This is a genomic window from Pseudomonas lactis (assembly GCF_001439845.1).
Taxonomy (GTDB): domain Bacteria; phylum Pseudomonadota; class Gammaproteobacteria; order Pseudomonadales; family Pseudomonadaceae; genus Aquipseudomonas; species Aquipseudomonas lactis.
Window position 1 is genome coordinate 1 of the sequence record NZ_JYLO01000001.1, and the last position, 57,671, is coordinate 57,671.

32 protein-coding genes and 2 rRNA genes (1 of these 34 running past the window's edge) are annotated in these 57,671 nt (G+C 59.2%); 24 read left to right on the plus strand and 10 right to left on the minus strand.

What is annotated here, in order from left to right:
- The first annotated feature begins 2 nt into the window (after positions 1–2).
- The 3 genes from rrf (TX24_RS00005) to TX24_RS00015 all read left to right on the plus strand — a co-directional run bounded on the left by rrf (TX24_RS00005) (position 3) and on the right by TX24_RS00015 (position 2,498).
- Positions 3–118 (plus strand): 5S ribosomal RNA (rrf, locus tag TX24_RS00005).
- Between the two features lie 109 nt (positions 119–227).
- A 5S ribosomal RNA gene (gene rrf, locus TX24_RS00010) occupies positions 228–343 on the plus strand.
- 274 nt (positions 344–617) lie between these two features.
- Positions 618–2,498, plus strand: a complete 1,881-nt coding sequence (locus tag TX24_RS00015) for a methyl-accepting chemotaxis protein (RefSeq protein ID WP_003187426.1) — start codon at positions 618–620, stop codon at positions 2,496–2,498.
- Positions 2,499–2,561: 63 nt separating this feature from the next.
- Here TX24_RS00015 and TX24_RS00020 read toward each other — a convergent pair whose 3' ends face one another.
- The 4 genes from TX24_RS00020 to TX24_RS00035 all read right to left on the minus strand — a co-directional run bounded on the left by TX24_RS00020 (position 2,562) and on the right by TX24_RS00035 (position 8,727).
- Entirely contained in the window at positions 2,562–5,939 is a 3,378-nt protein-coding gene (locus tag TX24_RS00020) for an amino acid adenylation domain-containing protein (protein ID WP_057709485.1), read from the minus strand.
- A complete protein-coding gene (locus tag TX24_RS00025) occupies positions 5,936–6,883 on the minus strand; it encodes a diiron oxygenase (RefSeq protein ID WP_003187429.1) in 948 nt (315 codons plus the stop codon). Before TX24_RS00025 ends, TX24_RS00020 begins: the two co-directional genes overlap by 4 nt.
- A complete protein-coding gene (locus TX24_RS00030; protein ID WP_003187430.1) occupies positions 6,880–7,638 on the minus strand; it encodes a DUF3050 domain-containing protein in 759 nt (252 codons plus the stop codon). The genes TX24_RS00025 and TX24_RS00030 overlap by 4 nt, the downstream gene beginning before the upstream one ends.
- Positions 7,639–8,019: 381 nt before the next feature.
- Positions 8,020–8,727, minus strand: coding sequence for a GntR family transcriptional regulator (locus TX24_RS00035; protein WP_003187432.1), 708 nt, complete (start codon positions 8,725–8,727; stop codon positions 8,020–8,022).
- A 319-nt stretch (positions 8,728–9,046) separates the two neighbouring features.
- Between TX24_RS00035 and lapG the strand changes: the two genes are divergently transcribed.
- Together lapG and lapD are read left to right on the plus strand one after the other, a co-directional pair.
- Complete coding sequence (gene lapG, locus TX24_RS00040; RefSeq protein ID WP_413469055.1) at positions 9,047–9,670, plus strand: cysteine protease LapG; 624 nt, start codon at positions 9,047–9,049, stop codon at positions 9,668–9,670.
- Between the two features lie 14 nt (positions 9,671–9,684).
- The gene (gene lapD, locus TX24_RS00045) at positions 9,685–11,631 is read left to right on the plus strand and encodes a cyclic di-GMP receptor LapD (protein WP_057709486.1); all 1,947 of its coding nucleotides are present in this window, start codon (positions 9,685–9,687) and stop codon (positions 11,629–11,631) included.
- 124 nt (positions 11,632–11,755) lie between these two features.
- Here lapD and TX24_RS00050 read toward each other — a convergent pair whose 3' ends face one another.
- Both TX24_RS00050 and TX24_RS00055 read right to left on the minus strand, forming a co-directional pair.
- Positions 11,756–12,094: a hypothetical protein gene (locus TX24_RS00050; protein WP_003187438.1), complete on the minus strand. Its 339-nt coding sequence runs from the start codon at positions 12,092–12,094 to the stop codon at positions 11,756–11,758.
- A gap of 151 nt (positions 12,095–12,245) precedes the next feature.
- Positions 12,246–30,560 (minus strand): retention module-containing protein, encoded by an 18,315-nt coding sequence (locus tag TX24_RS00055; protein ID WP_057709487.1) that lies wholly within the window; start codon positions 30,558–30,560, stop codon positions 12,246–12,248.
- 336 nt (positions 30,561–30,896) lie between these two features.
- Between TX24_RS00055 and TX24_RS00060 the strand changes: the two genes are divergently transcribed.
- The 11 genes from TX24_RS00060 to TX24_RS00110 all read left to right on the plus strand — a co-directional run bounded on the left by TX24_RS00060 (position 30,897) and on the right by TX24_RS00110 (position 46,228).
- Positions 30,897–32,252, plus strand: a complete 1,356-nt coding sequence (locus TX24_RS00060; protein WP_057709488.1) for a TolC family outer membrane protein — start codon at positions 30,897–30,899, stop codon at positions 32,250–32,252.
- A 41-nt stretch (positions 32,253–32,293) separates the two neighbouring features.
- Complete coding sequence (locus tag TX24_RS00065) at positions 32,294–34,450, plus strand: type I secretion system permease/ATPase (protein ID WP_003187441.1); 2,157 nt, start codon at positions 32,294–32,296, stop codon at positions 34,448–34,450.
- The gene (locus tag TX24_RS00070) at positions 34,440–35,804 is read left to right on the plus strand and encodes an HlyD family type I secretion periplasmic adaptor subunit (RefSeq protein WP_003187442.1); all 1,365 of its coding nucleotides are present in this window, start codon (positions 34,440–34,442) and stop codon (positions 35,802–35,804) included. Before TX24_RS00065 ends, TX24_RS00070 begins: the two co-directional genes overlap by 11 nt.
- Before the next feature lie 215 nt (positions 35,805–36,019).
- Positions 36,020–36,892: a TauD/TfdA dioxygenase family protein gene (locus TX24_RS00075; RefSeq protein WP_057709489.1), complete on the plus strand. Its 873-nt coding sequence runs from the start codon at positions 36,020–36,022 to the stop codon at positions 36,890–36,892.
- Positions 36,893–36,952: 60 nt separating this feature from the next.
- Complete coding sequence (locus TX24_RS00080) at positions 36,953–37,873, plus strand: LysR family transcriptional regulator (RefSeq protein WP_003187445.1); 921 nt, start codon at positions 36,953–36,955, stop codon at positions 37,871–37,873.
- 226 nt (positions 37,874–38,099) lie between these two features.
- The gene (locus TX24_RS00085; protein ID WP_057709490.1) at positions 38,100–39,635 is read left to right on the plus strand and encodes an MFS transporter; all 1,536 of its coding nucleotides are present in this window, start codon (positions 38,100–38,102) and stop codon (positions 39,633–39,635) included.
- A gap of 15 nt (positions 39,636–39,650) precedes the next feature.
- Positions 39,651–40,709: an HlyD family secretion protein gene (locus TX24_RS00090; protein ID WP_057709491.1), complete on the plus strand. Its 1,059-nt coding sequence runs from the start codon at positions 39,651–39,653 to the stop codon at positions 40,707–40,709.
- Positions 40,706–42,151, plus strand: coding sequence for an efflux transporter outer membrane subunit (locus TX24_RS00095; RefSeq protein ID WP_003187449.1), 1,446 nt, complete (start codon positions 40,706–40,708; stop codon positions 42,149–42,151). The genes TX24_RS00090 and TX24_RS00095 overlap by 4 nt, the downstream gene beginning before the upstream one ends.
- A 74-nt stretch (positions 42,152–42,225) precedes the next feature.
- A complete protein-coding gene (locus tag TX24_RS00100; protein WP_057709492.1) occupies positions 42,226–42,735 on the plus strand; it encodes a sigma-70 family RNA polymerase sigma factor in 510 nt (169 codons plus the stop codon).
- Positions 42,732–43,682, plus strand: coding sequence for a FecR domain-containing protein (locus TX24_RS00105; protein ID WP_003187452.1), 951 nt, complete (start codon positions 42,732–42,734; stop codon positions 43,680–43,682). Before TX24_RS00100 ends, TX24_RS00105 begins: the two co-directional genes overlap by 4 nt.
- 92 nt (positions 43,683–43,774) lie before the next feature.
- Positions 43,775–46,228 carry a TonB-dependent siderophore receptor gene (locus tag TX24_RS00110; RefSeq protein ID WP_057709493.1) on the plus strand — a complete coding sequence of 818 codons (2,454 nt, stop codon included), beginning with the start codon at positions 43,775–43,777 and terminating at the stop codon, positions 46,226–46,228.
- Between the two features lie 62 nt (positions 46,229–46,290).
- On the opposite strand, the gene TX24_RS00115 is transcribed toward TX24_RS00110, so the two are convergent.
- From TX24_RS00115 to TX24_RS00130, 4 genes are all read right to left on the minus strand, one after another.
- Complete coding sequence (locus tag TX24_RS00115) at positions 46,291–47,511, minus strand: type II toxin-antitoxin system HipA family toxin (protein ID WP_080765624.1); 1,221 nt, start codon at positions 47,509–47,511, stop codon at positions 46,291–46,293.
- Entirely contained in the window at positions 47,489–47,848 is a 360-nt protein-coding gene (locus TX24_RS00120) for a helix-turn-helix domain-containing protein (RefSeq protein ID WP_003187457.1), read from the minus strand. Before TX24_RS00120 ends, TX24_RS00115 begins: the two co-directional genes overlap by 23 nt.
- Before the next feature lie 208 nt (positions 47,849–48,056).
- Positions 48,057–48,761 carry a DUF3142 domain-containing protein gene (locus TX24_RS00125; RefSeq protein ID WP_003187458.1) on the minus strand — a complete coding sequence of 235 codons (705 nt, stop codon included), beginning with the start codon at positions 48,759–48,761 and terminating at the stop codon, positions 48,057–48,059.
- The gene (locus TX24_RS00130; protein WP_003187459.1) at positions 48,758–50,920 is read right to left on the minus strand and encodes a PA5441 family protein; all 2,163 of its coding nucleotides are present in this window, start codon (positions 50,918–50,920) and stop codon (positions 48,758–48,760) included. Before TX24_RS00130 ends, TX24_RS00125 begins: the two co-directional genes overlap by 4 nt.
- Positions 50,921–51,113: 193 nt before the next feature.
- Between TX24_RS00130 and TX24_RS00135 the strand changes: the two genes are divergently transcribed.
- The 8 genes from TX24_RS00135 to TX24_RS00170 form a co-directional block, all read left to right on the plus strand.
- The gene (locus tag TX24_RS00135) at positions 51,114–52,694 is read left to right on the plus strand and encodes a glycosyltransferase family 39 protein (RefSeq protein WP_057709494.1); all 1,581 of its coding nucleotides are present in this window, start codon (positions 51,114–51,116) and stop codon (positions 52,692–52,694) included.
- 32 nt (positions 52,695–52,726) lie between these two features.
- On the plus strand, positions 52,727–52,981 hold the full coding sequence (locus TX24_RS00140) for a DUF2789 domain-containing protein (protein ID WP_057709495.1): 255 nt from the start codon (positions 52,727–52,729) through the stop codon (positions 52,979–52,981).
- Between the two features lie 199 nt (positions 52,982–53,180).
- Positions 53,181–53,855 (plus strand): hypothetical protein, encoded by a 675-nt coding sequence (locus tag TX24_RS00145; RefSeq protein ID WP_057709496.1) that lies wholly within the window; start codon positions 53,181–53,183, stop codon positions 53,853–53,855.
- On the plus strand, positions 53,852–54,268 hold the full coding sequence (locus tag TX24_RS00150) for a hypothetical protein (RefSeq protein WP_057709497.1): 417 nt from the start codon (positions 53,852–53,854) through the stop codon (positions 54,266–54,268). The genes TX24_RS00145 and TX24_RS00150 overlap by 4 nt, the downstream gene beginning before the upstream one ends.
- 296 nt (positions 54,269–54,564) lie before the next feature.
- On the plus strand, positions 54,565–54,984 hold the full coding sequence (locus tag TX24_RS00155; RefSeq protein WP_003187465.1) for a MarR family winged helix-turn-helix transcriptional regulator: 420 nt from the start codon (positions 54,565–54,567) through the stop codon (positions 54,982–54,984).
- Entirely contained in the window at positions 54,981–57,059 is a 2,079-nt protein-coding gene (locus TX24_RS00160; RefSeq protein ID WP_003187466.1) for an FUSC family protein, read from the plus strand. The genes TX24_RS00155 and TX24_RS00160 overlap by 4 nt, the downstream gene beginning before the upstream one ends.
- Complete coding sequence (locus tag TX24_RS00165; RefSeq protein ID WP_003187469.1) at positions 57,056–57,265, plus strand: DUF1656 domain-containing protein; 210 nt, start codon at positions 57,056–57,058, stop codon at positions 57,263–57,265. Before TX24_RS00160 ends, TX24_RS00165 begins: the two co-directional genes overlap by 4 nt.
- Positions 57,262–57,671, plus strand: the beginning of a protein-coding gene (locus tag TX24_RS00170; RefSeq protein ID WP_003187470.1) for an efflux RND transporter periplasmic adaptor subunit. It continues 481 nt past the right edge of the window; 410 of the gene's 891 nt are visible here — the first part of the coding sequence; its start codon is at positions 57,262–57,264; its stop codon lies off the right edge, out of view. The genes TX24_RS00165 and TX24_RS00170 overlap by 4 nt, the downstream gene beginning before the upstream one ends.

The window sequence follows — 57,671 nt, forward strand, 5'->3', positions numbered from 1 at the left end:
TTCTTGACGACCATAGAGCATTGGAACCACCTGATCCCATCCCGAACTCAGCAGTGAAACGATGCATCGCCGATGGTAGTGTGGGGTTTCCCCATGTGAGAGTAGGTCATCGTCAAGATTAAATTCCAAAACCCCTGTCTGCTAACGCAGACAGGGGTTTTGTTTATGTAGAAGCTCATGAATTTCACCGGCACGTTGCCAACCCAACGGTCTGGTACACAGAATTTCTTGACGACCATAGAGCATTGGAACCACCTGATCCCATCCCGAACTCAGCAGTGAAACGATGCATCGCCGATGGTAGTGTGGGGTTTCCCCATGTGAGAGTAGGTCATCGTCAAGATTGAATTCCGAAACCCCTGTCTGCTAACGCAGACAGGGGTTTTGTCGTTTAGGGCGGCCCGTCACAGCCCATCTACGCGACACTTACCGCCTGTCGGTTTCCTACGCTAAAAGAAGATGCTTCTCACAAATTCCTAAGATTTGTCGAAGTTTGGCCGAAAGCCTGACGAGCCATGCGTGCACCGAAATAGAGCGACCGCAGAGTCCGCCTATCCCGTTACATGGAATGTTCCACTCGGCACGCTCACCCCCCTTTGGCAAAAGAAGTCGATGAAATGAATCTCAAGTTCAGTCATAAAATTCTGTTGGCCGCGTCAGGCGTCGTGGTTTTAGCCTTTGCGCTATTCACGCTCTACAACGACTATCTGCAGCGCAGCACCATCAGGCAAAACCTCACTTCGTCCATCCAGCAATCCGGCGAGCTCACTGCCAGCAGTGTGCAGAACTGGCTCAGTGGTCGCATCCTGGTTCTCGAGAACCTGGCGCAAAACGTTGCCCACCAGGGCAGCGCCGCCGATCTTCCTGGTTTGGTCGATCAACCAGCGCTTACCAGCAACTTCCAGTTCACCTATGTGGGACAAGCCAACGGGGTATTCACCCAGCGCCCTGACGCGAAGATGCCTGACGACTACGACCCTCGTCAGCGCCCTTGGTACAAGCAAGCAGTACTCGCGGACAAAACCATGCTTACTCCGCCTTATATGGCGGCTGTGGGCGGTCAGATCGTGACAATTGCCATGCCGGTGAAAAAGAACGGCGAGTTGTTGGGTGTTGTCGGTGGTGACCTGAGCCTGCAGACACTGGTGAAGATCATCAACTCGGTAGACTTCGGTGGTATCGGCCATGCGTTTCTGGTCAGCGGCGATGGCCAGGTCATCGTCAGTCCGGACCAGGACCAGGTGATGAAGAACCTCAAGGACATCTACCCTGGCACCAACGTGCGCATTGAGAAGCTCAATCAGGACGTCGTACTCAAAGGACAGGATCGCATCCTCTCTTTCACGCCTATCAGCGGCTTGCCTGGCGCTGACTGGTACATAGGCCTGTCGATCGACAAAGAAAAAGCCTATGCCCCACTAGGCAAATTCCGCACTTCGGCCTTGATTGCGATGTTGATCGCCGTTGTGGCCATTGCGGTGCTCCTGAGCCTGTTGATTCAAGTACTGTTGCGCCCGCTGACCACCATGGGCGTGGCCATGCAGGACATTGCCCAAGGCGAAGGTGATTTGACCCGACGTCTGGACGTGACCAGCAAAGACGAGTTCGGTGAGGTCGGCAGCGCATTCAACCAGTTCGTCGAGCGAATCCACGCATCGATTTCCGAAGTGTCTTCGGCAACACGCCAGGTGCACGATTTGTCCCAGCGTGTGATGGCTTCATCGAATGCGTCGATCATCGGCTCTGACGAACAGAGCGCACGTACCAACAGCGTGGCTGCAGCCATCAACGAACTGGGTGCTGCCACCCAGGAAATCGCGCGTAACGCCGCTGATGCGTCCCAGCACGCCAGTGGTGCCAGCGAACAAGCTGACGATGGTCGTAAAGTGGTGGAGCAAACCATCCAGGCGATGTCTGAGTTGTCGCAAAAGATCAGCCTGTCTTGCACTCAGATCGAAACCCTCAATGCCAGTACCGATAACATCGGGCACATCCTGGATGTGATCAAAGGCATTTCCCAACAAACCAACCTGCTAGCCCTCAACGCGGCGATCGAAGCGGCCCGTGCTGGTGAAGCCGGGCGTGGTTTTGCCGTGGTGGCGGATGAAGTGCGTAATTTGGCGCACCGTACCCAGGAGTCGGCAGAAGAAATCCACAAGATGATCACCTCGCTGCAAGTGGGCTCTCGTGAAGCCGTGACCACCATGAACGCCAGCCAGGCTTCCAGCGAAGAAAGTGTTGAAGTCGCCAATCAGGCAGGTGAGCGCTTGGTCAGCGTGACGCAACGTATCGTTGAGATTGATGGCATGAACCAATCCGTTGCGGCCGCGACTGAAGAGCAGACCGCAGTGGTTGAAACCCTCAACGTCGATATCAACCAGATCAACCTCTTGAACCAGCAAGGTGTGGCCAACCTCAACGAAACGCTCAAGGACTGCGATGCGCTGTCCCAGCAGGCCAGCCGATTGAAGCAATTGGTCGATAGCTTCAAGATCTGATTCTGACTGCATCGGAGCGAGGCCACTCGCTCCGACTGCTTGGCCCTGCGTCCACGGTGCTATTCAGAGGAAGCTAATAGCGCTCAGATAGTCGCAGCCTTTGCGTAACAGCGCCTGGCTCTTGGGTGGATAGCACATCCCCATTTTTTCCAAGCCCCACCGGGCATTGTCGTAACGGATCATCGACGTGTCACCGATGTCTTCGCCCAGCCCGTCCAGATAAAAGCCCAGCACCCCGAACAGGGCGTTATCACGGCTCACTTTGCGCAACGCTCGTTGCCACTCTTCAACGCTGACTCGGTCAAAAACGTGCCCAGCCTCGCTGAAGGCATCGAGGTACTGATCCCAATTCAAGGGCTGCGGATTGTGCAAGTTGAACACGTTTCGCTCGGTGTCAAAATGAGCGCTATGGAAAGCGATGAAACGCGCCAGGAAGTCCACCGGCATCAGATCGAAATTGGCCTCCAGTCGCGGGACGAGCCCCAATTGCAGAGACCCCTTGAGCATCAACAGCAAGCGGTTTTTCTGTGGCTGACAAACACCGTTCTGGCTATTGAAGCTGATATTCCCCGGACGATGAATATTAACCCAGGCCCCTTGCTCGACTGCTCGTCCTAATAGCCGCTCGGCGACCCACTTGGAAAGGTTGTAGCCATTTTTCACGTAGAGCGGCAGTGTGCGCCGGGCAGGCGTTTCAAGCACGTACCCATCGGCGTCCACGCTGCTGCAGGCTGAGAGCGTCGAGATGAAATTGAGGACCTTCTTGCAATGGGTCTCGCAAAGACGCAGGCACTCCAGCACCGGTTCGACGTTGTCCTTGGCGAGTGAGGCGTAATCCATCACATGATTGACCTGCGCGGCGTTATGCACCACCACGCCGTAATGGCGGGCCAGGTGCTCGTACACGTCATCGGCCAAGCCCAGGCGGGGTTTACGAATATCAGCGGCGTATACCTGCACTCGGCTCAGGTCCAGATCTTCCAAGCGGTATTCACGCAACGCCTGGGCGAACCTTGCCGCCGCCTTATGGCCGGGTAACTCACGCACCAGGCACGCCACGTTCTGCGCGCCGCCAGCCAGCAGTGCCTGGACGATATGCACCCCGACAAAGCTGTTCGCCCCGGTGACGATGGCTTTGCGCGTGTCTCCCGCAAGGACCGCGGGCAGCGTCTCGACCTCCAGTGCTCGCGTCGCGTCTTGCTCCATCTGGTTGGACCGGGTATCCGGCAGCGTGCCGCCATCCATGAGTGCGGCCAATGTGCGGATGGTCGGCGTCTCAAAAAAGGGGCTCAGGCAGAAGCTACGACCAAACTGCTCGCGCAGGCGTAGCAACAGGGTCGACAACAGGATGGAGTGGCCACCGAGGTTGAAAAAACTCTCATCGATCGAGAGGTCGCCAGCGGGTAATCCCAACAGTTCACCCCACAGGTCAGCCAGTTGTGCCTGCAAAGGGTCTTGTACGCGGCAGCGGCTCACCCCGACGGGTGTAGTTATTGGCATGGCCAGTAAGGCCTTGCGATCAATCTTGCCGTTATTCGAACGGGGCATGCCTGCCAGCTCGCTCCAAGCGCTTGGCTGCATGTGCACGGGCAACCATTGCCGAGCGTATTCCTTCAGGCTTGCCAGCGTAGCGCCAGGTTCTGGCTGGGTGACAAACCCGATGACTCTGTGTGCCGCATCGATCACCACTGCCACTTGGCGAAACAAGCGACTATCGCGCAAGCACTGTTCAATATCCCGAGGCTGAACTCGAAACCCGCGGATCTTGACTTGCTCATCCCGACGGCCGCCCAGCTCGATGCCTACTTGCGTCCATTTCGCCAAGTCGCCGCTGCGATAAGCCTGCAGCACTTGCCCATTGGGCAGTGTCAGTGCCACGAACGGATTGTCGGCCAGGGACGGTGTATTCGAATAACCCAGGCTTACTCCGGGACCGACAATGTACAAGTCGCCCATTACCTGTTCATCCACGGGCTGCAGGTTCTCGTCGAGAATCAGCACCTGGCTGTTGGCGATGGGAAGTCCGACATTGCGATGGCTGTCGCCCCGTTGGAATACTCGATGGGTCGCCAGCACAGTGGCCTCGGTCGGCCCATAGAGGTTATGCAACTGGCATTGACCGGCCAGTTGTTCGATCACGCAGGGCTCGCAGAAATCACCTCCGGTCAGCAGATGGGTCATGCCCAATGGCTGATCCAGCGGCAGGATACTGAGCAGCGCCGGTGGCACGAACCCATGCGTGACGCGTTGCTGGCGAATCAGCTCTAGCAGTTGCTGAGGGTCGTGACGTTGGTCTGGGGTGGGGACGATCAACTCGGCGCCGGCGACCAAGGTCGGGAAAATATCGATCAGTGACGAATCGAAGCCCAGCGGCGAAAACTGCAGGACGCGGCTGTGTTGATCCAACGCCACGCAACTGACGAGCCAGGCCGTGAAATGCGCCAGGTTGTATTGGCTCAGCAGTACCCCCTTGGGCTGGCCCGTCGTACCCGAGGTGAACAGTGCCACGCACGGCTCGTCGGCACGGGGATGACGGCGCATCAGCGGTTGCGTCATGTCGGCGCTGTGCGCGGCAACCTGGCTCACATCAAGTGAAACGAAACGCTCTCGCAATGGGTGCTGGCCATTCTCCAGCAGCACACAGGCCTTGAGGCTGGTCAGCATGCAGTGCTGGCGTTGCTCCGGGTGGTCAGGCACCAGCGGCAAATACACGGCGCCACAGCCAAGCACCGCGAGAATGCTGGCGTACAACTCGGCGGATTTCTCCAGGCATACGCCGACCACTTGTGGAGCCCCGGCATCCTCCAGCAAGGGAAGCAGGCGTTGTTGAATAGCCATGGCTTGTTGCTGGAGCTGCCGATAAGTCAGCGCATGACCGGCGGTGTTCAGCACTGTTCGATGTGCGAAGGTATTGAGGCTGGCCTGCAGCCGTTCGATCATAGGCGTTCGGGCCGCGTGCAGTAAGGCAGAGTCCGCCGTGTGGTTGAACCGGTGCATGAAAGCCAAGGCATCCAGCTCTTGCAGACTCTGTTCAGGCCAGGCGTTAGCAGTGGCCGTTGCCGAGAAATAAGCGGGATCTCTTGAGAAACCGCAGACCAACAAAGCAGCGCATTCCACCAATGCATCCGTTGCCTGCTGGCGCAACCGCTGCCCATTGCCGCTGGGCTCCTGGGCAACGTCTTGCACAGCTAGCAGGCGCCGCTCGCGGTCATAGCAGCGCAACTGCAGTAAGGGCAGCCCGTGTTCGCAGAGCGGGCCGATACCCACGCGCAAGCTTAACCAAGGCGCACTGGTGGGCGAGGGCGGCAGCGGCTGACTCCCGTCGTCAATCATCAGGTCGATAGACCCCGCTCCTGCCACATGCCCATATTGCTCCAGCTCCTGCTTGAGCGCCTCCAGAGCTTTACTGGTGCCACGCCACTCGATCTGCAAGCGCCTCATGCCAACTTCCTCGCTACGGGCAGGTAGTCGCTCAGGGCTCGTGCCACGCTAGGGGTTTGCAGGACACCGCTGTGGTGCAGAAAGCCCATGATATTGGTCACCAGCGGATGTTGATGGGTGATGGGAAAGTCCAGCGCCTGGATTTCATCGCGCAATGCCAGGCGAGCGTCGGCACTGATAACCAAGTGTTCGATCAGTTGCAGATCGAAGTCTTTTTGTAGGTCGTTGGTCAGGTAGTGCGTCAGGAACACGGGCAGGGCTTGGGCAATGTGGTCGCGATCTTGCGGGCTTGCCGACTGCCAGTAGAGACGCACCAACTGTGTCCAGAACCGCGCATGCCGCCCTTCATCAAACAGATGATCGGCCATCAGGCCGCGGACAGAAGATTTGACGCTGCCGTCTTTGGAAAATGCTGCGACGTCATGGGTGACGGTGTTCTCAGCGATGGCGACGCCGATCAACTCAACGGCATCGTGCAAACATACCGGTACCTGCGCCTGGGCTGCCGGCAGCGCGCGGCCCAATTCAATTTGCCCGGGTAGATCAAGCGGTTGGATTCCGGTCATCTCCACGGCTTGCTGCAGAAAATCCAGCGCGACCAGCGCGTGGTAATCCTCGTCGACAACGACTGTCATCGCGTCGTAGCGGCAGGCGAGCGGGAAGGGCAGGGAGAAGCGATTTTTAGCGATGCTGCGCGCGGTTTTGTCGACGATCTCGGTTTCGAAAATCACCACGTCATTGATGAATTTATAGAAGCTTTGCATCAGTACGAAGTCGCGCCATTGTGGGCAGTGCTTGAGAAAGGTTGCACTCAGCACCAGAGGCTGGCGGCACAGGGGGAAGATGAGTTTGTCGTCGTCTTCCAACATCCGCCGGGGGCGTGTGCGGATGGTTGCGCGACGCTCCCAGTCATCGGCAAAGGATTGGTAGTGGGCGGCGTTCACGGGCGTACCTCTTGCATCGAAGCCAGTACGTCGTCCCAGAGGGTTATACGACTCTCCACGGCGCCCAGGGCGGCGTTATCGGCCTGTCTCTGACGGCTGGGGTCTGCTTCGAACAGACGCTGTAGCAACTGATGCGCCGCAGGCCCGTGATCATCGCTGTCCATTTCGATATGGCGGCTGAGGTAGTGACATAACGTAGGGGCCTGCCGACCTATGAAAGCATGGCTATGCAAAAGCCTCTGGAACATAGACGGAATTACACTCTCGCGGCCATGCAGGAACGCCGCCGCCACACAGTGGGTCGGGGCGCTCAAGGCGATTTGTAAGGTGCTGTCGACGAAGCGGGCCACGCCCTGAGGCGCACCGATCATTTGCAACGCTGCGCTTACCTCCACTCCCTGGCTTTGCAACTCGATAAAGCGGGTGATTGCGACAGTGCTGGCGCCCACTTCCGTCATGGCGTCCAGGTACAGCTCGAAGTGGCTGCAATAGCCCCGTGTCGGGTGCTCGTCCGACTCTTCCGCCAATACGATTTCATTGATCAGGCGGGCAGCGTGCGGGTCAGCGCAGGGGAGCCAGGGCAGTTGCGTGCCGGTCAGGTCCTGTTGCAGGCGTTTGGTCAGGCTCATGAAGTCCCACACAGCAAATACATGGTATTGCATAAAGTGTTGTAACTTGCCAAGAGTGGTTATTTCTATAAATAACGGGTGGCCGAACAGTTTTTGTTTTTTTTGCTCAAGTAAATATTGATGCATGTTGACGCCTATAGTTGTTGCGAGTGCTGTAAAAGCAGTGTTGGAATATTATAGTTGTGGATGTAAGAGTAACTTGGCCGCGACCACGCGCACGACGCTGCCTTTTAAATAGGCGGTCGCAGCGGTTTGTGAAAGCGGAGCTTGCTGGACGAAGATAATAAGCTGATTGAATGTTTGAACCGGTATACAAATGTATTAAAGGACTTTGCGGATGTTTGTATGTGCGGTAAGTTGCCAGGTTGTAGGTGGGATTTTTCCGTGCGCTAAGTCGGCGTTAATTGTCCTTTAGTTGATTTTTTTAATATGTCTGACGGAGCAACAATCCGGATAGGGAAGTTGCTCCGTCACGTAAGTATTAAGGGCTCAAGCGAAAAAAACCGACTACCCGGCTTTTTTGTCGGCGCTCTCAAGGCCCCTGAGGTAGGTCGCGATTACCTCCATGCCTCGCATCAAGTGGTTACGCAGCGTCAGGATGCTCTCCTCGACCTTCTTCTGCGCTACCAGGCTCAGCAGTTCGCGGTGATCCTCCTGGGAAGTCTCGCCCAGCCCCATCGCTTCAAGGTTGAAGCGCAGAAAGCGCTCCTCCTCATTCAATCCGTGCTCGACCAGAGTGAGTAGCCGCTGGTTGGGCGCCTTGCCGTACAACACCATGTGAAACAGGCGATTGAGCCGACCAATCTCGGTGTAGTCTTTTTCGCTTTCCAGTGCATTGATACAGGCCTCGGCTTGAGCAAGGTCCGCGTCGGTGAGCAACGGAATCGACAGGCGTAGGGCCTCGGACTCCAGCAGCATGCGCAAGGCATAGGTCTCAGCCGAATTGTCCTCGATCAGGGGGGCGACGACGGCACCCTTGTGAGTCACCACATGCAGTAAGGATTGCGCCTCCAGCTGGCGCAAGGCTTCGCGCACGGGCATGCGGCTGACGCCGAACAGGCTGGCCAGTTCTTGCTGGCGCATGGCGGTGCCACAGGGCAATCGCCCATCGAGGATGGCATTACGCAAGGTTTCTTCAATAACGGAGCGCGCAAGATGGGCGGGAATAGGCCCGCTGATTTTGATGCTGCTTAATGGGTTCGGCTTCTGCGTCACGGTTGCGCTATCCTCCCTTTTTGAATAATAGTTTGGCTAATTGGATCCAAAGAACACTAAAGATGGGCCAGGCGCTTGTCAAACAGCCAAAGTTTCCGTTTGTAAGGGCTTACACAGCATACTTTGTGTCTCTCACAAGGGGCGGTTATAAAAACGGGGCTCCCGCGAATGATTGCACTGTGCCATTGTTTTTTGTAGGGCCAGGCTTCACCATTCGTTGAAATTCCGTCTCTTTCATGGACTGAACACTTTGGCGGTAAGTTTTATTCCCTATCGACTGCTTTGCTGGCTTTTATCAGCAATTTTACTGGCTGGCCTGATGCTCGGCGGGCTACGTGCCGATTGGGATTTCTCGCAGATCAGCCGCAAGGCCACCGCCGTCTACGGGCCGTTGGGCCAAGGCCAGCAGCGTATCGACGCCTGGCAGCGGCTGTTGGCGAGCCAAAAACAGGTCAGCGAGCAGGAGCAGCTCAAGGTCGTCAATTTATTCTTCAACAAGCAAATGACCTACGTGGAAGACATCGATCTCTGGCACGTTGTCGATTATTGGGAGACACCCGTCGAAGCACTCTGGAAAGGCGCCGGTGACTGCGAAGACTACGCCATCGCAAAGTATTTCAGTTTGCGTCATCTGGGGGTGTCCAGCGACAAACTGCGCATCACGTACGTCAAGGCCCTGCGGCAGAATCGAGCGCACATGGTCCTGACCTATTACTCGACCCCCGACGCCGTACCACTGGTGCTCGACAGCCTGATGGATGAGATCCTGCCGGCCACCCGTCGCACCGATCTGGTCCCGGTGTACTCATTCAACGCCGAGGGGCTGTACTTGCCCGGTGCCAAGGGCAACAAGAAAGTCGGTGATACCAAACGCCTGTCGCGCTGGCAGGATGTGTTGAGAAAAATGCGTGCGGAAGGCTTTCCAGCCGAGCCTGCCAACTAGGAGTAACTGATCGGATGTCTCTGTTCAAACAGCTATTGATCGCAATCTGTCTGTTCCTGGTGGTCGCCTTCAGCGGCAGCTTCATGGTCAGCCTGGAAAGCTCGCGCACCCAGTACGTCAACCAACTGCGCTCCCACGCCCAGGATGCCGCAACGGCGTTGGCGTTGTCGCTGACTCCGAATATCGACGACCCGGCCATGGTGGAGCTGCTGGTCAGCTCGATCTTCGACAGCGGTTACTACGCCAGCATCCGCGTCGTGGACCTGGCCACCGACAAAACCATCGTCGAGCGCAGCGGTATTCCCGACAACAACGGCGTGCCCAACTGGTTCGTCAAGCTGATCGGCCTGGAGCCGGCCGGTGGTGATGCGTTGGTCAGCCGTGGCTGGGAACAGGCCGCAAGGGTAGAAGTGGTCAGCCATCCGATGTTCGCCCTGGCCAAGCTCTGGCAAAGCGCCCTGGGCAGCCTGGGCTGGTTGCTGCTGTGCGGCGCGGTCAGTGTGGTGCTCGGTGGGCTGCTGCTGCGCCGGCAACTGAAGCCGTTGGACTATATGGTCAAGCAATCCCACGCCATTGCCCGCCGTGAGTTCCTCAGCCTGCCGGACCTGCCCCGCACGCCAGAGCTGCGGCGCGTGGTACAGGCCATGAACCAGATGGTGGAAAAGCTCAAGGCGCTCTTCCAGGAGCAGGCTGAGCGTAGCGAAAAACTGCGCACCGAATCCTACCAGGACAACCTCACCGGCCTCGCCAACCGCCGTTATTTCGAGATGCAGCTCAACGCCCGCGTCAGTAACCCGGAAGAGACCAACTCTGGTTACCTTCTGTTGCTGCGGGTCAAGGACCTGGCTGGCCTCAACCAGCGCCTGGGCGGCCAGCGTACCGACCAGTTGCTGCAAGCGGTTGGCGAACAACTGCTGCGTCAGTGCGAGCCGTACCCGGAAACCCATAACCTCGTTACCCGTATTCGTGGCGGTGAGTTCGCCGTGCTGGCGCCAGGGTTGATGCGTGAAGAAGCGGTGCAACTGGCGCAAAACCTGGAAAGCACCTTGCTCAGCCTGCAAGCGACCGGTGCCAGCGACGTTACACCGGTCGCCTATATCGGCCTGGCACCGTTCAGCCATGGCGACGCGCCCCAAGCCCTGTTGACCCTGGCCGACCAGGCCCTGGCCCAGGCCCAAGCGCAGGGCGACACCAGTTGGGTGTGCCTGGACCGCAGCGCCGCCGCCAGTGTCGGTGACGATCACCATGCCTGGCATACCTTGTTGGACCAGGCCCTGACCCAGCAGCGCTTCCAGCTGTATTTCCAGCCGGTGGTGGCCAGCCAGGACCCACAGTTGGTCTTGCACTACAAAGTGCTGTCGCGCTTGCAAGACGAAGACGGCCACACCATACCGGCCGGGCGCTTCCTGCCTTGGCTTGAGCGCTTCGGTTGGTCGGCCCGCCTGGACCGCCTGATGCTGGAGCAGGTGCTCAAGCAGATGAGCAGCCACACCGAGAACCTGGCGCTGAACCTCTCGGCCGCGACCCTGCAGGACCCCCAGGCCCTGAACCGCATTTATGACCTGCTACGCCAGCACAGCAACCTGGGCCCGCGCCTCACCCTGGAGATCGGTGAAGAGCAATTGCCTGAGCAGCACGTGCTGGAACAGATGACCCAGCGCCTGCGCGAGCTGGGTTTCTCCCTCAGCCTGCAACGTTTCGGTGGGCGGTTCAGCATGATCGGGAACCTGGCGCGCCTGGGCCTGGCGTACCTGAAGATCGACGGCAGCTACATTCGCGCCATCGACCAGGAAAGTGACAAGCGCCTGTTTATCGAGGCCATCCAGCGAGCGGCCCATAGCATCGACCTGCCGCTGATTGCCGAGCGTGTAGAGACCGAGGGCGAACTGAAGGTGATTCGTGAGATGGGGATTTTCGGTGTGCAGGGCCAACTGTTTGGCGAGCCCGCGCCCTGGAAATAATTACCTTTAGGAGCGAGCTTGCTCGCGAAGATCGCCAACGATAACGCGCAAAGCCTGACACCCCGTGGCGATTTGAGTTTTTTCGCGAGCAAGCTCGCTCCTACAGTGCGTAGGAGCGGTTGGATTAAATCAATCCTTTCTCGTCATCATCGATCAACTGGCTCAACCCACCCAACGCTTCCCGCGCCTGGTTACGGTCCATCAACTTGGCCTGGGCTGCCGGCGGCAGGTCGGTCACGCTGATCACCCCCTTGCGGGTCAGCACCTGGATCAAGTCATCCAGCACCCGGATCATCTCCAAGTCGCTCTGTTTGAGCTGGGCCAGGCTGGTTTCCACCACTTCGTTGGCGTACCAGGCCTGTATCTCATGGTGATCGGCCGGCAGGGTTTCAGTGGATTCGGTAAAGGCAGCAGCCTCTACGCGAACCAGCGCGCCCTGTGCATCACGTTGCACGTAAAACATAACAACCCCTCGAAAATGCGCCACAGGCGTTCAACAGCATAGGTCAACGCGGCGTGTATGGGCGTGAGTATGCGATGCCCCGTCCGCCAGGGCCAGCCACCCGCAGGCCAAAAAAAACGGCCGCCTGAAAGGGCGGCCGATTAATCGTGTCTTAAGTGTGGTCGATCTTGATGGTCGGGTCGGCACCACTGATCAGCGAGTTGATGCTGGTGTGGGACCAGTCGTTGCCTTCCAGCTTGATCGTCACATCGGCATTGGCCAAGCCACCGGCGGCGTTGAGCTTGCCTTCACTGCTCACTTGCAGGGTCGACACGCCGTCTACCGTGGTGATCTTGAGGTAGTTGTCGATGGTGCTGTCGGTTTCACCTTTCAACAAATCGCGCAGATCGATGCGGTCGCCTTCCGAGGCCTTGAAGTCCTTGATCACATCGTTGCCGATGTCGCCAGACTTCCACACAAAGGTGTCGGCCCCCGAGCCACCGATCAGGATGTCGTTGCCCTGGCCGCCAATCAACGTGTCGTTACCCGTGCCACCCAGCAGGATGTCATTGCCTTTGCCACCGTCGAGCGTGTCGTTGCCGCCCTGGCCGAACAGGATGTCATCGCCAGCGCCGCCCAGCAGCGTGTCGTTGGCATCCTTGGCGCCGGAGACGTCGAAGTCCACATAGTGCTCGGTGACGTACTGGTGAACGTTAGAGGCAGTCACTGCCGAGACAGCCACGCCGGTCTTCTGTGCGACAAAGGCCTGCAGTGCGTTGTAACCCTCGCCATTGATCCCGCTGAAACTCACCAGGTCGCCGAACAGGATGTCGTTGCCGTCGCCACCGCTGACGGTGTCCGCGCCCGGCAACGTCGCCTCGGTGTGGCCGAGGATAGCGTTGGCGAGGTCCTTCGGATCGATGTTGGCCTGTGGCTTGCCATCGCTGTCGTACGGTGCCAGCTGATTCAAGCTGACCCCACTATTGAGGCCGATGGCTTCTACGCCACCTGTGGACAGACCTTTAAGCAGTGCGAACGCGCTGTTGGAGTTGAGGGTGGTGGAGTAGTCGGTATCGTATCCGAGGCCGCCTTGCACCGATATTTCATAGGTGCCATCCCCTTGGGCGTGGATGATTCCCTTGTTGTATCCCCAGCCGTAAGACCAGAGGGTCACCTTGCCGGCAGAGTTGATATCAAGGTAGTTATTCGAATCGATGTTGATCCGGGTGGCGGTACCTATGGTGTAGTTGTTCATGGTGACGACATCATCGAGCCTGACGTTGCCGTACAAGTACGGGTTGGTCTGCTCGGACGCTTGGTAAAACGTCGGCTGACCATCGGTGATGAAGTACGTTGTATTAATAGCGCCAGTGTTGCCAGTCGCCTGGGCACTTTTGAAGAAGTTGGACGCGGCCTTGAACACGTCTTCGTAGTTGGTCCCGCCGGTAGACACCATGGAGTCCAGGACTTTCTGCAGCGAGTCCAATGCACCTGGGTCTTTCAGGTTGACTGTCACCGTGCGATTGACCTGGTCGCTGAAATCCGCCAGGAAGATATTCACAGTGCCGGAGGTGCTGGCGCCGATACTGTTTTTCAGCGAGTTGAACGTGGTAGTCAGCGAGGTTTTTGCCGCTGCTATCGAGTCCGCACCCATACTGCCCGATGTATCGATCATGAACGCGATGTTGTAGTTCTTGCCCTGCACCACGTTCAGGCCGGCGATGTCGGCCACGACGATGTCGTTGCCATCGCTGCCATTGATGGTGTCGCTGCCCGAGGTGCCGGTGACCGAATTGTAGGTCGCCGGATGCACCGTGACGGGCAATTGCGCGGTGGTGGTCGCTGAACCGCCGATGCTCTCGGTGGAAGTCGAGGTGACTGTCAGGTTGAACTGGCCGCTGTAGTAGGTCGGCGGCTTGATGCTCAGCGTGTTCAGGTCCCAGCCGGTGACATTCACTTCGCCCACGGTTTTACCCGCAGTAAAGGTGTGCCCCGATGCGTCGGTAAGCACCGAGCCTGCCGGAATGCCGCTGATCTTCACGCTCAGGGTTTCGGAGCCGTCGGTGTCGGTCAGCGCGGTGGTGACCTTGGACAGTTTGACCGTCCCGTTCTCCTGGCCTTCGTTGAGCTTGTAGCCCACGTAGTAACCGTCACCGTTGCTGCCATGCAGGTCGGATACGGTGACGCCGGCGTTGGTCAGGTCGGTAAGGCCGGTGTACAACGGCACGGTGCTGGTGCTCAGGTTCTGCACCGCCCCGCCGTTGATCGACAGGTTAACGTCGAAGCTGCCTGGGCCCGCCTGGTTGGCCTGGTAGATCTCAAGGCTGTAGTAACCGGTGGTGGTTGGCGTGAACGAGCCGCTGAACTTGCCGCTGTTGGTGCCCCACAAACCGCTGGCAACGTCTTTACCGCCAACGTTGACCACCACGCTGTCATCGGCGATGCCGCTGAAGGTGTAGCTCTTGCCGGCTTCCATGTAGATCAGGCCGGAGATTTTTGAGCCAGAGCCGGCGGCGACGTTGTCGACAGACTCGACGTTGGTCACCACCGAGGTGTTGTTCGGCGTGCCCGCGTTATCGATGGCTTTTTTCAGCACGTCCGGTGCAGCGCCGTTGCCGTTGTTGCCGAGGCCGGCAATGCTGTTCCAGCCCTGTTTGACCAGGCCGGTGGAGGCAACGTTGTTGTCTGCCACGCTCAGGGTCGGCGCGTCGGCTACCGGCGTGATATCGACTTTCACCGTGGCGCTGGTACCCAGGTCCTTGCCATCGGTTGGTTGGAACTTGAACTGCGCGTAATCCGCCTGCTTGTTACCCACGCCAGTGCCGCCATAACCGTCGGCGCCGGACTCGTTGGCGTTCGGCGTAAAGCGCAGTTGGCCGCCATCGATCTGAGCCTTGGTAAAGGTCTGGCCGCTGGTCACGTTGGTCCAGGTGCTGCCGTCCGCCGCCAGGTATTGCAGCTTGCCGGCTACCGGCAGCTCGGTGATTTTCACCCCGAGGCTGGCTTGTGGCGAGTCCACATCGCTCACGCCGAAGTTGGCCCAGGTCAGGGCCAGCGCGGTGTCTTCCGTACCGGTCACGGCACCGCCAGTGGCCACTGGTGCATCGTTGACTGCTACCACGTTGACGGTGGTGGTAGCCACGTTGGAGTAGTTGCCGCCATCGGTCACCGTCACGGTGATGGTGCGCGGCGTGGTGCTCGGGTCGTGGCTGTTGTTGGTGAACGTGATGTTCTTGATCTGCTGCATGTAGTCGGCCAGCGACGCCGTCCCGGTCAGGGTCAAGGTGATTTTACCGGTCACAGGGTCGGTAGTCGGGGTCACGGTGATGCCGCTCACGCCGCTGAAGTTCAGCGAGTCGCCTGGCTGGCTGTTGGTCAATACCACGGTGGCGCCGGTCAGTTGGGTGCTGTCCGGGTCGGTGATCTTAATGTCAGTGTCAGCAATTGACACACCGGTGCCGCCTTCGGTGAAGGTGGTCTTGAAGTCCGCACCGCTGGCGCCGCTGGAGTTGTTGGCATCCAGATCGATGACCGGCGGCGCATCATTGTCGATGATGTTGGTGGTAACACTGCCATTGCCGACCACCAGGTTTTCGAAGTTGCCGCCAGTGGTCTTGTCGATGGTGATGACGATATTTTCCGTCGGCTCGGTGATCTTGTCGTCGAGCGTGCGGATATCAAACGGTACGCTGCTGGAGCCTGCCGGAATCTTCACGGTGTACACGCCATTGAAGTCTGAACCGTCGGTAGCGGTGCCGCTGTACTTGAGCGTCACGGTCACGTCGGTTTGCGGCGGGTTGCTCAGGGTCAGCGTGTAGTGCGCCGTACCGCCTTCAGTCACCGACGCATCGCCGGTAATGCTGATGGTGGTGTTGCTGACCACATCGGTCACTTTGGTAACCACGGTGCTGCCGTCGACGATCAAGTGTTCGTACTTGTCGCCACCGCTGACCACACCCGTGATTTTAGTGGTGACGTCATTGGCGCCGACATACGCATCGTTAGGTGCGGTGGCGGTGGTGAAGCTGGTGGACTTGCCATTGCCGATGGTAATGGTCGAGCCGTTATCCAGCTTGACGACCAGGTCTGAGCCAACGTTGTTCACCGCCACACCGTTCTTGTCGACCAGGGACGCGGTGTACACGATCTGCCCGCCTTCGCTGACCGAGCCAGTGGCCTTGAGTACCACGGTCACGTCATCGATGGTGTCGTTGATGGTGGTCGTGGCGCCCGCAGGTGTGATGGTCACGCCCTCGAAATTGCCGCCGGTGGTGCCGGTGATCTTGACGGTCTGGGTGCTCTTGTCGATGAACACGTCATCGGTAGGCGCCGGGACGGTCACCGTGCCCACGGTCTCACCTTGCTTGATAGTGATGCTCGAACCGTTGTCGAGCTGGACCAGCATGTCGCTACCGGCCTTGTTGCTCAAGGTGGCGGTGTAGGTGATCTGGCCGCCTTCGTTGACCGCGGTCGGGGCAGTCAGGGTAACGGTGGTCAGGTCGGTGGAGCCTGGTGTGTCGGTGACGGTGGTGTTCACCGCCGTCGTGCCCGGCACCAGGTTCTCGAAGTGCTCGCCGCCGGTCACGCCTTTGATGGCGGTGGTGACGGTTTGGTCGCCTTTGTAGACGTCGTTTGGCGCTACGGTGGTGATGGAACCGCTCGACTGATTCACACCGATGGTGATGGTCTTGCCGTTATCCAGGGTCACGGTCAGCGGATTGGTGATGTTGGTCACCGGTGCGCCGTTCTTATCCACAAGGCTGGCGGTGTAGACGATGTTGCCGCCTTCGCCGACGGTGGTAGTGGCGGTCAGGACCACATCGACTTTGTCGATGGTGTCGTTGATCGTGGTGGTTGCGCCATTGCCTGCCACTTCGAGTTTTTCGAAGTTGCCGCCAGTGGTCTCGGTGATCTTGACGGTCTGCGTGCTCTTATCGATAAACACGTCATCGGTAGGCGCAGGGACAGTCACGGTGCCGACGGTTTCGCCGGCCTTGATGGTGATCGACGAACCGTTATCTAACTTCAGCGTGACATCAGTGCCCGCTTTATTGGAAAGCGTTGCGGTGTACGTAATCTGCCCACCTTCGTTAACGGCACTTGGCGCTGTCAGCGTAACGGTGGTGGTGTTATCGGTACCCGGTGTGTCCGTAACGGTGGTGTTAACCGGGGTAGTACCTGGAACCAGATTTTCAAAGTGCTCGCCGCCGGTCACACCCTTGATAGCGGTGGTGACAGTTTGGTCGCCCTTGTACACATCATCCGGAGCAAGAACCGAAACGCTACCGCTCGATTGGTTTACGCCGATGGTGATGGTCTTGCCGTTATCCAGGGTCACGGTCAGCGGATTGGTGATGTTGGTCACCGGTGCGCCGTTTTTATCCACGAGGCTGGCGGTGTAAACGATGTTGCCGCCTTCGCCGACGGTGGTGGTGGCGGTCAGGACCACATCGACCTTGTCGATAGTGTCGTTGATCGTAGTGGTCGCGCCGCTGCCTGCAACTTCCAGTTTTTCGAAGTTACCGCCCGAAGCGTCGGTGATCTTGACGGTCTGAGTGCTCTTATCGATGAACACGTCATCGGTAGGCGCAGGCACGGTCACAGTACCGACGGTCTCGCCAGCTTTGATGGTGATCGAAGAGCCGTTATCCAGCTTCAAGGTGACGTCAGTACCGGCCTTGTTGCTCAAGGTCGCGGTGTAAGTGATCTGACCACCTTCGTTAACGGCACTTGGCGCTGTCAGCGTCACAGTGGTGGTGTTGTCGGTACCGGGGGTATCGGTGACAGTGGTGTTCACTGCCGTAGTGCCAGGCACCAGGTTCTCGAAATGCTCGCCGCCGGTCACACCCTTTATAGCGGTGGTGACAGTTTGGTCGCCCTTGTACACATCATCAGGAGCAAGAACCGAAACGCTACCGCTCGATTGGTTTACGCCGATGGTGATGGTTTTACCGTTATCCAATGTCACGGTCAGCGGGTTGGTGATGTTGGTCACCGGCGCGCCGTTCTTATCCACAAGGCTGGCGGTGTAGACGATGTTGCCGCCTTCGCCGACGGTAGTGGTAGCAGTTAGAACTACATCCACCTTGTCGATGGTGTCGTTGATCGTGGTCGTTGCGCCGTTACCTGCGACTTCGAGTTTTTCGAAGTTGCCGCCGGAAGCGTCAGTAATCTTGACGGTCTGGGTACTTTTATCGATGAACACGTCATCGCTTGGAGCGGGCACAGTCACAGTGCCAACAGTGTCGCCAGCCTTGATGGTGATCGAAGAACCGTTGTCGAGTTTCAGCGTTACGTCAGTGCCCGCTTTGTTGGAAAGCGTGGCGGTGTACGTGATCTGCCCACCTTCGTTTGCCTCGGCCGGAGCGGTCAGCGTCACCGTAGTGGTGTTGTCAGTGCCTGGTGTATCCGTAACGGTGGTATTAACCGGGGTAGTACCTGGAACCAGATTTTCAAAGTGCTCGCCGCCGGTCACGCCTTTGATGGCGGTAGTGACGGTCTGGTCGCCTTTGTAGACATCGTCTGGCGCGATGGTGGTGATAGAACCGCTCGACTGGTTTACGCCAATAGTGATGGTCTGGCCGTTATCCAATGTCACGGTCAGCGGATTGGTGATGTTGGTCACCGGTGCGCCGTTCTTATCCACAAGGCTGGCGGTGTAGACGATATTGCCGCCTTCGCCGACGGTGGTAGTGGCGGTCAGGACCACATCGACTTTGTCGATGGTGTCGTTGATCGTGGTGGTTGCGCCGTTTCCTGCCACTTCGAGTTTTTCGAAGTTGCCGCCAGTGGTTTCGGTGATCTTGACGGTCTGGGTGCTCTTATCGATAAACACGTCATCGGTAGGCGCAGGCACAGTCACGGTGCCGACGGTTTCGCCAGCTTTGATAGTGATCGAAGAGCCGTTATCCAGCTTCAAGGTGACGTCAGTACCGGCCTTGTTGCTCAAGGTTGCGGTGTAGGTGATCTGACCACCTTCGTTAACGGCACTTGGCGCTGTCAGCGTAACGGTGGTGGTGTTATCGGTACCCGGTGTGTCCGTAACGGTGGTGTTCACCGCGGTAGTGCCAGGGACCAGATTCTCGAAATGCTCGCCGCCGGTTACGCCTTTGATTGCGTTGGTGACGGTTTGATCGCCTTTATAGACATCATCCGGAGCAAGAACCGAAACGTTACCGCTCGATTGGTTTACGCCGATGGTGATGGTTTTACCGTTATCCAAAGTGACGGTCAGCGGGCTGGTGATGTTAGTCACCGGTGCGCCGTTTTTATCCACAAGGCTGGCGGTGTAAACGATATTGCCGCCTTCGCCAACGGTGGTGGTCGCGGTCAGGACCACATCAACTTTGTCGATCGTGTCGTTGATGGTGGTGGTTGCGCCGTTGCCTGCCACTTCGAGTTTTTCGAAGTTGCCGCCGGTGGTCTCGGTGATCTGGACGGTCTGGCTGCTCTTGTCGATGAACACGTCATCGGTAGGGGCAGGCACGGTCACGGTGCCAACAGTGTCGCCAGCCTTGATGGTGATGCTTGAACCATTGTCGAGTTTCAGCGTGACGTCGGTGCCGGCCTTATTGCTCAAGGTCGCGGTGTACGTGATCTGGCCGCCTTCGTTAACGGCACTTGGCGCAGTCAGCGTAACCGTGGTGGTGTTATCGGTACCCGGTGTGTCCGTAACGGTGGTGTTCACCGCTGTAGTGCCAGGGACCAGGTTTTCGAAATGCTCGCCGCCGGTCACGCCTTTGATAGCGGTGGTAACGGTTTGATCGCCCTTGTACACATCATCAGGAGCAAGAACCGAAACGTTACCGCTCGATTGGTTTACGCCGATGGTGATGGTTTTACCGTTATCCAACGTGACGGTCAGCGGGCTGGTGATGTTAGTCACCGGTGCGCCGTTCTTATCCACAAGGCTGGCGGTGTAGACGATATTGCCGCCTTCGCCGACGGTGGTAGTGGCGGTCAGGACCACATCGACTTTGTCGATGGTGTCGTTGATCGTGGTGGTTGCGCCGTTTCCTGCCACTTCGAGTTTTTCGAAGTTGCCGCCAGTGGTTTCGGTGATCTTGACGGTCTGGGTGCTCTTATCGATAAACACGTCATCGGTAGGCGCAGGCACAGTCACGGTGCCGACGGTTTCGCCAGCTTTGATAGTGATCGAAGAGCCGTTATCTAACTTCAGCGTGACATCAGTGCCCGCTTTATTGGAAAGCGTTGCGGTGTACGTAATCTGCCCACCTTCGTTAACGGCACTTGGCGCTGTCAGCGTAACGGTGGTGGTGTTATCGGTACCCGGTGTGTCCGTAACGGTGGTGTTAACCGGGGTAGTACCTGGAACCAGATTTTCAAAGTGCTCGCCGCCGGTCACACCCTTGATAGCGGTGGTGACAGTTTGGTCGCCTTTGTACACATCATCAGGAGCAATAACCGAAACGCTAGCGCTCGATTCGTTAACACCGATAGTGATGGTTTTGCCGTTATCCAATGTCACGGTGAGCGGGTTGGTGATGTTGGTCACCGGTGCGCCGTTTTTATCCACAAGGCTGGCGGTGTAGACGATGTTGCCGCCTTCACCCACGGTAGTCGTGGCGGTCAGAACCACGTCGACTTTATCGATGGTGTCGTTGATGGTGGTGGTTGCGCCATTGCCTGCAACTTCTAACTTCTCGAAGTTGCCGCCCGTGGTCTCGGTGATCTTGACGGTTTGGGTGCTCTTGTCGATGAACACGTCATCGGTAGGTGCAGGCACGGTCACGGTGCCGACGGTGTCGCCAGCTTTGATGGTGATCGAAGAACCGTTATCCAGCTTCAGGGTGACGTCAGTACCGGCCTTGTTGCTCAAGGTCGCGGTGTAGGTGATCTGGCCGCCTTCGTTAACGGCACTTGGCGCAGTCAGCGTAACCGTGGTGGTGTTATCGGTACCCGGTGTGTCCGTAACGGTGGTGTTCACCGCGGTAGTGCCAGGGACCAGATTCTCGAAATGCTCGCCGCCGGTTACGCCTTTGATAGCGGTGGTGACGGTTTGATCGCCTTTATAGACATCATCAGGAGCAAGAACCGAAACGCTACCGCTCGATTGGTTTACGCCAATGGTGATGGTCTGGCCGTTATCCAAAGTCACGGTCAACGGGTTGGTGATGTTGGTCACCGGTGCGCCGTTCTTATCCACAAGGCTGGCGGTGTAGACGATGTTGCCGCCTTCACCAACGGTAGTGGTGGCGGTCAGGACCAAATCGACTTTATCGATGGTGTCGTTGATCGTGGTGGTTGCACCGTCGCCTGCTACTTCGAGTTTTTCGAAGTTGCCGCCGGAAGCGTCGGTGATCTTGACGGTCTGGGTGCTCTTATCGATGAACACGTCATCGGTAGGCGCGGGCACGGTCACAGTGCCAACCGTGTCGCCAGCCTTGATGGTGATCGAAGAGCCGTTATCCAACTTCAGCGTGACGTCGGTACCGGCCTTATTGCTCAAGGTCGCGGTGTAGGTGATCTGGCCACCCTCATTCGCTTCGGTCGGAGCTGTCAGCGTAACGGTAGTGGTGTTATCGGTGCCCGGTGTATCAGTAACGGTGGTGTTAACCGGGGTAGTACCTGGAACCAGATTTTCGAAGTGCTCGCCGCCGGTAACACCCTTGATAGCGGTGGTGACGGTTTGATCGCCTTTATAGACATCATCAGGAGCAAGAACCGAAACGCTACCGCTAGTCTGGTTTACGCCAATGGTGATGGTCTGGCCGTTATCCAAAGTCACGGTCAACGGGTTGGTGATGTTGGTCACCGGTGCGCCGTTCTTATCCACAAGGCTGGCGGTGTAGACGATGTTGCCGCCTTCGCCAACGGTGGTAGTGGCGGTCAGGACCACATCAACTTTGTCGATAGTGTCGTTGATGGTGGTGGTCGCACCGTTGCCTGCAACTTCCAGTTTTTCGAAGTTGCCGCCCGTGGTCTCGGTGATCTTGACGGTCTGGGTGCTCTTGTCGATGAACACGTCATCGGTAGGTGCAGGGACGGTCACGGTGCCGACGGTGTCGCCAGCTTTGATAGTGATCGAAGAGCCGTTATCCAACTTCAAAGTGACGTCAGTGCCCGCTTTGTTGGAAAGCGTTGCGGTGTACGTAATTTGACCACCTTCGTTCACTGCACTTGGTGCAGTCAGCGTCACCGTCGTGGTGTTGTCAGTGCCGGGAGTATCGGTGACGGTGGTGTTCACCGCCGAGGTACCCGGTACCAGGTTTTCAAAATGCTCGCCGCCAGTCACACCCTTGATCGCAGTGGTGACAGTTTGATCGCCTTTGTAGACGTCGTTTGGCGCGATAGTGGTGATGGAGCCGCTAGACTGGTTCACACCGATGGTGATGGTTTCGCCATTGTCTAGAGTGACAGTTAGTGGGTTAGTAATGTTGGTTACTGGCGCGCCGTTTTTATCCACAAGGCTGGCGGTGTAAACGATATTGCCGCCTTCGCCCACGGTAGTCGTGGCGGTCAGAACCACGTCGACTTTATCGATGGTGTCGTTGATGGTGGTGGTTGCGCCATTGCCTGCAACTTCTAACTTCTCGAAGTTGCCGCCCGTGGTCTCGGTGATCTTGACGGTTTGGGTGCTCTTGTCGATGAACACGTCATCGGTAGGTGCAGGCACGGTCACGGTGCCGACGGTGTCGCCAGCTTTGATAGTGATCGAAGAACCGTTATCCAGCTTCAGGGTGACGTCAGTACCGGCCTTGTTGCTCAAGGTCGCGGTGTAGGTGATCTGGCCACCCTCGTTCACTGCGCTAGGCGCGGTTAGCGTGACCGTCGTGGTGTTGTCAGTACCAGGGGTATCGGTAACGGTGGTGTTCACCGCCGTGGTACCCGGTACCAGATTTTCAAAGTGTTCGCCGCCGGTCACGCCTTTGATAGCGGTGGTGACAGTTTGGTCGCCCTTGTACACATCATCCGGTGCCAAGACCGAAACAGTGCCGCTGGACTGGTTCACACCAATGGTGATGGTTTGGCCGTTATCCAGGGTGACGGTCAACGGGTTGGTGATGTTGGTCACCGGTGCGCCGTTTTTATCCACAAGGCTGGCGGTGTAAACGATATTGCCGCCTTCACCCACGGTAGTCGTGGCGGTCAGGACCACATCGACTTTGTCGATGGTGTCGTTGATCGTGGTCGTTGCGCCGTTGCCTGCAACTTCCAGTTTTTCGAAGTTGCCGCCAGTGGTTTCGGTGATCTGGACGGTCTGCGTGCTCTTATCGATGAACACATCATCGGTAGGTGCAGGCACGGTCACGGTGCCGACGGTCTCGCCAGCTTTGATGGTGATGTTTGACCCGTTGTCGAGTTTCAGCGTGACGTCGGTACCGGCCTTATTGCTCAAGGTCGCGGTGTAGGTGATCTGGCCACCTTCGTTAACGGCACTTGGCGCGGTCAGCGTAACGGTGGTGGTGTTATCGGTACCCGGTGTGTCCGTAACGGTGGTGTTTACTGCCGTCGTGCCAGGAACCAGGTTTTCAAAGTGCTCGCCGCCAGTGACGCCCTTGATGGCGGTGGTGACGGTTTGATCGCCCTTGTACACGTCATCAGGAGCAAGAACCGAAACGCTACCGCTCGATTGGTTTACGCCGATGGTGATGGTTTTACCGTTATCCAAAGTGACGGTCAGCGGGTTGGTGATGTTAGTCACCGGCGCGCCGTTTTTATCCACAAGGCTGGCGGTGTAGACGATGTTGCCGCCTTCACCAACGGTAGTGGTGGCGGTCAGGACCAAATCGACTTTATCGATGGTGTCGTTGATCGTGGTGGTTGCACCGTCGCCTGCTACTTCGAGTTTTTCGAAGTTGCCGCCAGTGGTTTCGGTGATCTTGACGGTTTGGGTGCTCTTGTCGATGAACACGTCATCGGTAGGTGCAGGCACGGTCACGGTGCCGACGGTGTCGCCAGCTTTGATAGTGATCGAAGAACCGTTATCCAGCTTCAGGGTGACGTCAGTACCGGCCTTGTTGCTCAAGGTCGCGGTGTAGGTGATCTGGCCACCTTCGCTCACTGCGTTTGGCGCAGTCAACGTGACAGTCGTAGTGTTATCGGTACCCGGTGTGTCAGTTACAGTTGTAGTGACATTATCGGTCCCTGGAACCAAATTCTCGAAGTGCTCGCCGCCAGTCACACCTTGGATGGCGGTAGTGACGGTCTGGTCGCCTTTGTACACATCATCCGGTGCAAGAACCGACACGCTAGCGCTGGATTCATTCACACCAATGGTGATGGTTTGGCCGTTATCCAGGGTGACGGTGAGCGGGTTGGTGATGTTAGTCACCGGTGCGCCGTTTTTATCCACAAGGCTGGCGGTGTAAACGATATTGCCGCCTTCACCCACGGTAGTCGTGGCGGTCAGGACCACATCGACTTTGTCGATGGTGTCGTTGATGGTGGTGGTTGCGCCATTGCCTGCAACTTCTAACTTCTCGAAGTTGCCGCCCGTGGTCTCGGTGATCTTGACGGTTTGGGTGCTCTTGTCGATGAACACGTCATCGGTAGGCGCAGGCACGGTTACAGTGCCAACAGTGTCCCCAGCCTTGATGGTGATCGACGAACCGTTATCCAGCTTCAGGGTGACGTCAGTACCGGCCTTGTTGCTCAAAGTTGCGGTGTAGGTGATCTGGCCACCTTCGCTCACTGCGTTTGGCGCAGTGAGCGTGACAGTCGTAGTGTTATCGGTACCCGGTGTGTCAGTGACGGTGGTGTTCACCGCCGTCGTGCCAGGAACCAGGTTCTCGAAATGTTCGCCGCCCGTCACGCCTTTGATGGCAGTGGTGACAGTTTGGTCGCCCTTGTACACATCATCCGGCGCCAAGACGGAAACAGTGCCGCTGGACTGGTTCACACCAATGGTGATGGTTTGGCCGTTATCCAGAGTGACGGTGAGCGGGTTGGTGATGTTAGTCACCGGGGCGCCGTTTTTATCCACAAGGCTGGCGGTGTAGACGATGTTGCCGCCTTCGCCAACGGTAGTAGTCGCCGTCAGGACCACATCGACCTTGTCGATGGTGTCGTTGATCGTGGTGGTTGCGCCGTTACCCGCGACTTCTAACTTCTCGAAGTTGCCGCCAGTGGTTTCGGTGATCTGGACGGTTTGCGTGCTCTTATCGATAAACACGTCATCGGTAGGGGCAGGTACTGTCACGGTGCCAATGGTTTCGCCGGCTTTGATGGTGATCGACGAGCCGTTATCCAATTTCAGCGTTACATCAGTGCCCGCTTTGTTGGAAAGCGTAGCGGTGTACGTGATCTGCCCACCCTCATTCGCCTCGGTCGGAGCCGTCAGCGTCACGGTGGTGGTGTTGTCGGTGCCTGGGTTATCGGTGACAGTGGTGTTCACTGGCGTAGTGCCAGGAACCAGGTTCTCGAAATGTTCGCCGCCCGTCACGCCTTTGATGGCAGTGGTGACAGTTTGGTCGCCCTTGTACACATCATCCGGCGCCAAGACGGAAACAGTGCCGCTGGACTGGTTCACACCAATGGTGATGGTTTGGCCGTTATCCAGAGTGACGGTGAGCGGGTTGGTGATGTTAGTCACCGGGGCGCCGTTTTTATCCACAAGGCTGGCGGTGTAGACGATGTTGCCGCCTTCGCCAACGGTAGTAGTCGCCGTCAGGACCACATCAACCTTGTCGATGGTGTCGTTGATTGTGGTGGTTGCGCCGCTACCCGCGACTTCTAACTTCTCGAAGTTGCCGCCAGTGGTTTCGGTGATCTGGACGGTTTGCGTGCTCTTATCGATAAACACGTCATCGGTAGGGGCAGGTACTGTCACGGTGCCAATGGTTTCGCCGGCTTTGATGGTGATCGACGAGCCGTTATCCAATTTCAGCGTTACATCAGTGCCCGCTTTATTGGAAAGCGTAGCGGTGTACGTGATCTGCCCACCCTCATTCGCCTCGGTCGGAGCCGTCAGCGTCACGGTGGTGGTGTTGTCGGTGCCTGGGTTATCGGTGACAGTGGTGTTCACTGGCGTAGTGCCAGGAACCAGGTTCTCGAAATGTTCGCCGCCCGTCACGCCTTTGATGGCAGTGGTGACAGTTTGGTCGCCCTTGTACACATCATCCGGCGCCAAGACGGAAACAGTGCCGCTGGACTGGTTCACACCAATGGTGATGGTTTGGCCGTTATCCAGGGTGACGGTGAGCGGGTTGGTGATGTTAGTCACCGGTGCGCCGTTTTTATCCACAAGGCTGGCGGTGTAAACGATATTGCCGCCTTCACCCACGGTAGTCGTGGCGGTCAGGACCACATCGACCTTGTCGATGGTGTCGTTGATCGTGGTGGTTGCGCCGTTACCAGCAACTTCGAGTTTTTCGAAGTTACCGCCGGAAGTGTCAGTGATCTTGACGGTCTGGGTGCTCTTATCGATGAACACGTCATCGGTAGGCGCAGGGACGGTTACGGTGCCGACAGTGTCGCCCGCCTTGATGGTGATCGACGAACCGTTGTCGAGTTTCAGCGTGACGTCGGTGCCGGCCTTATTACTCAAGGTCGCGGTGTAGGTGATCTGGCCACCTTCGTTCACTGCGTTTGGCGCGGTCAACGTGACAGTCGTAGTGTTATCGGTACCCGGTGTGTCAGTCACAGTTGTAGTGACTTTATCGGTCCCTGGAACCAAATTCTCGAAGTGCTCGCCGCCAGTCACACCCTTGATAGCGGTGGTGACGGTCTGGTCGCCCTTGTAGACGTCATCCGGTGCAAGGACCGAAACGCTAGCGCTGGATTCATTCACACCAATGGTGATGGTTTGGCCGTTATCCAGAGTCACGGTCAGCGGGTTAGTAATGTTGGTTACTGGCGCGCCGTTTTTATCCACAAGGCTGGCGGTGTAAACGATAGTGCCGCCTTCACCCACGGTAGTCGTGGCGGTCAGGACCACATCGACCTTATCGATGGTGTCGTTGATGGTGGTGGTCGCACCGTTGCCTGCAACTTCTAACTTCTCGAAGTTGCCGCCCGTGGTCTCGGTGATCTGAACGGTCTGGGTGCTCTTATCGATGAACACGTCATCGGTAGGCGCAGGGACGGTTACGGTGCCGACGGTGTCGCCAGCTTTGATCGTGATCGAAGAACCGTTATCCAACTTCAGGGTGACGTCAGTACCGGCCTTGTTGCTCAAGGTCGCGGTGTAGGTGATCTGGCCACCTTCGTTTGCTTCGGACGGAGCCGTTAGTGTAACGGTAGTAGTGTTATCGGTGCCCGGAGTGTCCGTCACAGTCGTGGTGACTTTATCGGTGCCAGGCACCAGGTTCTCAAAGTGCTCGCCACCGGTCACACCCTTGATAGCGGTGGTGACGGTCTGGTCGCCCTTGTAGACGTCATCCGGCGCTACCGTGGTAACGGTGCCACTCGACTGATTCACACCGATGGTGATGGTCTGACCGTTATCCAGCGTAACGGTGAGCGGGTTGGTGATGTTAGTCACCGGTGTACCGTTTTTATCCACAAGGCTGGCGGTGTAAACGATAGTGCCGCCTTCGCCGACGGTGGTGGTGGCAGTCAGAACTACATCGACCTTATCGATGGTGTCGTTGAACGTGGTAGTCGCACCGTTGCCCGCAACTTCCAGTTTTTCGAAGTTGCCACCTGTGGTTTCGGTGATCTGAACGGTCTGCGTGCTCTTGTCGATGAACACGTCATCAGTCGGTGCAGGCACGGTCACGGTGCCGACAGTATCGCCAGCCTTGATGGTGATGCTTGAGCCGTTATCCAACTTCAACGTGACGTCAGTACCGGCCTTATTGCTCAAGGTCGCGGTATAGGTGATCTGGCCACCTTCATTTGCTTCAGAGGGGGCGGTCAGTGTCACAGTGGTGGTGTTATCGGTGCCCGGAGTGTCCGTTACAGTTGTAGTGGCTTTATCGGTACCTGGAACCAGATTTTCAAAGTGCTCGCCACCGGTCACGCCGCTGATAGCAGTAGTGACGGTCTGGTCGCCTTTGTAGACATCATCCGGGGCGACGTTGGTAACGGTGCCACTCGACTGATTCACACCAATGGTGATGGTCTGACCGTTATCCAGCGTAACGGTGAGCGGGTTGGTGATGTTAGTCACCGGCGCACCGTTTTTATCCACAAGGCTGGCGGTGTAAACGATAGTGCCGCCTTCGCCGACGGTGGTGGTGGCAGTCAGAACCACATCGACCTTATCGATAGTGTCGTTGATGGTGGTGGTCGCACCGTTGCCTGCAATTTCCAGCTTCTCGAAGTTGCCGCCAGTAGTCTCGGTGATCTTGACTGTCTGGGTGCTCTTGTCGATAAACACGTCATCAGTCGGCGCAGGCACGGTCACGGTGCCAACAGTGTCGCCTGCCTTGATCGTGATCGAAGAACCGTTATCCAGCTTCAACGTAACGTCGGTCCCCGCCTTGTTGGAAAGCGTAGCGGTGTACGTAATTTGCCCGCCCTCATTCGCCTCGGTCGGCGCAGTCAACGTCACGGTGGTGGTGTCGATCGAATCGGTGATCGTGGTGACTGCCGGTGTGGTACTCGGCACCAGGCTTTCAAAATTGCCGCCAGTCGCGCTGGTAATGGTGGTGCTGACCGTGCTGCCGTTGACATAGACATCGTTGGGCGCCGTGTCTACGACCACGCTGCCGACGGACTCGCCGGCCTTGATAGTGATCACCGAGCCATTGCTCAAGGTGACGTTCACCGGGGTTTGTGCCGGGTTGGTCAGCGTGGCGGTGTAGGTGATCTGACCGCCTTCGGTCACGGTCGAACCTGCGGTCAGGGTGACCGTGGTGGCATCGATCGAATCAGTAATGGTGGTGACTGCCGGCGTGGTGCTCGGTACCAGGTTTTCAAAGTTGCCGCCGGTTGCGCCGGTGATAGTGGTGCTGACGGTCGAACCGTTGTTGTAAACGTCGTTGGCCGGAGTATCGACCACAACGGTGCCGGTCGACTCGCCCGCCTTGATGGTGATCACCGAGCCATTGCTCAAGGTGACGTTCACCGGGGTTTGTGCCGGATTGGTGAGGGTGGCGGTGTAGGTGATCTGGCCGCCTTCGGTCACGTTGCCGTTGGCTGTGAGGGTAACGGTGGTGGTGTCGACCGAATCGGTAATGGTGGTGATCGCAGGCGTGGTGCTCGGTACCAGGTTTTCAAAGTTGCCGCCGGTTGCACCAGTGATGGTGGTGCTGACGGTCGAACCGTTGTTGTAAACGTCGTTGGCCGGAGTATCGACCACAACGGTGCCGGTCGACTCACCCGCCTTGATGGTGATCACCGAGCCATTGCTCAAGGTGACATTCACCGGGGTCTGCGCCGGGTTGGTCAGGGTGGCGGTGTAAGTGATCTGCCCGCCTTCGGTCACGCTGCCGTCGGCTGTCAGGGTAACGGTGGTGGTGTCGACCGAATCGGTAATGGTGGTGACTGCCGGCGTAGTGCTCGGTACCAGGTTTTCAAAGTTGCCGCCGGTTGCACCGGTAATGGTGGTGCTGACGGTCGAACCGTTGTTATAGACGTCGTTAGCCGGAGTATCGACCACAACGGTACCTGTCGACTCGCCAGCCTTGATGGTGATCACCGAGCCATTGCTCAAGGTGACGTTCACCGGGGTTTGTGCCGGGTTGGTCAGCGTGGCGGTGTAGGTGATCTGGCCACCTTCGGTTACGGTCGAGCCAGCGGTCAGAGTGACCGTGGTGGTGTCGATGGTATCGGTGATCTGCGTCACGGCCGGGTTAGGGTCGATGGTCAATACCAGGTTGCCGCCGCCGGTGGTACCGGTAACGCCGACGCTGATCTGGCCCGGGTCGATGTACGGGCTGTCATTAGGGGCCAGAGGTACATTCACGGTGCCGGTCAACTGGCCCGACGGGATGGTAATCACCGCGCCATTGGTCAAAGTGACGGTCAGATCGCTGGTGGAAGGCCGGGTCACGGTGGCGGTGTAGGTCAGCACGCCGCCCGCTTCGGTGATGGTTGGCGTCGCGCTCAGGGTCAAGGTCGAAGGCTGCAGCACTTGGTTGCCCGAGTCCGCCGAGCCTGGTGCTCCGCTCAGGGCGTTGAGTGCTGAAGTGCCTTGGCCGATAGGGGCGGTGGGGAAGCCGATGGTCGGGTCTACACGGCCGGCGGTCGCATCCAGCACCACGAAGCTATGGCCACCCCCGGCGGCACCGTTACCGGCAGCGTTTGCGCCAGCTGCGGTGGCTTCCAGGTCGGTGGTCGGGTCAGCGCCGGCGGCGATGGCTTGTTGCAACTCGGCCACCGATGGCGCGGCTTGCTCGCTGGCCGCCGCCAGGTCGGTGGTGGAGTCCGGCATATCGGCGCTCCACTGGGTGTCACGGCCCAGGTCCAGGATGCGACCGTCGGCCAGCTCCAGGCTCACGGCGCCCGACATACCGGTGTCGATCTGGTCGCCCGCGAACAAGCGATCACCTTCAATGAGGACGCGACGAGTACCTTCCGGAGAAATTACGAAAACTTGACCAACAATGCTTTTGACGGTGGCAACAACACTGCTCATTAAAATTTTCTCCGGCGATCCGTTTCGACAAATCCATTTCGCAGCGCGCTATTAGCGCTGCCAATCTGGGGGCGTAGTCTATAAATGCATTGACGTCAAATATTTGGCTGGATTTTTTAGCTATCTAGTTTGTGCCAAACTATTGACCTTATGGTCGCCATCCTAAACAATCGCCCTAGTAATGTCACATTGATATTTATGCGGCGAACCGTCCTACATGTGTGAAGCAGTTCCGCTTTTCGAACTTTCCGACGTACGGTCATTACGGTAGCCATTATCCGACGCAGCGGTGCCAATCGCTGTGATTTAAGACAAGAAGTCTTGGGGAAATTTTAAATGCGTCTGCACCTGTTCAAGGCAATACCGTTCGCTCTCGCCGCCAGTTTCGTACAAGCCCAGACACTGCCCCAAGCCATGCAACAGGCATTGGACGTACACCCGGAAATTCAGGCGGGTGTTAACAGCCGCATCGCCGCCGATTACCAATTGCGCGCCGCACAAGGTGGCTACCTGCCGCGTGTCGACTTGAACGCCGGTTACGGCCGCCAAGGAACCGACAATGCCACCAGCCGTGCCAATAACCCTGGCGGCAATCACTGGGAGACGCTCAACCGCGGCGAATCCAGCCTGCGCCTGCAGCAAATGATTTTTGACGGTTTTGCTACCTCCAGCGAAGTCGGGCGTCAACAAGCCAACGTTAATTCCCGCGCTTACTCCTTGCTGGGGACTTCCGAGCGCACTGCGCTGACCGTTGCCCAGGTTTACCTGGAAGTATTGACCCGCCGTGAGTTCGTGCGCCTGGCCGAAGACAACCTGCGCAACCACGAGCGCATCTACGATCAGATCAAGTTGCGCACCCAGCGTGGCGTCGGCAACGGTGCCGACCAGGACCAGGCCGAAGCGCGCCTGGCTCAGGCCCGCAACAACTTGATCACCGAGCAGACAAACCTGGCCGACGCGCAGGTCAACTACCTCAGCGCCGTCGGCCAGATGCCCGACGAACTCGAGCTTCCGGCCCCGTTCATGGCCATGCTGCCAGCCGACCTGAACGAAGCGCGCCGTCAGATGCTCGACAACAGCCCGGTGCTGCGTTCGGCCGAGTCGGATATCTCTGCCGCCGAGAAGCAGTACGACGCTGCCAAATCCACATTCTATCCGCGCTTTGACGCTGAACTGGGCACCAACGCCGACAACAACGTCTCAGGTGATCCCAACCACAGCAATGGCTGGGAAGCCATGGTGCGCATGCGCTTCAACCTGTTCGCCGGTGGCAGCAACAAGGCCGACCTGCAATCGAAGTCCTACCAGGCCAACCAGGCGCTCGACATCCGCAACAACGCCTTGCGCCAACTCAATGAAGAGCTAGGCTTGGCTTGGAACGCCCTGAACAACGCCAACGCGCAATTGCCGGTCGCCCAGCAGTACGTGGATCACAGCACCCGCGTACGCACGTCCTACCAGCAACAGTTCAGCCTTGGTCAACGTACTCTGTTGGATTTGCTCGACAGCGAGAATGAATTGTTCACTGCTTCCCGCCGCCTGGAAGAAATCAAGAACATTCAGTTATTTACTCAGTACCGAATCAAGGCGACCATGGGCGAATTGCTCAAGAGCCAGGGAGTGGTTGCACCAATGGCCTCCGTCGTGCAGAACGACGTGAAACCTAAAGTCCAACTGCCTGGGATGAATTGAGCCACCCCAATAGCCCCATCTGTTAGTCGAGAGTGCGCCGCGTGGAACCTGAAGTCAGTCGAGTTCATCTCAGTCATGATCCACGCGCACTGCACGATGACCCGTTACTCGACGGGTTGTTGGCGCTCTGCGCCCTGCATCAGAAACCGGCCAGTGCGGCCATGCTCACCACCGGCCTGCCGCTGCCTTCGCAACGGTTGAGTGCCGAGTTGCTGTCGCGTGCCGCTGCGCGGGCCGGGCTGCAAGGCCGGCTGCTGCAACGCAAGCTGGATCAGATCCCGACCATTGCATTGCCGGCGCTGCTGTTGCTCAAGGACGGTCGCAGTACCGTGCTGGTCGGCTGGCAGGGCGAAGATCAAGCGCGGATCCTGCTCAGTGAAAGCGACGGCGGTGAAGTGCTGATCAAGCGCGAAGCATTGGCCGACGACTACATCGGCAAAGTCTTCTTTGCACAGCCGCAACACAAATTCGACGTCAACCACGGCAGCCTGATTCCACGGGCGCGCTCGTGGTTCCGTGACACCCTCATGCGTTCGCGCTGGCTCTACACCGACGCCATCGCCGCCAGCTTTCTGATCAACATCATCGCCATGGCCGCGCCGCTGTTCGTGATGAACGTGTACGACCGCGTCGTGCCGAACCAGGCCACCGCTACCCTGTGGGTGCTGGCCGTGGGCATCTGCGGTGCCTACCTGTTCGACCTGATCCTCAAAAGCCTGCGCAGCCTTTGCCTGGACCTGGCCGGTAAAAAAACCGACCTGATCATCTCGGCCACGTTGTTCGAGCGCATCGTCGGCATGTCCATGAAGTACCGCCCGGCGCGGGTCGGCAGCTTTGCGCAGAACATCCACGAGTTTCAAAGCCTGCGCGACTTCCTCGCGTCTTTGACCCTCACCAGCCTGATCGACCTGCCGTTTACGCTGCTGATCTTCCTGGTCATCGCCATCCTCGGCGGGCACCTGGTGTGGATTCCGGTGCTGGCATTCCCTCTGGCCCTAGGCATCGGCTACGCCTTGCAAAAGCCCCTGGTCGCGACCATGGAGCGCACCATGGCGCTGGCCGCCGAGCGCCAGTCGAGCCTGATCGAAACCCTCGCCGGGCTCGATGCGGTCAAGGTCAACAACGCCGAGAGCGAGCGTCAGTACGGCTGGGAACAGACCATCGGCACCCTGAGCCGGCTTGAGCTGCGGGTGAAGTTGCTGTCGGGCCTGTCAATGAACATGACCCTGCTGATCCAGCAACTGGCTGGCGTAATCATGATCGTGTTCGGCGTGTACCAGATCATCGACGGCAACCTCAGTATGGGCGGCCTGATTGCCTGCTACATGCTCAGTGGCCGTGCCTTGAGCCCGCTGGCCTCGTTGTCGGGCCTGCTCACGCGCTACCAGCAAGCCAAGGTCACCATGACCTCGGTGGACCAGATGATGGAGCTGCCCCAGGAGCGCAACTTCGAAGAGCGCCCCATGAGCCGTCGCACCCTGCAAGGCGCCATCGAGTGCCGGGGCCTGAACTTCACTTACCCGAACCAGCAGAACCCGGCGCTTAAAAACATCAACCTGGTGATCAAGCCAGGGGAAAAAATCGGCATCATCGGCCGCAGCGGCTCGGGCAAAAGCTCCCTGGCCAAGCTGATCGTTGGCCTTTACCAGCCCGACTCCGGCTCCTTGCTGGTGGATGGCGTGGACGTGCGCCAGATCGACGTGAGCGAGCTGCGTCACAACATCGGCTATGTGGCCCAGGATATTCAATTGCTGGCCGGCACCCTGCGCGACAACCTGGTCAGCGGTGCGCGCTACGTCGAGGATGAAATGGTCCTGCAAGCTGCCGAACTGGCCGGCGTGCACGAATTTGCCCGCCTGCATCCCCAAGGCTACGAACTGCAAGTCGGCGAGCGTGGGCAGAACCTGTCCGGCGGCCAGCGCCAGAACGTCGCCCTGGCCCGTGCGCTGCTGCTCAACCCGCCCATGCTGCTGTTGGACGAACCCACCAGCGCCATGGACAACACCGGTGAAGAACGCTTGAAGCAACGCCTGCAAGCCGTGGTGCAAAACAAGACCGTGGTGCTGGTCACGCACCGAGCCTCACTGCTCTCCCTGGTCGACCGCCTGCTGGTGGTCGACCGTGGGCAGATTCTCGCGGACGGCCCGAAAGCCGTGGTCATGGAAGCGTTGAAGAAGGGGCAGATCAGTGTTGCTTAACTCCATCAAGAGTGCGGTCGGCCGCTACTTCAAAGGCTCCGATTCGCTGCAGGGCCAGCCGCTGCCCGAGGTCAACAAGGCGCTGATCGAAGATGCGCCGCGGGTGATCCGCCTGACCATCTGGGCGATCATCGCGTTCTTTATATTCCTGGTGGTGTGGGCCGGTTTCTCCCAGATCGACGAAGTGACCCGTGGCGACGGCAAGGCGATTCCGTCGTCAAAATTGCAGAAAATCCAGAACCTGGAAGGCGGTATTGTCGCTGAGCTGTACGTCAAGGAAGGCCAGATCGTAGAAGCCGGCGCGCCGTTGATTCGTCTCGACGACACGCGGTTTGTCTCCAACGCCGGCGAAACCGAAGCCCTGCGCCTGGCCATGCAACTGCGCGTCGAGCGTTTGAGCGCGCAGGTGGATGACCGCCCGCTGAACATCCCCGACGACGTGCTCAAGGCCGCGCCGAGCCAGGCCGCCAACGAGCGCTCCTTGTATGAAAGCCGCCGCCAGCAGTTGAAAGACGAAGTCGGCGGCTTGCAGGAGCAACTCGTCCAGCGCCAACAGGAACTGCGCGAATTCACCTCCAAGCAGGGCCAATACCGCAGCCAGTTGTCCCTGCAACGCCAGGAAATCAACATGTCCGAGCCGTTGGTGGCCCAGGGTGCGGTGTCGCCGGTAGAAGTGCTGCGCCTCAAGCGCGCCGAAATGGAAACCCGTGGGCAGCTGGACGCCACCACCCTGGCGATCCCGCGTGCTGAATCGGCGATCAAGGAAGTGCAACGCAAGATCGATGAAACCCGCGGCAAATTCCGCAGCGAAGCCCTGACCCAACTCAACGAAGCCCGTACTGAACTGAACAAGGCAGAGTCCACCGGCCGCGCGCTGGAAGACCGGGTCAGCCGCACCCTGGTTACCTCGCCAGTGCGCGGGATCGTCAAGCAGTTGCTGGTCAACACCGTTGGCGGTGTGATCCAGCCGGGCAGCGACATGGTCGAAATCGTGCCGCTGGATGACACCCTGCTGGTAGAAGCCAAGATCCGCCCGCAAGACATCGCCTTCCTGCACCCAGGGCAGGAAGCGGTGGTCAAGTTCACCGCTTACGACTACACCATCTACGGTGGCCTGAAGGCCAAGCTCGAACGCATCGGTGCCGACACCATCACTGATGAAGACAAGAAGACCACCTACTACATGATCACTCTGCGCACCGACCGCAGCCACTTGGGCACCGATGAGAAGCCGCTGCTGATCATCCCCGGCATGGTCGCTTCGGTGGATATCATCACCGGCAAGAAAAGCATCCTCAGCTACCTGCTCAAGCCGATCATCAAGGCGCGGGCCGAGGCGTTGCACGAGCGTTGATCTTCAGCGCCTGTACCGACCTCATCGCAGGCAAGCCAGCTCCCACATTTGAATGGGTTCACAAATCAAAATGTGGGAGGGGGCTTGCCCCCGATGAGGCCGTCAGCATCACGCTACAGCTCAAACCAAACGCCATATCCATATGCGCTAACGGTATTTAAGCTTCCATCCTTATGCCTATAAATTCACTCCCCTGTCCGCCGGGAATGAATCCAATGTCTGCCACCACCGCCCCCCAAACCTTCGACATCCGCCCCTTCCCCGGCAGTGTAGGCGCCGAGATCATCGGCCTGGACTTGTCCCGCCCAGTCAACGACCAGGACTTCACCCGCATCCATCGCGCTCACCTGGACCACCATGTCATCGTGTTCCGCGACCAACGCATTACCCCCGCACAACAGATCGCCTTCAGCCGCCGTTTCGGTGTGCTGCAAATCCATGTGCTCAAACAATTCCTATTGGCCAACCACCCTGAAATCCTGATCGTCTCCAACATCATCGAGAACGGCCAATCCATCGGTCTGGGGGATGCGGGCAAGTTCTGGCATTCGGACCTGTCATACAAAGAACTGCCTAGCCTGGGCTCAATGCTGCATGCTCAGGAACTGCCCTCTGAAGGCGGCGACACCCTGTTCGCCGATATGCACAAAGCCTGGGAGCACCTGCCAGGCCACCTGCGCAACGCCGTCGAAGGCCGCAGCGCCGCGCATTCCTACACGGCGCGCTACAGCGAGACCAAATTCGAAGGCAACTGGCGCCCACCCCTTACCCCCGAACAGCTCGCCCAGGTTGCCGAAGTGGTGCACCCCGTTGTGCGCACCCACCCGGAAAACGGCCGTAAGGCGCTGTTCGTCAGCGAGGGCTTCACCACCCGTATCGTCGGCCTGCCCGATGACGAAAGCCGAGACCTGCTGGCCCAGCTCTACGCCCACAGCGTGCTGCCGGAAAACATCTACCGCCACCAGTGGCAGCCCCACGACCTTGTGTTCTGGGACAACCGCTCGCTGATCCACCTGGCCGCCGGTTGCCCAAGCCACCTGCGGCGCAAGTTGTACCGCACCACGATTCAGGGGGATGCGCCTTTCTAACCCGATGAAGCCTGCTAGGATTGCGTCCAGTTCACTCTCAACGGACCACGAGTGCTTGGCATGCAATTACCGGACATGAACCTGCTGGTCGCCCTCGACGCGTTGCTCGACGAGGGCAGTGTGGTGGGCGCCGCACGGCGGATGAATCTGAGCCCGGCCGCCATGAGCCGCACCCTCACGCGTATTCGTGAAGCGGTCGGTGACCCGATCCTGGTACGTGCCGGCCGTGGCCTGGTGCCGACGCCCAAGGCGCTTGAGCTGCAAGGCCAGGTGCGCAATGTGGTGGAGCAGGCTGCGTTGTTGTTCCGTTCGGCGGACCAAGTTGATTTGAGCACCTTGCGCCGTCGTTTCAGCGTGCGCGCCAATGACTTTTTCATCGGCGTGTATGGCGGGCGGCTGTTCGACACCATGGAGCGCGTGGCGCCGCTGTGTGAGCTGCGTTTCGTACCCGAAGGCGACACCGACGATGAAGCCCTGCGCGAAGGGCGGTTGGACTTGCGGGTGAGCAACACCATGCCTGCCAGCCCGGAAGTGAAGGTGCAGAACCTGTTCTCCACCACCTTTGTCGGCCTGGCGCGGCAAGACCACCCGTTGTTCGACGAAGAAATCACGGCGGCACGCTTTGCCAGCTATTCCCACATCAGCATCTCCCGGCGTGGCATCGCCCGTGGGCCCATTGATACTGCGTTGAATGCTCAAGGCCTGGAGCGCCGTGTGGCCATGATCGCCCCAGGCTTTCACGGTGCGATGTTCATGCTGCCCGATTCCGACCTGCTGTTGCCGGTACCCAAGGAAGCCCTCCTGAGCGCCAAGCGTCTGAACCTGCCACTGCGCGCATTTGCCCTGCCGATTCCACTGCAAACCCTGGTCCTGGCGCAATCCTGGCACCCGCGCTTCGACAAAGACCCGGCCCATAAATGGCTGCGTGAAACCATGCGCGAAAGCTGTCATGCCACCTGGCTTGAAGCCCAGCCGGTATAAAGCGAACGCAATCAATGTGGGAGCTGGCTTGCCTGCGATAGCGGCGCGTCAGACAACATATTTTCATCTGTCAGGCCGCTATCGCAGGCAAGCCAGCTCCCACAGGGTTCAGTGTTGATGTTCAAAGTTGCGTCTGACGCACTTATAACCTGCCAACAAGTAACTTTTTGTCATGAGAGTGCCCGATTAAACTGCTCAGGTATTTCTCATTCCGAGTTACCTGTTCATGACGTCCCTCGCTGCCCCCGCTATCCAGGCCGCAGCCAAACCTACGGCCCTGAGCCCACCCGTGTTCGGACCGCGCATCATCATCGGCCTGCTTGGCGTATTGCTGGCGGTGCTGGTCTCCGGTCTCAACGAGATGGTCACCAAGGTCGCCCTCGCCGATATCCGCGGTGCGCTGTACATCGGTTTTGACGAAGGCACCTGGCTGGTCGCTGCCTACACCGCCACTTCGGTCGCGGCCATGGCCTTCGCGCCGTGGTGTTCGGTGACGTTTTCCCTGCGTCGCTTCACCCTGTGCGCTATCGGTTTGTTCACCGTGCTGGGCATCCTCTGCCCGTTCGCGCCGAACTACGAAAGCCTGTTGCTGCTGCGTACCGTGCAAGGCCTGGCCGGTGGCGCACTGCCGCCGATGCTGATGACCGTGGCGCTGCGTTTCTTGCCGGCCAACGTCAAATTGTACGGGTTGGCCGGTTACGCACTGACCGCCACTTTCGGCCCCAGCCTGGGCACGCCGCTGGCGGCGTTATGGACCGAATACGTCGGCTGGCAGTGGGCGTTCTGGCAGATCGTCGCGCCGTGCGTGCTGGCCATGGCGGCCGTGGCCTACGGCTTGCCACAAGACCCGCTGCGCCTGGAGCGCTTCAAGCAATTCAACTGGCGTGGCCTGCTATTGGGCTTCCCGGCGATCTGCATGCTGGTGATCGGCTTGTTGCAGGGCAATCGCCTGGACTGGTTCGAATCGGGACTGATTACCTTCCTGCTGTGTGGCGGCACAGTGTTGCTGGTGCTGTTCATGCTCAACGAATGGTCACAACCGTTGCCCTTCTTCAACCTGCAGATGCTCGGCCTGCGCAACCTGGCCTTTGCCCTGATCGTGCTGGCCGGCGTGCTGATGGTGCTGACCTCGGTGATCATCATCCCGTCCAGTTTCCTCGCCCAGGTCCAGGGCTACCGGCCGCTGCAGACCGCACCGGTGATGCTGCTGATGGCGTTGCCGCAGTTGATCGCGCTGCCGCTGGTGGCGGCGCTGTGCAACCTGCGCTGGGTCGACTGCCGCTGGGTGCTGGGCATTGGCCTGAGTATGTTGGTGCTGTGCTGCCTCGGCAGTTCACACCTGACTTCGGCGTGGATTCGCGACGACTTTTATGGCTGGTACCTGCTGCAGATTTTCGGCCAGCCGATGGCCGTGTTGCCGCTGCTGATGCTGTCCACCGGCAGCATCCAGCCCATCGAAGGGCCGTTCGCCTCTGCCTGGTTCAACACCGTCAAGGGCCTGGCTGCTGTGATCGCCACTGCGGTGCTGGATACATTGACCACCCAGCGCGGGCATTTCCATTCAACCATGTTGGTGGACCGCCTGGGCAATTCGCCCCTTGCCGACGCTGACGCGTCGGGCCTCGCCCACCGCTTGCACGAGCAGACCGTGGTGCTGACCTCTTCGGATCTTTACGTCGTCATGGCCGGTGTCGCGGTGGCGTTGATCCTGCTGATTTTCTGGATGCCCACGCGGATCTATCCGCCTCGCGCTCCGGCCTGACCACAAGGACTTTCCATGAAACGCAAAGACAAAATTGCCGTCTCCGTTATTGCTGTATTTGCCGTCGGCGTGCTGGTTTACCTGGTCGCCCCGGGCGTACTGGGCAGCAAGCACCAGAGCACCAACGACGCCTTCGTCGCGGCGGATTTCACCCTGGTCGCCCCCCGCGTTGCCGGTTTCATCAAGGAAGTGCTGGTGGAAGACAACCAGCGTGTCAAAGCCGGGCAACTGCTGGCGTTGATCGACGACCGCGATTTTCGCGCCGCCGCCCAGGCCGCCGATGCCGACACCCTCGTCGCCCAGGCCCAGCTGAAAAACGCCAGCGCGACCCTGGAGCGCCAAAGCTCGGTGATCGCCCAGGCCCAGGCCACCGTGGCAGCAGATCGCGCCGAAGTGGCCTTTGCCGAACATGAACTGAACCGCTACAACCACCTCGCCGGCGTCGGTGCGGGCACCGTGCAGAACGCCCAGCAAGCCAAGACTCGCATCGACCAGGCTACCGCGCGCCTGGCCAAATCCACCGCCGTGCTGGCCGCCGAACGCAAGCAGGTGGAGATCCTCACCGCCCAGCGTGACGCCGCCGAAGGTGGACTCAAGCGCGCCCAGGCCGCGCTGGAAATGGCCAGTTATCAGCTGTCTTACACGCGCATTGTCGCACCGGTGGATGGCATGGTCGGTGAACGTGCGGTGCGGGTCGGCGCCTATGTGACACCGGGCAGCAAGATCCTTGCGGTGGTGCCACTGGCCGAAGCCTATGTGGTGGCAAATTTCCAGGAGACCCAACTGTCGCACATGCACGCGGGGCAAGCGGTGCAAGTCAGCGTCGACAGTCTTGACGGCGAACTGCTCAAAGGCCATCTGGAAAGCCTGGCGCCAGCCACGGGTGTGACCTTCGCCTCGGTCAAACCCGACAACGCCACCGGCAACTTCACCAAGGTGGTACAGCGTATTCCGGTGAAGATCGTGCTTGAGCCGAACCAGCCACTGACCGAGCGCCTGCGCGTCGGCATGTCGGTGGAAGCCAGCGTCGATACCCGGCCCGTCGAGCAGCAGCGTGAGGTGGCCCAGCAATGAGACACCTCGCCTGGCTCACCTTGAGCCTGATCAGCCTGAGTGCCTGCACGGTCGGCCCGGATTTCCAACGGCCCGATGCCCCGCGCGTCGGCCAGTGGAGCGAACCCCAGGGCCGCCAAGCCGCCAGCCGCGCCGTCAGCGACCCGTTGCAGGAACGCTGGTGGGACGTGTTCCACGATGAGCAGCTCTCGGCCCTTACGCGCCGCGCCCTCAGCGATAACCTCGACCTGAAGCTGGCCAGCAGCCGCCTGCAACAAAGCCGCGCCATCCGCCAGGTGACTACGGCCGAGCGCTACCCCAACGTCGATGCCGGCGGCGCCTACCAGCGCAAGCGCAACAGCGGCAAAGGCTTGAGCGACCCCTCCGGCGAGAATGGCCGCTCGGCCTTCAACCAATGGGACATGGGCTTCTCGGCCTCTTGGGAGCTGGATTTCTGGGGCCGGGTCAAGCGTGAAACCGAAGCAGCCGACGCCACGCTGGAAGTTGCCGAAAACGATCGTCGCGCCGTGTTGTTGTCGGTGCTGGCCGAGACCGCCCAGGACTATATCCAACTGCGCGGCGTGCAAAACACCCGCGCTGTCACCGAGCAAAACCTCGACGTTGCGCGCCACAGCCTCAAGCTCTCGCAGTTGCGGTTGGCCGACGGCGTGGCCACCGACCTGGATGTGGCCGAAGCCGCCGCCCAGGTCGCGGCTATCGAAGCGCGCCTGCCGGATCTACAGCAGCGCCAGGACCAGTTGATCAACGCCCTGAGCCTGCTGATGGGCGAGCCGCCTCAGGCCCTGCACGCGCAGTTGTCCAAAGACGCCCCTGTGCCGCAAACCCAGCGCCAGGTCGCGATCGGCCTGCCATCGGAACTCGCCGAGCGCCGCCCCGACATCCGCCAGGCCGAAGCGCGCCTGCACGCTGCCACTGCCAGCATCGGCGTGGCCAAGGGCGACTTTTACCCACGCATCACCCTGTCCGGCAGCCTCGGCTCCCAAGCCATGCAACTCTCGGATTTCGGCTCCTGGGGTTCCCGCGCCTTTGCCTTCGGCCCGCAATTGAGCCTGCCGCTGTTCAACGGCGGGCGCCTGCAAGGCATGGTGGATTTACGTGAAGCCCAGCAACAGGAAGCGGCCCTGGCCTACCAGCAAACCGTGCTGCGTGCCTGGCATGAAATCGACGACCAACTGACCCGCTACAACGCCAGCCAACTGCGCCGCGACAGCCTGGCTGAAGCCGTGCGCCAGAACCAGATCGCCCTCACTACCGCACAACACCAGTACGTCGAAGGCGTGGCGGATTTCGTCAATGTACTCACCGTGCAGAGCGCGTTGCTGGCAACGCAGGAGCAGTGGGTGGAAAGCTCCACCGGCGTGTCATTGGCTATGGTCGGGCTGTACAAAGCGTTGGGAGGAGGGTGGGAGTCGGTGTACCCGTTGCAGACCGCTGGGCGCTGAGCAACAAAGAGTTTTTGTCAGTCGCCAAATAAGATGTAATGATAATTGCTCTCAATAACACTTCTGAGCTTTTCATGGGCAGCGCGACTGACGGCCAGCAACAGCTTCACATCCTGTACCGCGACCATCACGGCTGGCTGCAAGGCTGGTTGCGCAAGCGCCTGGGCGACCGTGAACAGGCCGCCGATGTGGCGCAGGACACCTTCCTGCGCCTATTGGTGTCCGGGCGTTTTCCGGGTGACAAGGAAAGCCGCAGTTACCTGGCGCAGATCGCCCGCAACCTGGTGATCGATCAATGGCGGCGCCTGCGTATCGAGCGCGCCTACCTGGAAAGCATCGCGCACCTGCCCGAGCCCGAGTCGCCTTCCCTGGAAACCCGCGCCCTGATCCTCGAAACCTTGATGCAGATCGACGCCATGCTCGACCGCATGCCCGATAATGTACGCCGTGCGTTTTTACTTTCGCAGTTCGAAGGCTTGAGCTATGCGCAAATCGCCGAGCGCCTGGGCGTCACCGTCAGCTCGGTGCAAAAGTACATGACCCGTGCCATCGTCGCCTGCTACCAGGTGGTGTACGAAGAATGAAGCACGACGCGCCCATTGCCCCCGCGATTGTTGAGCAAGCCAGCGAGTGGTTGATGCTGCAATGGGGCGGTGAGCTCAAGGGCGAGCAGCGCCAGGCGTTTGCCCGGTGGCAGGCCGCTGACCCGGAGCATCGTCGCGCCTGGCAGCGCTTGCAGCAGCTGCAACACACCCTCGGCGGCGTACCTGCCGACAGCGCTCGCGCAGTATTGCGCGACACCCCGGATACCCAACGCCGTGCCGCGCTCAAACTGCTCGGCCTGTTGTTGGTGGCCGGTGGCAGCGGCTATCTGGTGCAACGCAGCGAGCCCTGGCAAGCGGCCTTCGCAGAGCTGCGTACCGCCACGGGCGAAATTCGCCATATGACCTTGAGCGACGGCACGCAACTGGACCTCAACAGTGACAGTGCCGTAGACCTGCGTTTCAGCGCTACCGAACGGCGTATTCGGCTGATCCGTGGCGAGGTCTTGCTGACCAGCGGCCACGACGCCTTGCGCCCGTTGATCGTCGAAACGCCAGCCGGCGATGTGCAGGCGTTGGGCACGCGCTTTGCGGTACGTGAACTGCCCGACGGCAGCCGTGTGGATTTGTACGAAGGTCGCCTGCGGGTCACGCCGTTGCAGGGCACGCCGGTGCATATGCAGGCGGGGGACAGCCTGTGGTTCAACGCCCGTCAAAGCACCGCGTTGCCGGCAGTGAGCGCCAATGCCAGCAGTTGGACCGAGCATCGTCTGGTTGCCGAGCGCCAGCCGTTGGGTGAGTTCGTGGCGCAACTGAGCCGGTATCGCCCTGGCCTGTTGCGCTGTGATCAGGCGGTGTCGAACCTGCTGTTGACCGGCGTGTTCCCGCTGAGCGACACCGACGCGATCCTGGCGGCCTTGGAGCGTTCATTGCCCGTGCACGTGCAGGCGGTGACCCGTTACTGGGTAACGATCAAGGCGCGGGTCTGAAAATACTTTGTACAGGGCTTGTCGGTTTTTGTGGCCCGTTCGGGATACCTCTTGAAAGCCAATCAAGAAGCGTTCTCACGGGGAGTCCTGCAATGTCGCACCACCCAATCCAACCTTTGGCCCGCGCGCTGCGTCGTGGCCTGTTTGCCGGCCTGCTGGCGGCGGCTCCTGTACTGCCGAGCATGGTTCAAGCCGAGGAAAGCACCGAAGCGCTGCGCAGCTATGACATTCCGGCGGGCAGCCTCGACCAGGCGTTGAACCGTTTCGCCAGTGCTTCTGGCATCCTGCTGTCGGTTGACGCTACGCTCACCGAAGGCAAGCGCAGCGCCGGCTTGAAAGGGCGTTATGGCGTAGGTTCGGGGTTGCAGCGCTTGCTGGCGGGCAGCGGTTTGGCGGCGGTGCAATCCCAGGGCGGTTGGTCGTTGCAGGCCCTCTCCGGCGACGGAGCCTTGCAGTTGGGCGCGACCCAGATCAGCGGCCGGCAGGAGCAGGAAAGCGCCTGGGGTCCGGTGGACGGTATTGTCGCCAAGCGCAGCGCCTCGGGCAGCAAGACTGACTCGGCGCTGGTGGAAATCCCCCAGACCATCAACGTGATCACCGCCGCCGAGATCAAGGCACGCGGCGCCCAGAGTGTCACCCAGGCGTTGCTCTACACCCCAGGCATGAGCGCCGGCGGTTTTGCCGACCGGGTCAAATTGTTCGATGAGCCGACGTCACGCGGCTTCTCGCCTACGCCGTTGTATCTTGACGGCTTGCACTTGCCCTACGGCGGCGGCAGCACAGGCGGTGCGTTGCAGATCGAGCCGTATTCCCTGGAACGCATCGAAGTGCTCAAAGGCCCGGCGTCCGTGCTTTACGGCCAGAACCAGCCGGGCGGCATCGTCAATATGGTCAGCAAGCGCCCCAGCGAAACCCCGATACACCAAGTGGTACTGGAAGCCGGTACCTACGAACACAAAAGCGCGGCCATCGACCTGAGCGGCCCGCTGGACGAGGAGGGCCAGTTTCTCTACCGCCTGACCGGCCTGGCGAATGACGCGCAAGACGAAATCAATTACGTCGAAAACAAGCGCCAGTTCATCGCCCCCAGCCTCACCTGGCGCCCCAACGACGACACCAGCCTGACCCTGTTCGCCCAATACCAGAAAGATAAAGGCGTGCCCGAAGCCCAAGGCCTGCCGGCGTCCGGCACGCTGTGGGACAACCCCAACGGCAAGATCAAGCGCGATGTGTTTATCGGCGAGCCGGGCGTCAACCAGTACAACCGCGAGCAATACGTGCTGGGCTACGAAGTTTCCCATCGCCTCAACGACATCTGGACCCTCAAGCAAAACGCCCGTTACGCCGAGGTCGACGACCGCTACACCGCGCCATTGCACGGCTACCGCTTCGTCGCCAACCCAAGCACCGGCGTGCAAGACCAGCGTTACCTGCAACGCTTCGGCGTGGACTGGTCGCAGACCAACAAAGTGTTCGGCGTGGACAGCATCGCCCAGGCTGAATTTGACACGGGCGCGCTGTCCCATACCTTCATCGTTGGCCTGGACTACTACCATTCCAACTCGCAGTTCCATGGCCTGTATGACCGCAACCCGCCGATCATTGACCTGTTCAAACCGGTGTACGGCCAGCCCTTGAACTTCGGCCAACCGTACCGCTGGGATCGCACCATCACCCAGACCGGCCTGTATCTGCAGGACCAGATCAAATTGGATAAATGGGTGCTGGTACTCGGTGGCCGCTACGACTGGGCGAATGTGGTGAACAAGGAGCCGATACAGGACACCCGCTTTGCCAGCAAAGACCAGGCGTTCACCGGTCGTGCGGGCCTGGTGTACCTGTTCGATAACGGCGTGTCGCCCTTCGTCAGCTATTCGGAATCCTTCCTTCCGCTGGCCGGCACCGATGCGAACCGAAAACCCTTCGAACCCTCCACCGGCAAACAGTACGAAGTCGGCGTGAAGTACCAGCCACCGGGCCAGAAGAGCTTCATCCAGGCTTCTGTGTACCAACTGGACCAGGAAAACGTGCTGACCACCAACCCGGTGGATACCACCTTCAGCACCCAAAGCGGCGCCCTGCGCTCGCGAGGTGTTGAACTGGAAGCCAAGGCCGTCTTGAGCGATGCCTGGGACGTGGTCGCCTCGGCTGCGCGCAATGACGTCAAATACACCAAGGACAACGATGGCCGCCAAGGTCGCCACCCGGCCGGCATCTCCCCACTCACCGCCTCGATGTGGGTCAACTACACCGTGCTCGGCGACACGCCCTTGGCGGGGCTGGGTGCAGGGCTTGGCGTGCGTTACGCCCGTCAAAGCCTGGGCGACTACTACGAAGGCGCCTTCAACGTGCCGTCCTACAGCGTCTACGATGCAAGCCTGAGCTACGACCTGGGCGCCTCGCCGCTCAAGCTCAAGGGCGTGAAACTGGCGATGAACGTGCAGAACCTCAGCAACAAGACCTACGTCTCGCAGTGCACCAGTGATCTGGATTGCTACTACGGGGAAGGGCGTACGGTGGTGTCGAGCCTGACGTACGATTGGTAACTTAGCGTTTAGGTGATATTGGCTGCGGCGCGCACCCTTCAAGGGTGCGCTCTGTTGCCGCCCTACACCAGGTCCGCTGCAAATCGTGTACACACATTGGAAAGCATGCGCACCTCGGCACCGCTACAGCCTGCCGCTTCGAAAAAGCCGGAGGCTTCTCGCACGACGGCATATATATCCGTGACGATGGACCTTGCTTCATCCGCCCCCAACCCAAAGCGTTCAGGCGTACTCAGCAAATTACTGACAGACGATACCCGGCCTTCATTGCCGATGATGAGCGCCTGCAAGCCTAGTTGGGTAGGGTGGGGCAACACGTCAAATACTGGCGCAAGGGAATAACCCGAGGCGCTGGTCAGCAGCAGCCCGGTTTGTTTCAGGTGGTCGTCGCTATTGCCGATGAGCACGTTGAAGGCCATACGCTTGTAAAGCTCGCGCATGTCAAAGGTGGCATCGTCGCAGACCTTCTTCAACACGTCGGCGATCCTGGAATAGGAAACGGCACCGTCAGCCGCATCAACCCGCATTCTTGGCTTCTCTGTGCTTACCAAAGAGTTGCAGCTGACATAGTGCTCGCGGCCAGCGCCTTCATGTCGGTCAAAACGCTCGACCATCAACACCGGTTTGCCGGCGACCTCTACCAACTTGTGCCCGGCTGCGGGTAGGCCTGCTGCATCCGCCATTTGAAGGCTGGCGAATTCCGCCCGTGGCTGATCGAACACATCGTCGCTACGGCCGAGTTTAGCAATCCATTCCTTGCCTTCATGGGTCACGGTGACCTTCGGCCTGGCGCCGCCCATGGAACTCCCAAACTCGAATAACCGTGCGATTTCCGCAGGCAGGTCGACGTCACCCTTCTCGACTCGATCAAGGCCCACCATGATTTTCTCAAGGTCTTCAAATTGCGGGGGGTGGTGCAGGGGTGGCAGCTGACTTCGTGACGCACTGAACAGCAGGCAACCCACTCCTGCTCCCCGCGAGGCAAGTAGCCATTCAACTTCGTTTTGTGGATGCTGTTTGTGGGTCGCCAGCAGAACACGCCGGCCCCAATTGTCGGGCGTTGCGTCGTCGAGCACTCCAAACATGCGCGTTGAGGAATACTGGTTAGGGGTCAGTGGCAAACTCAGCGGGTCAATCGCAAATGCGTCGGGCCGCGCGAGCCAACTGTTGGCGTAGCGAAAAACGAATCCATTCCCATGCATGGCCACCTCGCCAACAGGGACCGGGTCACCGACTAAGTGAGCTGAAAAAACAAAGGCATTACCAATCGGCTTCCAGGACATCGGGTTCTCCTTCAGTGCGAATTCGCTCAGGCTCACGGGCGAGGCTCATGGTAATGCCAACCTGGTCAAGTTCTGGTGACGCAATGCTCGCCATACCTTCTTCCAAGTCCATCGCGCTCAGCACATTCATCAGCACGCCGAGGGAGACGCCGGGCTCGCCCTGTCTCAGCCGCTGATACGTCTGCCGTGTAATGCCCGCGCGGCTGCATATGGTGGAAATTTTCAACCGACGACGAATGCGGGCTATTTCGATACCGTTGCCGATACCTCTCATCAGTTCATCGCTTCTCTCTGAGATGTACCCTTTGTGGGGGTAGGGCTTGGCTGTTTCTTGCATGATATATCACCCTTTAAAGCAGTAGAGGTAACTTATATCATCCAAGCCTCTAAGGCCACCTGCAAAAAATCGGCTCGATGCCCTAATGGCTTTTTGTAGGAGCGAGCTTGCTCGCGAAAAACTCACAGGCGCCGCGTTCAATCAGGAAACACGCGTTATCGTTGACGTTTTTCGCGAGCAAGCTCGCTCCTACAGGTGTTACCAAACTTCAAAGATTCTGCAAAAACACCACATACCCCCGAAACCACTCATTGCCCTGCAAATATCCCGGCTCTTGCCATTCCCCGCCCTGAATCAAGCCAATCTTGAACGGCACCCCCAGCCGATTCATCCGCGGCAAATACGCCGCGTAATCCGGGATGCTGTGACGCCCCTGATACGTCTGTACCACCACTTCATCCACCACGCCCTTGAGCTGGGCGATGGCGGCCGGGTCGGCGTTGCTGCTCCAGTCCATCAGGCCGGTGATGCTCAGGCGCAGGTCGGCGGGCAGGCGTTGGCGCAGGTCGCGCAGGAAGTCGGCGTATTCGTGCAGGTATTGGGTGCGGGCATCGAAATCGATCTGGATACCGATCACTGGGTTGCCGGCGTCTCGCCAGCGTTGCACCTGGCCCAGCACCTGGGTGTAGACCCGTTCCGGCCAGCGCAGGGTGTGGGCGCGGTACACCACCCAGACGTGGCCTTGAGTAATGCGCGGCACGCTCATGCCCTGGGCGATGAGTTGTACGCCGCGCTGGGGCGCGCGGCGGGTGGAGTTGATCTGGCCTTGCAGGATGTACAGGGTTTTTGCCTGCTTGATCACTGGCTGCGGCGTGACACCGCTCCACAGCCAGAAGGCGTCATAGTCCCCGGCGTTAACGGCGCCAAAAGCCGGGCTTGCCAGCAACAGCAAGCCTAGCCACAGCGGCTTCACCAGTAGTACTGCAGCGATTTGCCCCACTGGGTATCGGCAAAACCGGTTTTGAGTTGGCGGAACCAGGCTTTGCGCACCGCTGGCGCGACATCTTCGCCGCCGCAGCTGTTGTAGCCGGCCGGCGCGTAGCAGTTGATGGCGCGGAACAACGCGTAGGCCTTGTCGGTTTTCGGCGCCTTGGCGTTGGCGATCACCTGTTTGTAGCCGTCCAGGCGCGAGAAGGTTTCACCCTTGAAGTCCGAGGCGGTGCTGCCCAGGCTGCCGGCGGCGCGGGGTTGTTCCAGGGGCATGCCGTCCAGGCCGTTGCGCAGGATGAACTCGCCGAAGCAGTTCAAGGCGTGCGGGTTTTTGGCCTCGTTCTGCAAGGTCGTCGCGGTTTGCGCGATGCTTGGGCAGGCGTAGCCGGATTCGGCCTTGTCGCCGTTCCATTGGAACAGCTTCAAGGTCTGGCCGCTGGTATAGGTGTAGCCCAGGCTGGTGCCGAGCTTGTCGTCAGAGAGCGAGGCCTGCTTGAGGTCATCGGCGAAGGTGGCGTACTGGCCGCGCAGCAGGTCTTTGTAGAGCAGCACGAATTGCGCACTCTGGCGCTCGATCGGGTCGCTGGCGTTGGCGATCTGCTGACGCAGCAGATCGGGGCCGGCGACGTTGCGCAGCAGGATGTAGCGCACTTGCTTGGCGCTGATCGGCGAGTCGGCGGCGAACACCTTGGCCAATTGGCCGCTGCGCTCGTAATTCATGGCCAGGGCCAGTTCCAGCTGGTCGCGTTGCAGCGGCTGCTTGGCCAGCGGCAGCAGTTGCAGCCACAGGGCTTCGGCGGCCCTCCAGTCCTGCTTGGCTTCCAGGGCCAGGGCGCGCAGGGTCTGTTGGCTGAAGGCGAAGTAATCCAGGCTCGACGGCACATCCGCCGGCAGGTGCTTCAAGGCCGCGTCGGGTTGGTGTTCGACGTACAGGGCATAGCTCGCTTGCAGGAAGTCAAACAGCGCCGGCTCAGTGGCGAAGGTGCTCTTTTGCTTATCCAGGTCTTCACGGCTCAACAGCGGCGGAGTGTGTGCGCGCATCGCCATCAGGTCGCTGACCACTTGCAGCATGGGGCTGTTCGCGGCTTTGTTGCCGACCATCAGTAACTTGAGGTCGGCCTCTTCCACCAGTTCGTCCACGCTCACATTGCGCTGGGCGTCGGTGGCCTCGGTAAATTGCCAGGTGAAGTCTTCGGCAAGCTTGGCGTCGTCGTTCGCCAGCCAGTGCACACGGCGCAACAGGCCACGGGCGGACGCAACGTAATCGCCCTGTGGATAATGTTTCAGGTAACTGAGAAAACCTTCTTCGGCATCGCTCAAGGCCGACTTATCCACATGCTCGCGCTGCGGCATGCCGTATTCGTCGAAGGCTTCGGCCTGGGCCTGATTCAGCGACGTACGCGCAGTCATGTACAGCGCTGTTTCCTTCAGCCATGGCACATCGCTGGTGGCGGCGGCGGCGAACCCGCGCTCGGCGTAATCGAAGCGCCCGCTGTAGAAATCGCCGGCGGCCTGCAAATAGGTACGAAACAACTGGGCGTTGGCCGAGGGGGTCAGCTGTGCGTCCACCACCTGGCGGCTCCAGTCACAGGTGGTCAGTAATTGCAGGCGTGCTTTGACCAACACATCGCGCTCGGCGGGTGGCATCTGGGCCTTGATCACCTGGCTGATAAACGCCGTGGCGCTGTCATCGTCATTGCTGCGGCAACGGCTGCCTTCGCCATTCAGGAAGGCCTGGCCTGCGGTCTTGTACTCCTCGCGCTTGATACCCAGGGGCTGGAGCAGCGTGTCGAGTTCGGCTGTGCGTGAATCGTCAGCCTTGTTATCTGGCTCCTCAGCCGTGGCCGCAACCGGCACCAGGCGATACACCGGAAACGGCACCGGGCCGAAGCCTTGGGCCAAGTCGTCTTCGCCCAAGGCATTGGGGGCCAGGGGCGCGGCTTTTTTGTCGGCCAGCAACAGGCGCAGGTTCACCCGGCTGTCGTTACCAGGGCTGAGAAACGGTTGGTTGCTGCACGGCTCGTAGCCGTCACGCGATACCCGCCAGTCGGGGTAGCACGAGTCGTCAGAACTGGCCTGGGCCGGTAGGGAAAAACCGGCCAGCAGGGCCAGGGCCAGAGGTGACAGCAAACCGATACGCATAACGTTTCCTTGATCCTGAGTCCTTGGAGAAGGGGCAATAATAGCCTGATCCGACGAGTGCTTCGGTGAAGGCCTACACAAATTGCTGATTTGTCCGATTCCAGCGACGAGGCCAGGGCTTTTGGCCTAGAGTGGCGGTGTTTGCGCATGCGCAGTGTTTGTCCTGTAAGAGGGCAGTAGTAGCGGAGTCGATATGCGTCGGTCTGTGGTAGAGCAACACGAAAAAGTCGGGGCATTGCCTGCCTTCCATCGCTTGACCTGGGAAGGTGCCGGCTGGCTCAGCCGCCTGTGGTGGGTACCGATCCTGGCGCTCGCCATGGCCCTGCGGTTTTACCACCTCACCTCGGCGGCGATCTGGGGCGACGAAGGCTCAAGCCTGTTGCTCAGCGAATACGCCCTGGCCGACCTGTGGTTTCACGCAGCCCATGATGTGCACCCGCCGCTGTATTTCTTGCTGCTGCGCGGTTGGATCGAGGTGTTCGGCGATAGCATCGGCTCGATTCGCAGCCTGAGTGCGATCCCCGGTGTGGCCGTAGTGGGCCTGGGCATCTGGCTGACACGGCAACTGTCCACCCGCCGCGCGGCTGTGCTGGCGGGGATCCTGCTGGCTCTACTGCCCACGGCGGTGCGCTACAGCCAGGAAGTGCGCATGTATTCGCTGCTGGGCGTGTGGCTACTGGGCGCCACGCTGGCACTGGTGTACTGGGTGAGGCAGCCCGAGCGCGCGCGTTATTTGGCTGTATATGTGCTGTTAATGAGCGCCGGGTTCTATACCCACTACTTCACCGCGCTGTGCGTGCTGGTGCATTGGGCGTACCTGGGGTTGCAGGCGCCAGGTCAGCGCTTGATCACGCGGCCTGCCTGGTGGGCCGCCAACGTGGCGATAGTGTTGTTGTATCTGCCCTGGCTGCCCAACCTGCTGGATTTGGTGCAGCACGTCGAACAGCTCAAAGTCGGCGGCGACATTGGTTGGGAAGAGCCGGTCAACCTGCTGTCCCTGCCGTCGATGGTCTGGCAGTTTCTGTTGCAGGATGACGGTCTCGGCCTGTGGCCGCCGCTGTTCTGGCTGTTCCCCCTGCTGCTGGCCGTGGTGGTTGTACTGGCGGCCTGGCGCAACCCCGCGGCGCGCCTGCCTGCCCTGTTTTGCCTGCTGCCGCTGCTGCTGGTCTATGGCGTGTCTTTTATCTCGCCGGTGTTTATCGAGCGCTACCTCACGGTGTATGCGTTGGGCCTGCCGATAGTCCTGGCGCTTGCCATCGACCGTTTGCCGCCCCGTTTGTCCTGGCTGGGCGTGGCGTTGTTCGCACTGTTTGTTGGCGTAGAACTGTTGGGGCTAAAGAACAACTTCGAAGTGGATGAGCACGACCAGTTCAACGTGCCGGTGGAGTTCGTCAATCGCAACTATCAGGAAGGCGACCGCATCGTCCTGAGTGACATGATGTGGTACCTCAGCTACGTGTATTACGACCAGACCGACGCCCAACTGCAGCTCTACACGCCGCCCAAGCCCGACGGCACTGCCACTCGCCCGAACGCCTATGGTTTCGGCACACTGGTGGACCAGGACGGTGGCCGCATCTATCTGGACCGCCTCTCAGCACTGCCTGCTCAAACGCGACGGGTATGGTTGATCAGCAGCAACGAAGCCCCGGATGAATTCGCGCCACTGCCCAACGGCTGGCGCGAACTCAGTCGCCAGGACGGCGGTGGCGCCAGGGCCCGGTTGTTCGTGCTATGCAACGCACCGGCGCCGCAACCTGAAGGCTGCCGCTAGACTCACTTCAACCTACTGATGAGGAGCCTTTCATGGAATCGCCACTGCACAGCTTGCCGGCTTTGTTCAAACAGCTTGGCTTGCCGGATGACCCGGTCAGTATTGAGCAATTTGTCGCCTCTCATTCGCCGCTCAAGCCGGATTTGAAACTGGCGGAGGCGTTTTTTTGGAGCGACGCCCAGAAGGCATTTTTGCGTGAAGAGATTCTGGAGGATGCGGATTGGGCGGTGGTGGTGGATGAGTTGAATCTGATCTTGCGGGGTGGGCGAGGGGTGCAAAAAAAATAGCTGCCAGGCTCTAACTTGAAAAAATCTGGTAAGGGTTGAAAAAAATTTGGTTTTGACCGCGCAAATTATTTTTTTCTGAAAAAGCCCGGATACGAAAAAATATGGGAAACGTCCTATTTTTCATGGGGAAATGGACTATAGCCGCCGCAGACGGTTTTCCTTATCAAAGGGATATCTCCTATTGATGAGCGGGTGCGACATGCAAAAGCTAATTCCGCGCGGAAAACTACAGAGTTTTGATCCTTCGACTATTGAACTCATAAGTCCATTTTCTGCGACGTCAATTGTTGAATTTCATCTTCCGTTTACTTCTGGTTTGCTTGGGCTGTCTGAGCTTATTAAAGAGTGTGATGTAGGTTTAAATTCGTGTGTAAATTGGAAGGTGCGAAAAACGATACTTGACAAGATTAAAAGCGGAGAGTGGTTGCTTGTTTCAGAACGGACGGGGGCTTTGAATCACTTGCATGCACAGCGATGTATTCCAAGTGGGTTCTCTTCTGGCCGGTTTGAAAGCGAGGAGGAGGTAGGGCCGGGAAAATGGGCTTTTTTCAGCATTGACTATGACGCAGTGAAGAACACCGCGATTATAGCTGCCAATCGTTTAGGGTCTATGGGTGACCAAGGTCGAGTATTTGGTTCTGACGGCAAAGATTTAGCAAACACGACCAGAACACTTATCCAGCAATGGGTACCACTGAATGATTTCGAAGAGCACCGCATCGCCGACTCTGCCGTACGTCGATATGGCGAGCTTCGGCATACTCCGCACAGGTTTCTGGAGGGCGAGGACAAGTGGCAGATTGGCGGGAAATCATGGCACTGGCAGCCAGTCACACCAGATGAGGCGTATGAAAAAAAGGAGGGGGCAAAATGAGCCGTCGCAGAATTTGGCTGTTTTGGGGAGCGATGGATGCGATTTATCTCATTTGGTATGCGTCCAATAGTTTTTTAAACAATAGAATTCCGTATCTAAGTGATGTGATAAGCGCTTCAAATATTTTGCGAGCGCACGGTGATGTGCAAATAGTTATGTTTGTGGGCGCGTTGGTTTTACAGGCCTCAATTTTTGCATCCTGCGCCATGTTTTTTCTTCAGAAAAAATCAGTCGTGTGGCTTGTCTTTTTTCAAACCCCCTTACGACTTGTGCTCGTTATCCCCTCCGTTTCGCTCCTGTTGATTGGCGCTCGAGTTTTGCCGCAGTACAACGTACTGGCAATGGCTGGATTGATCGGTGCATCGGAGATTTTAAAAGTCTGGAGCGTGTGGCGATGGGGCAAAAAATGCTGACGCTGACCTAGTGTGGGAGCGGGCTTGCCCGCGAAGGCGGCGTGTCAGTCACTGAATATTCAACTGAACCACCGCTTTCGCAGGCAAGCCAGCTCCCACATTTTGTTTGTCGTATGACGAATATCAGCGATTTGCTGATGCCTACCCTAAAACCCGCTTTACTCAAGCCACATCCCACCACTCATCTGCGAAATTGTTTCAAAACTTGACGGCGAACCCTTCCTCCACCATATTGATAGTTAGCAAACTAACTGTATGCGAACTATCCAGTGCCTCAATCCCTCGAACAACTCCAGATGAGCCTCAGCAGCAGCATGGTGGTGGGCGCCCGTAATTGGCGCAAAATCTGCCAGACCACGCTGGTGAGCTATGGCATCTCCGAAGCCTGCGCCGTGCCGTTGTTGATGATCGGTCGCTTGGGCGACGGTGTGCATCAGGTCAAAGTAGCCCAGGCGTCCGGTATGGAAAGCCCATCACTGGTGCGCCTGCTCGACCGGCTGTGCGGTGACGGCTACGTCTGCCGCACCGAAGACATCCACGACCGCCGCGCCAAGGCCCTGAGCCTTACCGAGCGTGGCCGTGAGTTGGTGCAAGCGGTGGAAGCGCAACTGGTGCGCCTGCGCAAGGATGTGTTAGCAGATATCGCCCCCGACGATCTGCAAGCCGCACTGCGTGTCTTGCGCGCCTTCGAAGCGGCTGAGGCTGTGTCGTCTTGAACGGATTTTTTACCGGCTTCCCGCCTGCCCGCGACTGGTTCTACGGGGTGCGTACCTTCGCCGCGTCGATGATCGCGCTGTACATCGCCATGCTTATGCAAATGCCGCGTCCGTACTGGGCGATGGCCACGGTGTATATCGTCTCCAGCCCGTTTGTCGGCCCTACCAGTTCCAAAGCCCTGTACCGCGCCATCGGCACCTTGATGGGCGCGGCGGCGGCGGTGCTGTTTGTGCCGATGTTCGTGCAGTCACCCTACATTCTGGTGGTGGTGATTGCGTTGTGGACCGGCACTTTGCTGTTTCTGTCCATGCACCTGCGCACCGCGAATAACTACGCCCTGATGCTGGCCGGCTACACCTTGCCGCTGATTGCTCTGCCGGTGGTGGATAACCCCTTGGCGGTCTGGGATGTGGCGGAGGCGCGTACCGAAGAAATTTTCCTCGGCATCGCGGTCGCGGCGGTGGTGGGCGCGATGTTCTGGCCCCGGCGCCTGATGCCGGTGTTCGATGGCTCGGTGGCCAAGTGGTTCAGCGACGCGCAGGTCTACAGCCAGCGCTTTCTCAGCCGCAAGGTCGACCCCGAAGAAGTCAGCAACCTGCGCGGCGGCATGGTCGCCACCTTCAACACCCTCGAATTGATGATCGGCCAACTGCCCCACGAAGGCGCGCGCCCGCAGACGGTGCGCAACACCAAGGAACTGCGCGGGCGCATGATTCACCTGCTGCCGGTGATCGACGCGTTGGATGATGCGGTGTACGCCATTGAGCACCGTGCGCCGGAGTTTCTCGATCAGCTCACGCCGCTGTTGGAAGAGGCCAATGCCTGGCTGCAAAGCACCACCGAACAAGCGCCCCTGGATCGCTGGCGCGTGCTGCGTGACAAGATCGACGCCGCGCAACCCCAAGGCGAAGCGCTGGATGACCGTCACACCTTGCTGTTCTCCAACGCCCTATACCGCCTGGGCGAATGGGTCGACCTGTGGCAAGACTGCCGCAGCCTGCAAGCCGCCATTCAGTGCGAAAGCCAGGACACCTGGCGCGCTGTCTACCGCCACTGGCGCCTGGGCCGGCTCACGCCATTCCTCGACCGTGGGCTGATGTTCTACTCGGCGTTTTCCACCGTCACCGCAATCATTGTCGCTTCGGTATTGTGGATTCTGCTGGGCTGGACCGACGGCGGCAGCGCTGTAATCCTCGCCGCCGTGGCGTGCAGCTTTTTCGCCTCGATGGACGACCCGGCACCGCAGATCTATCGGTTCTTTTTCTGGACCGCCATGTCGGTGCTGTTCGCCAGCCTGTATCTGTTTCTGGTGCTGCCCAACCTGCATGACTTCCCCATGCTGGTGCTGGCCTTCGCCGTGCCGTTTATCTGCATCGGCACGCTTACGGTGCAGCCACGTTTCTACCTGGGCATGTTGCTGACGCTGGTCAATACGTCGTCCTTCATCAGCATCCAGGGCGCCTATGACGCCGACTTTCTCAACTTCGCCAACGTCAACCTGGCGGGGCCGGTGGGCCTGCTGTTCGCGTTCGTGTGGACCTTGATCGCCCGACCCTTCGGCGCTGAACTGGCGGCCAAGCGCCTCACCCGTTTCAGCTGGCGCGACATCGTCAGCCTCACCGAGCCTGCCACCCTGGCCGAGCACCGGCACATGGCCGCACAAATGCTCGACCGCCTGATGCAGCACCTGCCGCGCCTGGCCCTCACCGGCCAGGACACCGGCATCGCCCTGCGCGACCTGCGCGTGGCGCTGAACCTGCTCGACTTGTTGGCCTACTCGCCACGCATCCTCGGTGTGCCACGGGTGTTGCTCAACCAGGTGGTGGAAGGCGTGGGCGGTTACTTCAAGGCGTGCCTGAAGGCGGGTGAACGCTTGCCCGCGCCCAGCGGTCTGCTGATGACCCTGGACCGCACGCGCCGTGCCCTCAACGGCCAGGGCCTGCAAGACGAAGACGACACCCGCCTGCACCTGCTGCACGCCTTGGCCGGCCTGCGCCTGGCGTTGTTGCCCGGTGTGGAATTCATTGGCGGCACGGAAATGGAAGCGCCGCTACCCGATGGAGCGCCTTTATGATCGGTGACCTGGATATCAGCGGGGTGTTCCTGCCCACGCTGCTAGTGCTGATGGGCATTACTTATGTGTTGTTTCTGGTGGTGCACGGGCTGTTGACGCGCATGCACTTCTATCGCCTGGTCTGGCACCGGGCATTGTTCAATGTGGGGCTCTACGCGCTGTTGCTGGGCGCTGTGGACTCACTCAGTCGATATTTGATGACATGAAAAAACCTTTTTTGACTATCGGCCGTGTCGTCCTGACGTTGTTGGTCGTGAGTTTCGCGGTCGTCGTGGTGTGGCGCATGGTCATGTATTACATGTTTGCGCCCTGGACCCGTGACGGCCACATCCGTGCCGACATCGTGCAGATCGCTCCGGACGTGTCCGGGCTGATCCAGCGCGTGGACGTGCGCGACAACCAGTTGGTGAGCAAGGGCCAGGTGCTCTTCGCCGTTGACCAGGACCGCTTCAAGCTGGCCCTGCGCCAAGCCCAGGCCGCCGTGGCCGACCGCCAGGAAACCCTGGCCCAGGCCCAGCGCGAATACAAGCGTAACCGTGGCCTGGGCAACCTGGTGCCCAGCGAGCAACTGGAAGAGAGCCAGTCCCGCGTCGCCCGCGCCCAGTCGGCCCT

Coding starts and splice junctions, on each gene's coding strand:
- TX24_RS00015 (WP_003187426.1), top strand. CDS start 618: ATGAATCTCAAGTTCAGTCATAAAATTCTGTTGGCCGCGTCAGGCGTC.
- TX24_RS00020 (WP_057709485.1), bottom strand. CDS start 5,939: ATGAGGCGCTTGCAGATCGAGTGGCGTGGCACCAGTAAAGCTCTGGAG.
- TX24_RS00030 (WP_003187430.1), bottom strand. CDS start 7,638: ATGCATCAATATTTACTTGAGCAAAAAAAACAAAAACTGTTCGGCCAC.
- lapG (WP_413469055.1), top strand. CDS start 9,047: ATGCTCGGCGGGCTACGTGCCGATTGGGATTTCTCGCAGATCAGCCGC.
- lapD (WP_057709486.1), top strand. CDS start 9,685: ATGTCTCTGTTCAAACAGCTATTGATCGCAATCTGTCTGTTCCTGGTG.
- TX24_RS00050 (WP_003187438.1), bottom strand. CDS start 12,094: ATGTTTTACGTGCAACGTGATGCACAGGGCGCGCTGGTTCGCGTAGAG.
- TX24_RS00055 (WP_057709487.1), bottom strand. CDS start 30,560: ATGAGCAGTGTTGTTGCCACCGTCAAAAGCATTGTTGGTCAAGTTTTC.
- TX24_RS00060 (WP_057709488.1), top strand. CDS start 30,897: ATGCGTCTGCACCTGTTCAAGGCAATACCGTTCGCTCTCGCCGCCAGT.
- TX24_RS00075 (WP_057709489.1), top strand. CDS start 36,020: ATGTCTGCCACCACCGCCCCCCAAACCTTCGACATCCGCCCCTTCCCC.
- TX24_RS00080 (WP_003187445.1), top strand. CDS start 36,953: ATGCAATTACCGGACATGAACCTGCTGGTCGCCCTCGACGCGTTGCTC.
- TX24_RS00085 (WP_057709490.1), top strand. CDS start 38,100: ATGACGTCCCTCGCTGCCCCCGCTATCCAGGCCGCAGCCAAACCTACG.
- TX24_RS00090 (WP_057709491.1), top strand. CDS start 39,651: ATGAAACGCAAAGACAAAATTGCCGTCTCCGTTATTGCTGTATTTGCC.
- TX24_RS00095 (WP_003187449.1), top strand. CDS start 40,706: ATGAGACACCTCGCCTGGCTCACCTTGAGCCTGATCAGCCTGAGTGCC.
- TX24_RS00100 (WP_057709492.1), top strand. CDS start 42,226: ATGGGCAGCGCGACTGACGGCCAGCAACAGCTTCACATCCTGTACCGC.
- TX24_RS00105 (WP_003187452.1), top strand. CDS start 42,732: ATGAAGCACGACGCGCCCATTGCCCCCGCGATTGTTGAGCAAGCCAGC.
- TX24_RS00110 (WP_057709493.1), top strand. CDS start 43,775: ATGTCGCACCACCCAATCCAACCTTTGGCCCGCGCGCTGCGTCGTGGC.
- TX24_RS00115 (WP_080765624.1), bottom strand. CDS start 47,511: ATGTCCTGGAAGCCGATTGGTAATGCCTTTGTTTTTTCAGCTCACTTA.
- TX24_RS00120 (WP_003187457.1), bottom strand. CDS start 47,848: ATGCAAGAAACAGCCAAGCCCTACCCCCACAAAGGGTACATCTCAGAG.
- TX24_RS00130 (WP_003187459.1), bottom strand. CDS start 50,920: ATGCGTATCGGTTTGCTGTCACCTCTGGCCCTGGCCCTGCTGGCCGGT.
- TX24_RS00135 (WP_057709494.1), top strand. CDS start 51,114: ATGCGTCGGTCTGTGGTAGAGCAACACGAAAAAGTCGGGGCATTGCCT.
- TX24_RS00140 (WP_057709495.1), top strand. CDS start 52,727: ATGGAATCGCCACTGCACAGCTTGCCGGCTTTGTTCAAACAGCTTGGC.
- TX24_RS00145 (WP_057709496.1), top strand. CDS start 53,181: ATGCAAAAGCTAATTCCGCGCGGAAAACTACAGAGTTTTGATCCTTCG.
- TX24_RS00150 (WP_057709497.1), top strand. CDS start 53,852: ATGAGCCGTCGCAGAATTTGGCTGTTTTGGGGAGCGATGGATGCGATT.
- TX24_RS00155 (WP_003187465.1), top strand. CDS start 54,565: ATGAGCCTCAGCAGCAGCATGGTGGTGGGCGCCCGTAATTGGCGCAAA.
- TX24_RS00165 (WP_003187469.1), top strand. CDS start 57,056: ATGATCGGTGACCTGGATATCAGCGGGGTGTTCCTGCCCACGCTGCTA.